We start from the raw sequence: 57671 nt of genomic DNA, 5'->3' as shown, positions 1-57671 counted from the left end.
TTCCTCAATTTGGGAGTGTGTTAGCCATTATCTTGTCCATGCTGCTGTTGTATATTTTACCAGCTGCCAACAGTAGCCTAGCGTCTGATAAGCAGAGAATTGATTCCAGTGTTGAAACCGCAGCGATAAAAGAGCTTAAGCAAGCCTATCGAAAAGCATCGCAAGACTGGGAATATGTACTCCAACACTATGTAGATGAGCAGGGACGAACCGATTTCAAAGGGTTATCTAAAGATATAGCGCCCCTTGAAAACGTCATTAGTTTTATTAGTTTTGCTAGCCCTGAAATGACCCCTGAATTGTTTGACTCACCACAATCCATAATGGCCTATTACATCAATAGCTATAATGCGTTAGCCATGTACGGTGTCATTGAAAAAGGTATTCCCGATGGCTTTACCAGTTTCTTTTCACGAGCAGCTTTTTTCAAGTTTCGCGATGTGGTGATTGGCGGTAAAGTCACAAATTTATATGATTTTGAAAACGATGTAATTAGACCGCTTAACGAGCCCAGAGCCCACTTTGCGCTTAACTGCATGGTAAAAGATTGCCCAAGGCTACCGCAAACGCCGTGTTATGCAGAAACCTTAGACGACACCCTTGAACAAGCCACCCGTGAGTTTTTTGGGAGTAAGAAACACTTTTACTTTGATGACAAACGCAAGCGCGTGTACGTTTCGGAAATCCTCGATTTTTATACTGAAGACTTTGTCGCTTCAGGAAAAGCAAAGGACTTACCTCAATTCATTAACCAGTATCTAGTCGAACCTATTCCTAAGAATTATAAACTGCGGTTCATTGATTATGACTGGCGTATCAATGCGCAACCGGAAAAACCGAAGGTTTCAACATCTACAAATAGCGACGTTGATAATGCTTCAAGTCAAGCCACAACGAACCCCATAGTTAAAGCTGCCCTTACTCTGCATTCTAACGAAAGCAAAGTGTCAGGTTCAGCCCATGTACTAGCGTCAGAATCAGCGCTATTAACTACGCTGTCATCTACGCCGCTGCTAGAAACAGACGTAGCGACAGACGTAGCCATGACCGAATCAACAGACGTGCCCTTTATACTTACCAGTTCGCCCAACCAAACAATCGTCTTGGAACTTTATACATCCCAAGGTTGCAGCAGCTGTCCGCCTGCGGAAAAATGGATTTCAAGGTTTGTAGAAAGCGATAAGTTATGGACAGAACTGGTTCCCATTAACTTTCACGTGGACTACTGGGATTATCTAGGCTGGAAGGATCCATTTGCTGACAGTACTTTTAGTAAACGGCAGCGAGACTACAAGCGTGTAGGCAAAGCAAACACCATTGCCACGCCAGGTTTTGCTTTAAACGGTCGTGCTTGGAATGGATGGTTTCGGGGGCAGTCGTTACCTAACCGAGTCGCCCCTTTGGCTGGTGCGCTTCATGCTTCGGTTCAAAACAACATCATTGAGGTGTCCTTCAACAATATCAACAGAAGTACATCGAATACGCTAGTTGTTCACTCTGCGTTACTTGGCTTTGGCATAGAAACCTCAGTCAAGCGGGGAGAAAACGCTGGGCGTAAACTCACTCACGATTTTATAGTAGTCGATTATGAAAACACGTTATTGAGTAGCAACGGCGACAATGCTCAGCAATATGTGGCTAGTCTGTCCTTGCCCAGTAATACTCATATAAAAGCCAAAAAACACGCCCTCGTTGTTTGGGTCTCTGATACTAACGACCCCTCGCCACTTCAAGTTGCAGCGTCTTGGTGGTTACAAGGTACTGAGTCTATGTGACGTAGAGAGTTATTGTTTTAAAAATGAATTGCGCTTTGCTTTCTTAGTTATCCCACGTAGAGTAGATGTTATCGACAATTTTCGGAGCACGGGGTTTGTGCTATCACATTAGGGTTAAAACAGATGAAGCGAAACAACACCCCAAAACCGCAAAATTTATCGCAAGAAGCATCACTTAGTATCCCTCAAGAAGCGTTTGATTGGTACGATGAATACGCCCACGGGGACATAGACCGTCGAACGTTTTTAACCAGGCTTGCTTCGCTTTCAGTTGCAGGTTTGACCGTGAGCGCTATTGGTGGCGCACTGATCCCTGACTATGCCAAAGCAGAACAGGTTTCGTTTAACGACCCTGCAATTAAAGCGACTTACGAAGTTTTTTCCTCGCCCAAAGGCCATGGTGAAGGCGGCGGTTATTTAGTGCAGCCCACTAGTCTGCCGGATTCTGGCGTTGCGCCTTGCGTTTTAGTGGTACACGAAAATCGCGGGCTTAACCCTTATATAAAAGACGTAGCCAGAAGGCTCGCTATGCAAGGCTATGTAGCGTTTGCACCTGACGCGCTGTTTCCGTTAGGTGGCTACCCGGGAAATGATGACGATGGCCGTGCTATGCAAAAGAGCCTTGATAAGGACAAGATAGAACAAGATATGGTAGCGGCAGCACTGTGGTTAAAAGAGCACGAAAAAACCACAGGCAAGCTTGGTGTAGTAGGTTTTTGCTTTGGTGGGTATATTGCTAATTTTCTAGCAGCCAGCATACCTGGCAAGGTGGACGCTGCTGTTCCTTTCTACGGGACCCCAGCGAAACAGCCCTTAGTTGACCAAGTAAAAGGCCTTTTATTGATTCACTTTGCTGAAAACGATAAGCGAGTGAATGCGACATGGGAGGACTATAAAGTAGTATTAGAAAAAAATGCTGCTGAGTACGAGGCCTTTACTTACGCTAAAGTGCAGCATGGCTTTCACAACGATTCAACAAGTCGTTATAGTCCCAAAGATGCTGAATTAGCGTGGCGTCGAACGGCAGACTTTTTTGATAGCCATTTGAAATAGTAAAATGTGAAGCGGCCTTGTTAGGCCGCTTTTTTTGCTTAGTTTTTACCCGCGATTATTTTATCCATGGTAATGGGGAAGTCTCGTACTCTCACTTTGCATGCATCATAAATTGCGTTAGCGATGGCGGCGCCTGCTCCAGTAATGCCTAGTTCACCAATACCTTTTGCACCCACTGGCGATGCGGCATAATCTGCCTCTTGTAAGAAATCCAGGCTAACTTCGGCAATGTCCCGATTGACTGCCACATGATATTCACCAAAATCTGGATTTACAAAGCTTGCCGTGTCTCTATGGTGATGGATCCCTTCAGTAAGTGCGTAGCCAGCGCCCCATACCATTCCCCCTTTTATTTGAGATGCAGCTGTTTTCATATTCAAGATTTGCCCCGCGCTGAACATACCGTATTGGCGAAGTAGCCTAACTTCACCCGTGTATTCATCTACCTCTACTTCCGCGAAATGAGCGCCACATGAATACTGCTCATCATCGCTGGTGTCATCTTCGGATACGCTACCGGTTGCTGATATGGGGAATTCGCTGTCGGACATAAAGTTGGCGAGTAATACCGGACTACTTACTTCATCATCACCTTGTGCAATCGAGACTAACTTTATTTGCCCATCTAAAATTTGTACTTCAGCTTGGCTAAGAGCTGGGGGCAACGCACTTTTTATGCTATCGATAAGAGCTTCACAGGCTTTTTTAACCGCAGAACCAGAGCTTGCTGCGCCAAATGAGCCACCTGAACCACATGAAGCAGGGTAGCGGCTATCACCGAGTTTTACTGTGACATTGTCTACCGACGTATTTAAAGTATCGGCGGCAATTTGTGTGAGAATTGTGTAGGTGCCTGTACCAATATCCGTCATATCAGTGCGAACCGTTACCTCACCGGTAGCACTCAATACCACTTCAGCTGAACTTTCCACCAGCACATTCATACGCATAGCACTCGCTACGCCATGGCCGATTTGTTTACCCGGTGTGGGCTGTGTTTTATGCTGCCACTTGAAGTTTTGCGCGCCTTGACGAAGGCACTCACCTAAGTTGTGGGTGGTAAACCGCGTGCCTTTCATAGGGTGAACTACCGGCAGGTTTTTTATGCGAAACGTAAGCGGGTCGATACCGGCTTCGTGGGCAAGTTCATCAATGGCCGATTCAAAAGCAAGGGAACCAATGGCATCTCCGGGAGAACGGGTAGAGTCGATAAGCGGCAGGTCTACGTCTTTGACCCTATGCGTACTTTCAATGAACTGAGATTTATAGGTAACCCGTGCGCCAGCCCCTGTTGCTTCGGCAAACTCATAGCCCTTGGCTTTAGGCATAGCGCTTTTGTGTTGTACGCTTAACAGTGCATGATCATCACCAGAAGCAAGGCTAATTTTCTGTATGCTGTGCCCTCGATGAGGGGTGTTATAAAAGACCTGACGCCTGCTTAACACCACTTTTACAGCTCGCTCTAAATACCTGGCCCCTATACAAGCGAGCGTTGCATCGTAATGAAGACCTAGCTTAGAGCCAAACCCGCCACCTACAAAGGGGCTCTGCACTACGATGTCTGCTGCATCCATTTCAAGCGTAATTGCAAGCGCCTCAACAGCCGTCGCTATAATCTGAACGCTACAATAGACCTCAAGCTTTCCATCTTTAAAGTCGGCAACCGTGGCGTGAGGCTCCATAGCAGCAGAGATTTGGCTTGGTGTAGTATAAGTTTCGTTAATGCTTGCTTGAATATCACTTTGCTGCGGTTTATCACCGCTAGACGCATCTGCCTCAAACCCACCATCTAGCGACGCAGGCTTTTGCGTTGCATCATCGAATTCTGTTAGCAAATCTGGTATTTCACCGTCTATGGTGAAGCTTACTAGACTTGCGGCATAGCGTGCTTGCTCCAACGTCTCAGCAATAACTAGAGCGACCGGCGCACCGAAATGACGAATGTGAGGTTCGTTAAGTACGGCGCGACTTTGAGTAAACCGACTTTCATCCGCAGGCTTGCTAAATGACTTAAGAGTACCTGCATTCTTATACGTGATAACTGCATGTACGCCTTCGGCCTGTTCCGCTTGCTCTGTATTAAGGGATGTGATTTTACCTACGGCAGTATCACTTGATACAACCCAGCCTATCAAAGGAGTGCGATCGCTCATATGCTCCGCAGCGTACCTTGCTTGACCTGACACCTTTGCTGAACCATCAACTCGATTAACTGGCGTCCCTACAGTTTTGGCATTATGCGTTGTCATATAAAGCTCCTTCATGTCCTGGGTGCTTTACCTGATGTTCTGCTAACTCTAAAAGCACTTTTGTTAACGTCCTGCGCAATAGTTCTGGTTTAAAGTCATTACTGCCAAACGTTTTTGCTTCGGATAACTCAGCTTCCGCGGCTTGCAATATGACTTCTTGGGTTGGTTCCGCGCCCTCAAGAACACTGATTGCTTTTTGCGGATACCAAGGCTTGGTGCCCACACCACCAAAGGCGAGAGAAAGGTCTTTAAAACGACCATCTTCAATTTTCAAACCAGCCGCAACAGAAACGAGTGCAAATGCATAGGAAGAACGGTCGCGTACTTTGTGATAGTACTGAGTACCGTTTGCTTTTTTCTTTATGCTGACATGGGTGATAAGTTCATCTTCGTCTAATTGGGTTTCTATGTGCGGCGTTTCGCCCGGCTCACAGTAGAAATCTCGTAGCGAAATTTCGCGGGTGTTACCATTTGCCTGAGCTGTATTCACTTGTGCGTCTAGGGCTATCATGGCCACGGCCATGTCGGAAGGGTGTGTGGCGATACAGCTCTCGCTGGTGCCAAATATGGCATGAATTCTATTCATGCTGTCATATGCGCTACAGCCAGTGCCTGGCTCTCGTTTATTACAGGCTTTTGTGGTGTCATAAAAGTAATAACAGCGGGTACGTTGTAGCAAATTGCCTGCCGTGGTTGCCCTATTTCTAAGTTGAACTGTTGCACCGCTTAATAAAGCTTGTGAAAGTAAAGACAGAGAGGGCTGCGTGTGAGCAAACTTCGCTAAGTCAGAATTCGTCACCATGGCGCCAATATAATAGTGATTGTCGTCTTCGCTGATAGTGTTAGCTTTATCCCATTTCGCAAGACTTACTAGTGTTTTAGGCGTTTCTACCTGTAGTTTCATTAAATCTATTAGGTTTGTACCTCCGGCCAAAAAACGTGATCTTGTGTCCAGGGGCAGGCTACTCAACGGCTTTTCGCCGTTATAATGATGAAGAGTGAATGGCTGCATTATTGTCTCTCCAAAGCAATAACATCGGTTATAGCATCTACAATGTTAGGGTAGGCACCGCAGCGGCATAGGTTACCGCTCATGCGTTCGCTGATATCTTCTTTCAATGAAGCTTTACTGTGACGAGTTTGACTATAAGTAACTGCGCTAGGGTCTTCATTTTTCATTTCCCTAAGTAGGGATACGCCTGAACATATTTGACCAGATGTGCAATAGCCACACTGAAACGCGTCACGCTCGATAAAAGCTTTTTGCAGCGGATGAAGACTTTCACCTTCACCGATGCCTTCAATAGTTGTGACTTCAGCGCCTTCTAACTGGAATGCAAACACTAAGCATGCATTAATACGCTTGCCGTCAGCGATAACGGTACAAGCACCACATTGACCGTGGTCACAACCTTTTTTGGTGCCAAAAAGTGATAAATGCTGGTGGAGAAAATCTAACAAAGTCGTTCGTGGATCATCGGGAATACTGACGTCTTTCCCGTTGAGATTTAATGTTGCCATGGAAGTATCCTTCTACCAATGAGCTCAATTTCGGTACGCCGATGAAATGAGCGAAACCAGATGTACAATGTCGTTACGCCAAGTACGTTAATTTGGTTTCACTATGTGTTGGTAGAAATTACGCACCCGACAGCCAGCGATAGATGCAAATGGCTAAGTAGTGTAAAATATGCGAAAGTGCGCTTTGCGCTACACTTTAATCCATACCAATTACTAGCTACTCCACTTTTCAGGCCCATTTTCATGATCCACAACGATGTTCTACGTCGCCTTCGTTATGCATTAGCTATCAACGATACCGCCGCCATAAGTATTTTTAAATTAGTGAACTACGACATGGAAATTGATTATTTACATGCTGTGATGAAGCGGGAAGGCGACGAGGGTTATCTACCGTGTCGCGATAAGATTATTGCGCTGTTTTTAGATGGATTGATTATTAAAAACCGTGGTCGTCAAGAAGGGCAAATGCCTCAAGAGCTGGGGCCAAAAGAGCGATTAAGTAATAATGAAGTACTGCGCAAAATCCGTATTGCGATGAGTTATAAAGATGACGATATGATAGCGGTGCTTAAACTAGCAGACTTTAGAATGAGTAAAGGTGAGCTGTCGGCGTTTTTTAGAAAGCCAGACCATCGCAACTTTAAACCTGCTGGCGATCAAGTGGTTCGCAATTTGTTGCAAGGTATGGTGAAAAAATATCGACCGGAGTCCACGCGACAAACTTCGCCTAAAAAATCAGATAGCCCAAGCACTTCTGGTACTAAGCCAAGCTCATTTAATAAAGGCGCTAGCAAACAAAAAGAAGCGGCTGGCAAAAACACCAATACTAAAGTGTCGCCAGTGAAAAAAAGTGATGCAGGTTCGGTTTGGGGAAAGCTCCCTAAAAAATAAAAGCGCTGTAAAAATAGACGTTGTATAAAACGCAACTGAGGTAAAGCGCGTAAGAGGATAGACTAAGTGCTGTTGGGAAAAGAAAATTACCCCTCACTTCTATGCACTCGTTTTTAGGCAAAGCAAGATTGCCTTGCCTTAATTATCTATATCGCTAAGGACGACTATTATGAGCCGACATTTCGATAAGGCCGAAGGCCTGTATGAAGAGAAAGATGCCGCGACACAAGGTTTTGTGTTCAACCAAACTATGCTGCGCATTGCCGACCCCAAGCGTTCGCTAGATTTCTATACGCGAGTTATGGGAATGACGCTAATTAAGCGTCTAGATTTTGAAGAAATGAAGTTCAGCCTTTATTTTTTGGCGGCAGGTGATGATTTCTCTGATATTTCTGACGATGTAGACGAACGTACTCAGCAAACTTTTGGTCGCCCGGCCATGTTGGAATTAACCCACAATTGGGGCGATACTCCAGAAACAGTGGATTATCATAACGGAAATACAGAGCCAAAAGGTTTTGGGCATATTGGTTTTCATGTGCCTGATGCTGAAGCTGCATGTGCACGATTTGCATCACTAGACGTTCCTTTTCAGAAAGGGCTTAATGATGGTTCTATGAAAGGGATAGCATTTATCAAAGACCCAGACGGCTATTGGATTGAAATTTTCAACGCGTCTAACGTATCCGCTACTTGCGCGCCCCATTTGAAGAAGTAGGCGAGTCACGCACTACGGTACCATTTGCTAGCTGGGCTTTAAGTAGCAAGTAGTATCAGAAGTCACTGTTTACAAAAAAGGGTAGCTTAACTGAATAAGCTACCCTTTTTTGTTTAGTGACCTTATGGAACCCTAAATTATAGGGTTTTATTTTCAAGCCAACCCGTTCATTACTTCGCTTCTAACGTTAATTCCACACCGCTAAATTCGGTATGTAAGTCGTGCTGAGTATTTAGCAAAAATAGGCGATTCGTTTCAACTTCGGCTTCATTTGCCAAATAACCTTTTACCGCTTTACTGCGCGCGTCAGCCAGAAGAATTAAGTCACTTTCAGGGATATCAATGTTGTTACGTAGTTTGTTGTATCGGGCAATGCTTAATGCTCGGTTTACACTTTCTTCGTTAATGACTTCCTTATTGTTATCAGCACTCTTTTGGCTCTGTTCATTGTCTGAATTTGTGAGTTCAGGGTAAAGCTGTGCCACCATGTTTTCATATTCTTGATTAAGATCAGGTGTAAATACCTCAACATAGTAGGATAAAAGCGCATCGGCTAAAGGGCCTTCCAGTGGGATACTACTGCCACTTATTGAGTCGCGCTGTACTCTGCCAAGGGTGTTGGAACTTTCATTTTCACCGCCAGCAAGATATTTTTCGTTAGTACTAACGTTGCCGGTAGTTGCAGATGCATCAGCATAGCCGCTTCTTGTTAAAAGTGTAGTGTTCAACTGACGTTGCGCTAGGGCACTTGCATCAGACATGGCGTTGACAGTACCTTCGATATTAACCCTAAGTCCTGGACGTTTTTTAAGGGCTTTGGCAAGGGTATTCAGTTTTTCTTGAGCGTCCGCATTGAGCGAATGCTCTCCAAACCCAAACTCAACGTTGTCGAGTTCGTCGTCACTGCCAACCAGGTTCGCAAGTAGCGAAAACGGTGCAGTAACTGCTTTGGTTATAATATTGCCAATAGCATTGAGGATAATGGAGCCGAAACTGAAGTCCGGACTATCGATATCGCCAGACACATCCAAACCCAAATCGATAACGCCGTTTCTGTCTTCTAATAACGCAATGGCAAGCCCAAGTGGTAAACTCAATGCCTGCTCAGAATTCGATTTCTTGCCTAACGTTAATTGGTCGATAACCACACGGTTCTTACCTTCCAACGCTTTACCATTCAGTTTGTATTGCACAGCCAAAGACAGCAAGCCTTTGTCAATGTAATAGCCCATGTAGGTGCCTGAGTAGGGGTTAACTGAAGTGAGCTCAGCGCCTTTGACTGAAAAATCTAAATCAAGGTCTATATCATCTTTTAATGGGTGAATAGTGCCTGCTAGTTTGACCGGAGCATAGTTGTCTATCTTTCCGGTGATATCAACATTGGCAGGGGAAGTTGAGCGAGAGTCAATTCCCAATACTTTGCCATTTAAACTTTCTATAGCAGACGCAAATTTTGGCGTTAATGAATGGTCAGCAAAGTACGCTTTGCCGTTTTCTATTGATATGGTGTTCACGGCAATGGCCAATTCGTTGGCTTGTGAAGGCTCAGCTGTAGTGCCCGCAGGCACGTTTGCGTTTGATGCTTTCGACGTGGTTGCGCTGCCAGTTTCGCTGGCACTTTCACTGTTAGCGGACTTGTCTGATGAAGCGACAATCAGCTTGCTCACATTGGTCTGTTTAGCTTCATCAATAATAAGTCGTGCAAATGGCGCTTGTAGGTGAATGTTGTCTACGCGTAGCTGGTTCGATGCGTGGTCAAATTCGATGTTGTCTACATTTAAGGACTGCCACTGTAGTAGGGGAGAGCTGGCGTCATCCAGTACACTTAAATTATTAATGCTAGTACTCGCCTTAACGTTTAGTGAGTCGATATTTTCTTTATCAGCGGCGTTGTTAAATGCCCCATCAAACTCAACGTTTAAATTAAATAGCCCATCTTCAAGGGTCACATTTGCGTGGGGAGAAACGTACTGCTGGAACTGACTTAGCACCAGTTGCTCAATCGCTGCTTTGCCCTTTATGGTTTGTTCGGCAATAACTATTTGGCCGCTGCTGCTTAGCACACCGTTAGGTGCATCGCTAAACGTCTGTGGGTCGGCAGAGATATGTATACTGGTGGTGTAGGAAATAGGTTTAGAGAAGTCAGTAGTGACTTTTCCGCTTTTAATATTGAGGTTGCTGATGCGGTAGTAAGTACCGTCACTTACGCTACGCTCTAAAAGGTCAATGCTACCGTCATTAAATGCAAATTGATGAAGCTCAACATACCACGAAGTGTCATGTGCGAGTTCTTCTGTGCTGTCGGTTGCTACGTTAGAAACATCCTCATCTTCTGTTTCACTATTTCCCTTTTGCGCTGCGCTATTACTTGTATGCGCTGTGCTATTACCTATATGCGCTGCGCTATTTCCTTCTTGCGCTGCGCGGGGGTTAGCGTTAGCTGATGTAGCATCTGCCGCTAGGCTTTTTGGGGTAAACAGACGCTGTAAATCAAGCCCTGACTTGTCAAATAGGGCCGACACTCGAACGTTGTCAAAAGCAACTTCAGCAATGCTAACTTGCTGTTCTAATGCGTTTACGTTTATATCGTGTATGGCAAACGCGGGTATGGCAATGATCTCTTGCGAACTCTTGGCGGTGCCTGTTGTGGCTGGCGAAGAATCAGCGTTAAACACAAGGTTGTTAACACCAAATTCGCCACGCTCTAGAATAAACTGGAAGGCTGTATCTTGTTCAAAAACTTCAGCATGTAAGCTTAAGTTAACCTTGCCGTTTACTAAATCTGCTTCTATCAAATCTTTCGAAAGTGACCAAAGCGGCGTAAGCGCTACATCGTTTATCGTGATGTCTGTCGTAACTTTTAGTGGAGATAATTGAAACTCGCCATCAATGGCGATGTTACCTTTCTCTGCGGTGAGCAAGTTAAATTGATATTGGTTGAACGCTAACTTACCTTTTGATTGATCACTCTCACTTTTATCGCTTTTAGGGTTAGCGTTTTTGTTGCCAACACTGGTTGAACTGATCAAAGCGTGAGTATCCAAATCTTGCAAGTCAACGCTCAATTCTGGGTAATCAAGTAGGGTGTTGGTCACCTTGTCTTCAATAACCACTCGCCCTTCGTTAAGTGCAAAATCACGTAACGTAATTCGGGGAATTTGCCCTTCGCTAGTGTCATTAGGCTCTTCAGGTGCTTTTGTACTGCGTTTCTCTACGTGGGTAAGAATGTCAGAGAAGTTAAAGGTTTGTTCGTCATCATTTTCGTTTAAACGAGCAACAGAAATAAAAGGCTTGCTTATGGTCAGCGATTCAATGGCAGGAGTGAAGGTGAAAAGTGATTGCCAGAATCCAACGTCCAGCGAAACATTGCCTACGCTAAAAAAATGATTTTCTTGGTTCAGGATTACGACGTTATCTTCGCTTTCATTTGAAGAGTGCATATTTGGATAGATAACAAAATTAGTCACTTCTATTTTTAGCAAGAAAGGGTTGATTGCAATATCTTCAACAGCAGCATCTCTTCCAGTGTTTTCTTTCACTATGTTGGGTAACTTTGCCTTTAATACCGCAGGCGTAACTACGCCGATAAGAAGCGCGTAAGTAAGGTAGATGAGAACAAGATAAGTGGATAGTCGAAACCATTTGGGCTTCGTAGAAAACCGAGACATTGCATTTTGCATAGGCGATTAGGCTGTGTATTTGAGTGTAAAAAGATAAACAGGAGTTGCTATTTCACCAAGCTAAAAGCCCCTGCAAAAAAGTTAAAGCGTATTAATTTGGATTGTAGAAGAGAATTAATACGCCTTAGACAGGTTACAGAGCGGTTAGCAAATTATCTAGGCCAGATTTAAACAACGCCTGTGTTTCTTCATCTGCTTTTACATTTAAATACGAGCTGATTTGAGTGACAAAGCTGGCAATCATATCGGTTGAAAGGCCTAGCGCTTCAAATTGTTGCTTTAAGTCGTTTACCGATTTAAGTGTAGAGCTGTACTCAGAGGCCTTATTGAGTAAGCCTGATAGTGAAGAGCTTGAGCTTGCTGCTGAGTTACCACTAAGAGAGGGAACATCTTCAAGCAGGCTATCAATACCTGGAATGCTGCTTGCCAACTGGGCGTAATCAGCGCCTGAAAGGTTGCCTTGTACATAGTTCATAATTGACGCTATGCCACCTTCTGATTGGTTTTCAGACACGTTAAGGTTACCTGCAACTGAACTCACTAAGCTAGCCAAGTCGATATTAGATGCTGCGCTGGTTGCCATTTCAGTTAGGCTACTGGAAGTTACTGTCGATTCCGCTTTCTTACCGCCTAACAGACCTTTAAGCTGATCAATATTGGCATTAGCACAAGTAGTAAAAAAAGTAAGGGCAAGCACTGTAGGTGCTAAAACGATACGATTCATTATAGATTTCCTTTTTGTACACCAGCAGCGAAAGCCCATCTGGAGTAACATGATTGAAAATAACCGTAGCAATTGCGCTATCGACTATTTAAACCTTCCATAAATTAGAAGTTTTCAGGTGTGTGAATACTCACATTCTAACGTAGTGAGGTCGTAAATTCTCTATAGAAATTGTAAAGGCACTTTACATTTTATAAGAGACTTGGGTGATCGAGTGGTAGTGTGCAGCAGGCAGGAACTAAGTCAATTAGACAAAACACTAAAAGGAGCGATACGCTCCTTTTAGTATTCTGACAATTTTGGGGCTTACTTGCTCTGTTTGGGTGGAACGATTATACGCTCTACATCAGGGGAAGCGTTCTTTTCAACACTCGCCGTATCAAGAGAGGCACCAAGCTGATAGTCTAGCTGCACCAGAAGGCCGGTCTGCCTCACGCCTTTGCCACCTTGAATACGAGGCTTGTATTCCCATTGTTTCAGGGCAACTTTTGCGCTTTTATCAAACACGCCAGCAGGCACTGATTTTACTACTTTTACATTATCTGTAGCGCCCGTTTCAGTAATATCGAAGGAGAGTACAACGAAACCTTCAACATTTTGCTGTGCTGCTTTTTCTGGATAGCTTGGTGGAACGCGTTTAACCGGCGATGCCTGGTTAATCTTAGCTTCAGATTTGGTCTCTGCTACTGGCGCATTGGCTAAAGCCGTGTTGATGGTGAGCATGGCGGCAATTGAAAGTACGCCTGCAGCCAGTACCTTATTGTTACGCATAGGTTGCTTTATCGCGTTTAAACGTTTGATCATAGTCCTTTTTTCTCCAAAGGTTGGGTAAAGCCCGCGTGTAAAGTGCAGGGCGTCTGAACCATGCTCGGCACACTGCACGAGTGCTTTTGCATAGGTAAGTTTTTCGTTGTCTGTCTTGTCTTTCAGTACTGCGTGATCACAAGCCAGTTCTTGATTAATTCTGAAGGGTTTTAGCGCAAGCCAAACTAGTGGGTTGAACCAAAATACAATAGCGATAACCAGCGCTAACGCGTTCCACAGGTGATCGTAATGTTTGCGATGCACATTCTCGTGCTCTAATACCAGTGCTTGTTGTTGAATCGAAAATGCACTTTTAAATGAGAAGGGAATAAGCACCTTTGGCAAGATAAAACCAAATAGCATAGGTGTGGTAGCTTTGCTGGAATAGTAGGCATTGGTGTGGATAGCGTGGCGCTTTCCTATCGATGCCCATATTTTAAGATGATGCGCTAAGACATAGGCTGTAATTGCGCTTACGCCAATTGCCCATACAGTAAACCAGGTTTCGAACTCAACGGTGTCTAATGTGGGCTTAACGCCAACCACATAGCGAGCAAAGCTATTCGATGGAATGTTAACCAGCGACATTGGAAGGTTGTTGACTATGAGGCAAGCTGGTATCAGCGCCCATAGCTTATAGGTAAGCGAAGCCCCAATTTTATTAGTGAAAAAGTGTTCGCACACCATGAGTAAAACAAGCGCTAGCGACAAAACACCCTGCTGAGCAATAATCCAATCAATCATTGTTTTCTTCCCATTTCTTGATAAGGGCTTTGAGCTCGTCCACATCTTGTTTAGATAACGAGTTTTGATTTGCAAAACCAGCGACCATAGGGGCGATCTTGCCTTTAAACAGTCGGCTAACAAAACTTGTGGTTTCTTTTTTTGTATAGTCTTCTTTAGCAATCAGTGGATAATAAAGATACTGGCGCTGCTGCTTTTCAAACCCTAACACTTCTTTTTTTACCAAGCGGCCTAACAAGGTTTTGACGGTTTTTTCGTGCCAGTCTTTTTTGTCATTAAGTCGCGCAATAACCTCGTTCGACGTGGCAGGATGGTCGTCCCACAGTACGTCCAGCACTTCAAATTCAGCGTTTGAAATTTCGGGTTTGTCTGACATTTTACTCATAATTACGACGTCTTTTATTTTGATTACATTTGTAGTCCATGTTTTTAGATTACACTTGTAATTCTAAAGCGCAAGCTTTTTCTGCATGTTTTTTAAACGGAGAGATAGTGTGAGATGGAGTACTACGCTTGGCGCTTCTTTGAAAGCGTTACGTTGGGTGTATCAGTATAAAACGGTGAAATTAAGCTCGTTAGCTTCTAAGAACTCGCCGAGTATTCGTGCTTGTTGATTTCCACGTGGCACCATTACATAGCACGGCGGCTTTGGGGTTACTTCTTGTAAGTCGTACCACAGCGTATCCAGCACGTCGCTGCCGTGTCTCAAAAAGGTTTCACCCCAAGACGTCGTATAAAGGATGGATACATTCTCTACCGTGGCTTTTTGGCGTAGGGTGGGGAAGTTCACAATGGCAAAACATGCGGTTATGCGTTCTGGCGCCAGCAAGTCATTACGCGGTAGTGACGACACTTTGACTGGAGGAAAATACTTGCACAAATGCTTAAGCAAATCGTTCAAGTCTAGTTCGCTCACTTCACCGTAATTGTAATCGAGATAAACCTTACTGTTTGTATCTATTATTTTGCTCGACACAAGCCAGACCATCAGTGCAATGGCGCTAGCCGCTTGAGTAACTTTTTGTGAATCGTCGATAATGCCCGATTTACTCAGTAAATCACCAGCATAAGCTGACCATACTTCATCACCATTTTTGAGCTGACGCATAGCAATGGTGATCTTTTCACAGTAAAGGCTTTCGTCAAAAGCGCGTCGCAAAAACTCAATTTTATCCGGCTTTTTAGCGTAATAGGTACTTAATCGGCGACCTAGAACGGTCATGTCTTTTTGATCCATCACCTGTTGATGGTGACTAATCTCTTTGGAGATGCGGCGATAACACTTTAATAAAAAGCGGTGAATTCGACGGCTCAGCTGCACACGTTCATTGAATGTCCAATCTTGTTGGTTATCCAAGTGGGCAAGTAGTTTGCGGCTCCACCCCCACTGTTTTGCGTACGAGGCCATAATTTTGCGTTTGAAATTCGCTTGCTCACCTTCTACAAGCGGGTGGCTCAATGTACACCCACATTTCAAATATAAACACTGCTGCAATACAGCAATATCTTCCGCCTGACCATTGGCTTTGTAATGAGCGATGAGTTCGTCAAACATGAGTGCGTAGGGGTCGATATCTGCAACATGCCCTGGAGCTTCAGCACCGCGGTGTACATGCTTTTTCAAAAGGTTGCACAGTGGTTGTCCGTGAGAGATATTGGCAAGGTATACTTCAAGCTTTGCCATTTTTAATACGGACTTGAATGGCGAGTCCATGGCTTTGCCTAATTGCCAGATGGCGGCGCCAAAAAGTTCGCTTGCGTCTAGTCGCTCTAGGTGACCCAAGTCCATGAACCAGTCTACGTCTGGTGAGCCGCCTTTTTCCAAACTATTGTAAATAGCCTGATACTGCTTCTCTGTTGTTTTCTCTGGAGTAAGCCACCAAAACGGCGCTTTGCCTGCTACTACTATATTGGTGTTGTAAAACTCAGCTTTTAGAAACATGGCTTGCGCCGAGCCCGCGCTTTCACCTTCAGCGACGCCAAAATCGTTTTGCTTAACTTTATCTATCTCAGATAAAAAGAAATGCACTTCAATACCAAAGGTGTTATCCGCCCATTTTTCAATGGCTGTTAGCTTTTGTTGAAGTAAAGTCAGCTCAGTCGTCGAAAAACGTTTACCGTCAATACACACCCAAAAATCAAAGTCTGAGTCGTCAGTCTGAGCAATAGTCCCCACGCTACCCATTAAAACCAGTGCATCAACCGCCCGCTGTCTTGGCCAAATTTGCTTAATGTCTGAAAACAAGTGACTCTGTGCAGGAAAACAGCGCTGCAAAGCTTGTTCTACATCAGGTCTAAACGAGTAATTGTTGATACCAAATGGAACGGTTTCACCCGAGGTGAGTGGGGCCACATATCCTGGAAGGGCTTCGTGGTTAACATGTACAAGAAAGGGAAGCACATGAAAAAGCGGCCTGTGCTTTTCAGGCATGAGCGTAAGTGCACGCTCAATACGTGCTTTGTTGTATCGCAATACGCGCAATAACCTAATGGTAAGGTTTTGCTGAACGGAAAGCGGCTGTTGCGCTGCCATTATGTCAATCTGCACTTCATCATGCAGCCAAGCATAGCGTTATTTCGCGTCGACTTCCTCTAATTTCGCACAGAAAAAGTGATTCTTAATTTGTGATATTCCGTACTTATCTGCTCTCGTGTAAGAGGGAGGTAATGAATAGAGACTTATTCACTTTGTAAGATTGCTCTTACTGCTTCTCAAATGCATCAATTAGCGCATCAGTTTTACCATCGGCAGAAAAGCCGAACCCGTTTTTATTGAATATCAGCGTATTGTCAGACGTCACTGACGTGCGAGCTTCTTTTAAAAATGACTGGATAGTCGCTTCGTCAGTGCCTTTCTCTTGTAGTGTTGATGCAAATGACGTGGCATCTCCCCATTCTTTAAACTGAGACAGACGAGATGTTTGTTGAATAAGTGACGTAAGGTTGGTGTCCTTTTCTAGGTACTGTTGTAGGCGCAACGTGGTTTTATCAAACTCTTGTTCGCCCTGACTGCTTTCAATCACCAGCTCACCTTTACTCACTGTTAGCTTTGTATCGTCTGAAATACCAAGTTTTGCCGCTAAATCACTTAATTCCGAGGCAAGCTTTTGCCGATTAAAATCGAGGTAGTTTGCAATTGTGTTGCCGTTGAGTGAGGCCTCGCCGCTTTCTATTTTTTCAAGATATGTGTCAATTTGATTGCCCTGTAGTTCACCATTAAACGCACTGAACGCATCACCGAGAGCATTAGCCTGCTTGGATTTTTCTACAACATCTTGAAGTGCGTTTTGGGCATTTGCTGTGTCGCCCAAGTAATTGAATAGTGAAGGTGAAGATGACAAGTGGCTGTATATGGTATCCATTTCTGACTCTGTGTAGCTCACTTCATAGCGTGGGGCATAAAAGTGGGGGACCTAATATAGGCATTCATACGCAAAATCAGCGCCAAGTTCATCGTTATGAAGAGTTTTTATGGAGTAAGGGCTCTTGCGAGCCCTTAGCGAAGAAGTCGGTTCTTATTGGTGACCCAGGTGTGAGCTATCTGTTAGACGGATATTGCTCAAGGAGCTTGATGACGAGTTCATCAAGTTTATTTTGAATGCTGATACTGTCTTTCGACTCCAGCTCTACCGCTCCCGACGCGCTGTAAACAAATGTACCGTCTTTAACCATGTCAATTTGAAGCCCTTGTTGAAGCGTGGTTTGCTCTCCAACCGGAATGCTAAAAATGCTGCCCAATGAAATGCCGCCAGAGCGACCGTAACTTCCGGTGCCCAGCCCTAGATTCAAGGTGGTGCCATCCTCTTTAGTGGTGGTGGAAGGTAGGTATCCCACCGCGATATCGGCGTCCTCCTCTGAAGATGGGGTGAGACCTTTCTCAATGAGGCGCTGGGTAATGGCTGAGGAAAGGTGATTGGCCAGCGTTGCGTTGATTGGGTTTAGAGGAGGCTGAATATAGAACGTTTTAATATCGGCAAAGTTTTGTGTTTCATCCATATTTACCTGAGGCTTACTGCTACTGCATGCGGCAACCACGACCATGCATGCTGTTAAAAGTAGCACTTGTTTCAAATACTTTGCCTTTTGCATTAAACCAGTTTCACGTTTTTTCATCATACTGCTGTGCATAATTTTCAGTAAAGTTTGTTAGATCTTAACTTAAACGAAAGCATAGCGTGTTTTGGATCTCATAAGTGGTAAAGCTAGTTTCACCACTTGATTTTCGTCAGCCTGTATAGATAAGCCGCTAAAAGGTGTTCCACATTCACAATAAGACCGTATGCTTTATTCCATTCAGTTTTGTTAATGCGCACCGCTTTGTGGTGTGTGCTGACAAGCGAAGCCACTAATTAAAGGTAAAAGGACATGAATACAAAGCGTATAAAACAAGGGGTACTTGCCACGAGTGTCGCCGCACTTTTTTCTGTAAATGCAATCGCGCAACATTCACCAGACGCGAATGTTGAATTAGTGGGTGACATAAAGGGCACGCAAATTACCGGTGTTACGGTAAGTAATGATGGTCGTGTATTTGTGAATGCGCCCAACTGGCGTGACGGCGTTCGCTTTTCCGTAGCTCAGGTTACCGACACCGGAGAATTTGTCGCTTACCCTAATAGCCAAACAAATGAATGTGTGGCACAAAGCGAAGTAAGAAAAGACTGCTTTTTAGCGGTGCAGTCAGTGGTTGCGCACAAGGATAAGCTGTATGTGTTGGACACCCGAAACCCTAAGTTTAAAGGTGTAGTGGATGCACCTCGCTTATTTGTTGTTGATTTAGCCTCAAACGAGATAGAAGGAACCTTGATACTTAGCGAAGACGCTTACCATCCTGATTCGTACATTAATGACTTGCGAGTAGACGAAAAAACGAATCGCATTTATATGACCGACTCGGCTCACGCGGGTTTAGTGGTATATAACCTTGATGACAATACCAGCTATCGTATTTTAGATAACCATAAAACCACTAAAGCTGAAGTCGATGCGTTAAGTATTCAGGGCAAACCCTTTACTATGCCTGTTCAGTCTGACGGGATCGCGCTAGATACGTTAAACGACACACTATATTTTCACGCATTGTCTGGTTATTCGCTGTATACCATCAACACATCTGACATCGAGAAATCGTCAAACGACGTGTTGGCAGAAAAAGTGCGAAAAGTAGCGACGACAGGCGCACCAGATGGCATGATTTTTCATCAAGGTAATGTTTATTTAGCTGACCTGGAAAAGCAAGAAGTACAGTACCTCACGCCAAGTCTAGACCTTCGCACCCTTGTGAAAGGTGATGTGGTGAATTGGGCTGATACCTTTAGTATCTACAACAATGCGCTTTACTATACCAATAGCAAAATACAAGATGCGGGTAGTGATGTTAGCGACATGACATTTGAAGTGTATAAGACAGCGCTACCTGCGCGTTACAGTTCGAGGAATTAGCAATGAGCATCACAAAAGGGATTGGCAGCGCGTCACTGGGGTTTGCAGCAGCACTCTTAGTAGCCGGGCAAGCTTCAGCTAAATCAGATTTTGATTATGGCCCTGTGTTTGACACTTTCGGCAAGCATGCTCATGTTGAGGGCGTAAGTTTTCCTGAAAATCAGACGTTCAAGGTTGCGTTTGACGTAGCCAAAGCGGCAAGCCCTAGTGAGGTAAACCGCAAGTTTGAGTCGCTGGCACGGTTTATCAATATGCACGTAGCCAACGGCGTTAAGCAGGAAAATCTTTCGCTTGCGCTTGTCGTTCACGGCTCTGCCACAGAAGAAGTGCTTAAAACTGCAAACTTCAAAGAGCGTAAGGGCTTACCTAATGGAAACGAAACGCTACTTGTAGCGTTGATGGAGAAAGGTGTAGACGTAATAGTGTGTGGGCAGTCTGCCGCTGCCCATGGCGTTGAAAAAAGTGCGTTGATAGACGGAGTGAAAATGGATTTGTCAGCCATGACAGCCCACGCGCGCCTGGCACAAAAAGGGTATTCGGTTAACCCTTTTTAAGTTGTGAGTTAATTCCTCTTGCGCACAGGAGCTTAACTATAGCTTCTGTGCATTGTCTAGATAGGGCCTGTTGACCTTTGCTGTACATTTTTGCAGCGGTCTGTGTGCCATCTAGACAAGGCGAATGTTTGACGGTTTAGTGGTTCTAAATCGAGAACATTCAACGCAGGATGGCACAAAGGCGCTGCCCGAAGGGGTCGTTATGGAAGCCTTTTACTCTTTGTCACAGTCCTTTAACTTAGCCCGCTAGGCTTGCAGGACTGTTTCGCGATTAAAAGGCTTCCATTTAGACCAAAATTCGTACACCAAATGTCAACAGGCCCTAGACGATACCTGCCCAAAGGCAATAATTTTCTCAAACGGCGTGGTGTCGGGTAATGTACCTAAGGCAAAACCACATGCATTGCCAAGCCTTGATTCACAGAAGGTGTGGGCAATGTCGATAAGGGCGTTGTCGTTATTAAGTGACGTAGCAAGAAGTGAACATGCTTGTAGCGCTAGCGCCAGTTGTTCTGTTAAATATCGGCTGCGCGTTTCCATATTCTGCGTGTTTGATAGCTCGTCGAATAGCTTACTAAGATGAATATCATAGTGCTTGTTTTTGCCTGCTTGTGTTTTAAGCTCGCTAAACAAAGCCTCTTTAACATTGGGCTCTTTGGCGAGTGCGCGCAGTACATCTAAACATTGTACGTTTCCGCTTCCTTCCCAAATAGAGTTCAGAGGCGCTTGGCGATAGTATCGTGGCATGGGGTTTTCTTCAACGTAACCAATACCGCCTAAACACTCTTGAGCTTCGTTAACAAACATAGGCGTGCGTTTACAAACCCAGTATTTTCCAATGGCGGTGGCCAGCCTTGCCAGTGCAGCTTCATGATTATTGCTCGATGCACTATCAACCGCTTTGGCAACGCGCATAGTGAGTGCAGTAGCAGCCGCACATTCAATGGTGAGGTCTGCCAACACATTTTGCATTAAAGGCTGATTGACTAAGGTCTTGCCGAATGCGTCGCGATGACTTACGTGGTGTAAGGCGTGAATCAGTGATTGTCGCATAAGTGCTGATGAGCCAATCATACAGTCTAACCGCGTAAGCGACACCATATCTATGATCACCGGCACACCACGGCCTTCTTCGCCAATCAAATATGCCGTGGCTTCCTGAAATTCAACTTCAGACGATGCATTGCTCCAGTCACCCAGCTTGTCTTTCAAACGCTGAATTCGCACGTTATTGAGTGCACCATTTTCCAACAACCTTGGTAGTAAAAAACAGCTTAGTCCGCCTTCCGCTTGCGCAAGTATAAGATGAGCGTCGCACATGGGGGCTGAGAAAAAGAATTTATGCCCTACGATATGGTAACTTCCATCAGCCTGTTTAACCGCTGTAGTGGTATTACGCCTAACATCCGACCCACCTTGTTTCTCAGTCATCCCCATACCAATAGTCAGTCCATGTTTCTGACTAGCTGGCAGGGAACGAGGATCATAAACACCATTAATGGTTTTCTCTAGGTATACGGGTGGCAGCTGCTTTCCATACCGCATAGCCGGAATAGCTGCGTGAGTCATAGTCAGCGGGCAAGACGTGCCAGACTCTGCCTGATAATGCATATACATTAGCGCTGCCCTGAAGGTGTGTGCGCCTTCGATGCCTTCGTGCTTCCACGAATAGTTGTGTACATTGTGCTGCATCGCACTTTCCATAAGCGCGTGATAGCTGGGATGAAATTCAACATCGTCAATGCGGCGGCCATAGCGGTCGAATGTGTGGAGAGTTGGCTTATTCTTATTAGCAAGCTCTCCGTGAGCCATAAGTGCATCCCCCGCGATTTGACCATACTGGCCTAATAACCCTTCGTCATGCTGGTGGGATGATGGCAAATGCTGATCGACTAACACGCGCAGTAAGGTGTCATCACGCCACAAATTGTAGGGCATGGAAATGGTGGGTTGGTTTTCTACAACGTGCGTAACAAATCGATTTGATGAAGTCATGGCATTTCCACTTGGTGAATATACAAGGTGTACCCTTGAAATGGGCTTTTACTTTAAAGGGCTACGTTAAAGCACTATCTCCAAGTACTACCTTAAAACATTACATTAATAGTTGTAAATTGGTATTTAATGTAATGTTTGTGCGCGGCGCGTGTTTATATAATGATGAATGCGTATATGTTTGGCCTTAAGCCAACTTATATTTTAATTAAAATTACGTCCTATCTGAGACAAAGAAGTAAATAGAGTTTGCAATTAGAAAAACAGAAAAAGCCCAATGCAAGAAAGCTACTGCTAAAGCTATTGGGCTCCCGTGACAATATTCAAATGAATGCCAGCGCAGCTGTTCGCGTAGGGGCGCTGTTTGGTATTTCTGAAAATAACATTCGGGTAACGCTCACGCGTTTACAGTCTGCACAGCTTATTACCTTAGTTGAACGCGGTTTTTACAAGCTGGGCGACAAAGGCATTCGTTTTGCAAAGGAAATTCATCAGTGGCGAGAGGATGAGGATGGGCTTGTACCCTGGCAAAACGATTGGGTTGTCGCTCAAACCAGCACGCTTCCTAAAAGTGATAAAAAGCAGCTCAGAAATAATGAACGAGCGCTGAAGCTTTTGGGGATGAGAAAGCTGACAAACGACGTTTACCTCAGACCGAACAATTTCTCAGGCGGAGCAGGCGAAGTAAGAGACAAACTTTACACACTTGGTCTATCGAGAAAGGCGCTCGTGTTTAGTGCCAGCGACTTTGACACTAAATCACACAGCAGGGCGATGGGATTATGGAGCCACCTAAACCTAGAGGCACTTTATAAAGACGGATGCATCGAAATAGAGGAATCTCTTACTCGATTAACGTCTTTACCCCTTGAAGAAGCAACCAAAGAATCTTATGTGATAGGAGACAGGGCGTTATACCATTTGGTGTTTGACCCCTTATTGCCATCGCCACTTGCAGATGTAGCAATGCGTGAGCGCTACCGTAATCTAGTAAAACGGTACGATGATGCCGGCGCACAAATTTGGCACCGCTTTTTAAATCAAAACTAAGCGAGATTAAAGGCAAACAGCTCAAAAAGAGGGTTACAGATACGTTACACACAGTTGAGCGTAAATTTCACATATAGATGTATTGTGTGAGAACAGTCAGAAAGATGAGACGGTAAGTAATTATTTGGCCGCATAGAACGCTAAGTGTAATTAGCTCTAATGGAAGTAGCGTAAATGGAGAGAAGATGACCGCATCAAGACCGTTATTTAAGCATATTCGCAATCATACAGCGCTTTTCAATGAGCTTTCTCAGTATCGAAACGCCGCTGTAGATACCTTGGGGTTTACGGGGTATGAATTTCATAAAACGCCAAAGTTCGTAACCGAAGATGGAAGTCGGCTTACCATAGAGCCAGAGAGAAGCATTGTACTGCCTAAAGTTCATGCGTTGTCGGGTTTGAAGAATAAGCTGACACAGGCTATTCCCACGTTACATATGGTTGAGCATAGTGAAATAGGCTATCGCTACCCAACGGCAGCGTTGGCTGGGCTAGACGCGCCATTTATTAAACGTATGCGTTCTGAGTATTTTCACAAAGTGGATGAAGATAGAAGTATTTGCCGCCCTGTGAATTTGTCGTTCGGAATTAAAAGTCGCGGAAAAGCTGACAACCGACAAGAATACGAAGTGTGGATGCCAGATGAAGCGCCAGATCAAAATCCGCTTCCTTTGCTCATCAATGCCTATGGCGAAGACTTACCCGATGATGTAAGACACTTTGTTGAACAACCCTCAAGAGTACACGGTTGGATGGGGGTTAAGCGGGCAGCATTTGAAGCGCTTTACACAAACAAGCAACATTGTGGTGATTTGATAATTTGCGTCGCCATGAGTGTAGACGCCTACAACATTGGCGCTAAACCTGATCTAGCTTATTCTCCTGAAGCAGAAAGCTCTATTGCTGTAAGCAACGCAGAGTTTGAGTGGGAAATAGAGGGGTACTATGCTCCGCGAGGCTGGGCGTTTGACCACGATGAAGTGTGGGCAGCAATAAATCACACGTTAGAAGCTATCAATGCGCCGCTCGATGATTTATACGGCAACGAAATTATTCCTATTGCCGAAAGTAAAACGGAGCGAATTTTGTCAACATTGCAATCACTGGGCGTTAGGCAGGAAGAAGTAGACGAACTTAATCTTCAGCCTTGGGAGTTCATGCTAACCGAAAGTGAGCATAGGGTTAAAGCACACGATCCCAGCCGTTCGGTTAATTTATTAGGTAGACTAAATCGACTCTTTTACCAACCAGAGCAGCAGTTGCCTTCACTAAATTGGATGCATGATCTGATTTTATAGGTTTAAACTTTTAAGATTACTCTACTGTTCGATTTTATTTCATATCGTTCACAAGGCTAGGCGCGCTGAAAGCAATTTCATGCGCGCTTTTTTATATTCCTTCTGAAGTCATTCTGTAACTAAAAAGACTTATATGTAAAATTTTATATAAAATATGTTGGTTTTTGTAAATAACTTTCAGTTTTGTCGTGATCTGTCTGTTTAATTCGCTATTTATGTAATTAAATTACGAAAAATGCTTTATTTTTTGAAAGTATTGTTCATAATGTATTCATCACTCAGGTGATATCTAATTTAGTTACAAAATAGGAATTCAAAAATGAAACTGTCTACTTTCGCTATTGCTCTAACATTATCTGTTGCTGCCACTCAATCTTTTGCAAAAGATGTCGTACTAAAGCCAATTAACGACAACATCGAAACACAAGCATGTTTAACTGCTGCTGAAGATGGTTTTGGTCCTGCATTGCGTCTTATCCGTTCAAAAGGTTTTAATGCAGAAGAGTTCAGTGCATCTGTACGTTGCAACGGCGAATCACTTCGCACTTTTGCTTACATGTACAAAAACAACAAGGCGACTGAAAACGCGAAAACTGTAGCACTTGTTGCTAAAAACCAAGATGTTGCGTCACAGGCTTGTCTAGAAGCGCTTTCAGTAGGTAAAGAAGCGGCACTAGCGAAGTTTGGTTTGGAAGGTGAGAACATTATTTGTAACCACAAAACAATGTCTGATTTTGTTCGCGAATACAGTGCAGAGAACGTAGTTGTTCGCACTGCTGCTGAATAAGACTGCGTTTTAGGATAGCAACCTACTGCTAATATTTAGTACAGTTTCATGGCCTTTCGCTTGAAAGGGCGAAAGGCCTGACACTTTACGCTTCGCTTGATTTAATTCTACGTAAGTCTTCTCGCATCGGCCAACCTTTAGCCGCACCGTTCAGTTTTTTCATTTCGTATGGGTCTTAAAATAGGCGTAACGCTCCACCCATAGTTATTGGTTTTCATCTGAATGAATCAAATGAAACTCAGTTTGCCTGCCATCTAAATAGGTTACTGACTGACCGTCAAAAAATGCATCTTCTTCCAGCATAATTCTAATTTCTTTGTTCCACTCTTTAATAAAGCTTGCTGCATTGAGTTCTATCGAATAAGCCGTTTGTGCAAACACTGGATAGTCACCTTGAACTGGTACTCCTTCCTGTGCATCCCACATTCCTATCGTTGGACCCGCTGCGTGCCCATGAAAACCAAGCGGGTGGGTGTAAATAGCGGGCGTAATGCTTTGTTCGATAGCCTGCTGCCGCGACATACTCAAAATAGTGTTACCTGTTCTGCCTACTTTAAAATTACCGGTCAGAATGTCCTGCAACTGGTTTCCAGATTTAAGTGCTTCCTTAAGTGAAGCTGGCGCGTCTTTTTCACCAGGCTTTAACACGTAAGCATGCTGCTGTTGATCAGTATTAAGTCGAAGGTAAGTAATGCCGAAATCGACATGAATGAGATCGCCCGGCCGAATGATGTTTTCACCAGGACGCTTGCTAAATGCGGTAATTTGGTCGAAGACTTCACTGTCTTTACGTTGAATTGAGACAGTAGGATGAAACCAGTTGGTCAGCCCTAAAGCGCGCGTTTGATCACGCAGCCACCACACCACATCGTCTGTAGTTGTCACGTTAGGGGTTATAACTTCATTTGAAAATGCCGTTGCTATTAGTGAATGACCAATTTGAGTAAGTACCGGATAATATTGCATTTCAAGGTCACTGCGCGTTTCCAGCCAACCGATTGAGAGTCTTTCGCCACTTACAACGCGGCTTTTCAGCGCTTCAGGAAGTACGGCCATAAATTTATCGTGTTCGGTAGAGGTCATGCCATCAGCGAGCGCAAATGAATCAGACGTATTAATTGCAATTTTAACGGGATTCCGGGCTTCGATAACGTGTTTCAATGCCTTCCACTGGTCGGGTTGTGCTTCCTTATCCCACGCTTTTTTAAATAGTGACCCTACCGCATATCTTGCAACAGCCAAACGTTCTAGCGGTTGACCATTGCCGGGGTTATAAATGACTAACATGGTATGACGTCGTGCGGAAATCCAAGTAGAAGGTAACATGGTTTTTAAAACGGGATCTTCGTTGTATTCCCGGGACATTAACACCCACATGTCGATGCCTTCACGCTCCATAATTTGGGGCAGCACAGAATTGAAGCGTTCAACGGTGATCTTATCAATCAGCTCGCTTCGCTGTTTCATACTAAGAATGTTATTCGCCCATGCGTTTGCCGATAGGGATAACATTACTAAACCTAAACTTACCGCTAGTAACTTTCTCATCCATGTTTCCTGTCTATTATTATTAAAATGATCACAGTGCGCGTTCATTTTTAGTAAACAAACTTAGCAAACAAAGATATAAAGTAAAACGCGCACGAGTGAGGTAAGGTTAATCTAACACTAAAATTGAAAGTTCAGCTAGGTGTATCACTTAATAGCCCTAGTTATATGAAACGACTTCAATCTCTATGTTTTGCTGAGCCATGAAATAAAAGCGTCTACCTGGTTCATAATCGCCATGGCTAAAAGTATTGAAATTTAGTGCCAGAACCCGCTGCTCTGTTTCGTCTAAATTAGGCACAACAATACCGATATGGTTGATATTGGCGAGGGTTTTATAATCGCTTTCAATATCATTGATAGCTTTAGGTCTGTAAAGGGCTAGGTAGTCTTTATCGTTTCCTACGTGCACCGTGTAGCCGTCATTTTTGGCGCCGCCGCTCCACCGTACTTTCCAACCAAATAGCGTACAAAGTAAGCTGGCTAGCTCATCTGGGTTTTCAACAGTGATATTCGCGTGCTCTAAGTATGCAGTTGTCATGTGTTTTTCCTTGTGTAGATAATCAACGAAAAACAGCTTAATATCTAAAGCTAACTTTAGATCAAGCGTTTTTTTACCGCTATTTCGAAATTGGAAAAGGGGCGTTATGGCACCAGAACCTATGGTAAGCATTGGCTTTATTGCTAAACGTACTGGCAATGCTGTTTCATTAATTCGCTATTATGCCAACGAAGGACTAATTCCTTCTGTGCGCACAAATGGCGGAAATAGAGCATTTCCTCGCTCAGTCATTCGCAGAGTTTCCTTTATTTTGATTGCGCAAAATATGGGGTATTCCCTTACTGAGATAAAGAGTCTGTTGTCTACACTTCCAGACAACAGAACGCCAACACAAGCTGATTGGGCAAAATTAAGCACGGTGTTTAATCAGCATATCGAAGCAAAAATTTCAGCGCTGACCAGTTTGAAGACGTCGTTAGAAGGCTGTATTGGCTGTGGGTGTTTGTCATTAGACCGCTGTAGGCTTTACAATACCGACGATAAAGTGGCAGCCCAAGGTAGCGGTGCCCAGTTGCTCGATGAAAACGTGCAATCCCAGTTCTTAGTTTCACACAAAAAGTAGCGCTTCATGCACCCAAAAAATCTTCACAAGAACGGCTATCCTATGGATACGCTGTGCCAGACATACCCAGCGCTCAAGTCTTTTCTCGTTCGTGCTAAAAGCGGCAATACCAGTATAGATTTCACCAGCCCAAAAGCGGTGAAGGTGCTTAATGCGGCCTTACTTCATCACTACTACCGCCTTGAATATTGGGATATTCCTGATGGCTACTTATGCCCCCCAGTACCTGGAAGAGCAGATTATATCCACGGTATTGCTGATTTATTAAAATCAACGAGCAGCAGTGCGCAGGGTGAGCAGAGTCAACAGGGGAAAGATCAAAACGTTCGTGGGCTTGATATAGGCGTGGGCGCAAATGCTATCTATCCTATTATCGGCGTTACATCCTATGACTGGTCGTTCGTAGGGAGTGATGTTGACGACGTCGCAGTAAAAAGTGCTAAAGCTATTGCTAGTAAAAACAGTGTGTTAGCCCATAAGTTCCAAGTGCGTAAACAATTGAATAGAGCAAGTATTTTCAACGGCGTGATTGAAGCAAATGAACGATTTACGTTTACTATGTGCAATCCTCCGTTTCATAAGTCTGCGCAAGAGGCACTGTCAGGCACGCGAAGGAAGACATCTAATTTAATCCGCAATAAACAGAAACGAAGTGGTGCGAAGTTCACCGATAATCGTGAGCAAGGTTTTGGGCATCGTACATCCAAGCTACAAGGTAAAAATGCCGCTTACCAAGGTAAGGACGCAAACTTGAATTTTGCGGGCCAAGCGAATGAACTGTGGTGCGAAGGCGGTGAACTTGCCTTTATTCAGCGCATGGTTAAAGAGAGTGTCTCTGTAAAAGACAATGTAGAATGGTTCACCTGCTTGGTGTCGAAGAGTGCCCATTTGAAACCAATTAAAACCAGTATTGATTATTACGGTGCTGCGCAGTGTAAAGTGATTGATATGGGACAGGGAAGTAAATTGAGTCGTTTTGTTGCGTGGACTTTTTAACCGTCGTATCGCTAAGTTAAATTGACCGAGTACAGTTGAAGCAGCATAGTGCGAGCACGCATAGCATTTGCTAAGAAAAGTGGTTCTTGTTCTGAAGAACCACTTTCCAATTCAACGTTTAGAAGCTGAAGGTTTTTGATACACCAAACACAATGCGCTCATCGGCGGTATCAAAATCAAGATTTGTGTTTTCAGCAGCAATTTCGAAATCGAACCCTTCATAACTCGTTTGGTAAGCCAAACGGTAGTGGTAGAAAGAGGTGTCATCACCATTCCACAGCCACTTGTCACTGTCTAGTGAGTTAGATACGTCAAAGCTTGCACGTAAATGATGGTTGGGTGCGAGTTCAAAGGTATGAGCTACCATTGCGATAGCGTGTTTTGCGCCGGTTCCAAAGTAATCCCACGTGTACCAGAAGTTTAGTTCTGAGCTACCGTAGTCACTGGCATAACCAAACTTGGTATACACCTCTGGGTAATTGCCATCACTTGAATCATCGCCACCGTGATAAGAGTAATAAGCGATGCCGTAGTCCAAACTCACCGTTTCGGTTAGCATTTGGTAACGACCCACGTAAAAATCCCATTCAAGGTTTGTATCGCCACCAAAATCTACATTAGATGCCCACGTGCCTGCATAAGTGCCGTTATCAAATGCTTTATCAACACCGCCTTGTAGTGCAGGGTCGTTTTGCGTTTGGCTAACGCCGTTGAAGGTATAATCTGAAACCGCAGAGATATTGGCGCTCCAATCAGCGAATGAAGCTGAAGAATATAACGCTGCGACAATAGCCACTGTGAAAATATGCGTGGATGTAAAAAAAGAATTCAAATTTTTCATTGTTAAACACCTGTTTTTATCGTTGTTTTATTTGGCCCGCTTTCTAGTTAATGCGCTTTTACGCCGGTTTCGGGCAACACTTACCCCCATTGGCTCAAAGTGAGCCAATGTTAATGAGGTAAGAAGTGATTGATTTAATTAGTTGAGATTTTCTATCTTGGTAAAGTCGATTTTGTTTTCTTTCGGCGATGTTTTGATGGCCGTAACCGATTTAAACTTCTGACTTAGAATGAAAGCAAAGCAGCTAAAGAAGATAGCGATAACTAACGCACCCACCCACTGAATTTGCAAGAAGTCTAGTTTGAACAGCAGCGTGAGTAGCGAAAGCGCCACGATATTGAGAGCAATGTAATTGCCTTTACCGATGCGTTCAACGGTCATGTTTAGATTATCTGTGTAAAGTCTAATCAGTGAATCAAGTGAGTTGATCACAAAGACGACACCCACACACACCATGGCTAAATTGGTTATCCCCTCAGTAGGAATACCTGCACTGTGATAGTGGTACAGTACTGAAAACCAAGCCGCAATCGGAATAGATGGAATGACCATCATAGCCAACATGACTTGATAAGTTTTAAGACCGCCCACGAAACGAGACGTAAACTGACCAATCATGATGCTCCAGCTGAACCACCAGAATAGATAGAACTCGTGATACTCATTAATGGGTAATACGAAGTTATCGATGTTCGCAAAGTACCCACCAATAAGACCTAGGTTGGTAAAGTAAGCCGTTATCTCACTTTCACCAAATACAAATGCTGCCGCCCACATGCCAACAATGAGGGCGATGAATACCCATGTGGTTGTAAGGCTTAAAATACGCACGTATTTAATGCTAGTGCTCGAATATACGGCAAAAGCAATGGCTGCAAACACAATCAGGTAGAACGCAGGCACGACAGATTCTCCGTCGCCTATCGACGGTAAATACCACGGAAGGTTAGACAGTAATAGAAACGCCGTGAAAGCACAGGTTCCGATGATTACAACGTTGTTTACGAACTTAACAACGGGAAGCTCGAAGAACTTTACTTTCGGTTCGATTACGCAGAAATAAAAACAAGTAAGAAAGTAGAATCCCCAAATTAAGAATCCCCAGAACCCAAACTCAATGGCGAGCGGATTGGTGAAGGCATATTCAGGACTTGCGCTTATGTCAGCATAACCAGCAAATTCAGTGAGCGGGAACATAATAAGGCCCACGTCCAAACCTGAGGTAAAGAGAATGGCAATAAAGGTAAAGGTTCTAACTGGCGTTACGCCGACCACTTTCATGTTGCCCCATTTAAACAAAATATAGGCTACAGAAAGTAGAGTGAAAATAATGCCTGCACTAAGCCATACTGTCATTATCACCCTCCCAATATTGATAAAAATGAAACATGTTTTTTCCTTTTTTTCGTTATCAAACAGTCCACCCAACTACACATTAAAGCCTTATATTAAAGGCGGCATGTAGGCACTGTGGAAGGTGCGCTTGTTTTAACAACAAGCACACTGGTGCGAGATAGTTTAAAAATCTAGCGTTGCTCTGTTTGCCAATGCGGGTGAATATCCACGGGCACATTTTGTGGTGGCAAAGCGGGTTTACCCAGAATGATGTCTGCCGCCTTTTCCGCCACCATGATGGTTGGCGCATTTAGGTTTCCGTTTGGAATTGTGGGGAAGATAGAAGAATCCACCACTCGCAATCCTTCTATGCCATGAACATTGGTTTGAGAATCTACCACTGCCATCTCATCTTCACCCATTTTGCAAGAGCATGATGGATGGTAAGCGCTCTCAACGGCTTCACGCACAAAAGCGTCTATTTCTTCATCCGTCTGAATGTGCTCGCCAGGCTGAATTTCGCCGTCTCTGAAGTCGTCGAATGCTGACTGTGCGATGATTTCTCGTGTAAGTCTTACGCACGCTCTAAACCCTTCGATATCATCTGGATGCTGCAAATAGTTAAACAAAATTTTAGGTGGAACCGTCGGGTTAGCCGACTGAAGGGTTACGCTACCTCTACTTTTAGGTTTGTTGTGACCTACGTGCACTTGAAAGCCATCGCCATCAAACGCGGACTTTCCGTCGTATCGAATAGCGGCAGGCAAGAAGTGGTACTGAATGTCAGGCCACTCTACGTCTGCTTTCGAGCGAATGAAGGCGCAAGATTCAAAGTGATTCGTAGCGCCTAACCCAGAACGGTTTAGCAACCAGCGAGCGCCGATCAACCCTTTTGAAATTAAGCCCAGTTTGCGATTTAACGTAATTGGCTGTTTGCACTTGTACTGGAAATAAAATTCCAAATGATCTTGCAGGTTTTGACCCACACCCGGCAGGTGGTGCTTAACATCGACACCTGCTTTTTCAAGAATATCTTTGTCGCCAATTCCAGAAAGTTGCAGGATATGTGGTGAGCCAATAGAGCCGGCACTTAAAATCACTTCGTGAGATGCGGCGGCAGTTTCGGCTTTACCGTTAACTACATATTCAACGCCTTTTGCGACTTTATCTTCCAGCACGACTTTAGTAACCAGCGCGCCAGTCACTATAGTTAAATTCTTACGCGATTTTATCGGGTCAAGATATTCACGGCTTGCCGAACTGCGTACACCATCTTTAACGGTCATATGCATAGGGCCGAAGCCTTCTTGCTGCTTACCATTGTAATCGCTAGTGATATCGTAGCCCGCCTGTTCGCCGGCTTTAATGAAGGCCGTATAAAGCGGATTCTTCATTTCGTTACCGTTGTTAACGCCGAGTTCACCATTGCCACCTCGGTAAGCGTCGTTACCTTTGTACCAGGTTTCAGCTTTTTGGAAATAGGGTAGGCACGCCTGATAATTCCAGCCCTCTGCGCCGTGAGCTTCCCATTCATCAAAGTCTTTAGCGTGGCCGCGTACGTATACCATTCCGTTAATGGATGACGAGCCGCCCAACACTTTACCGCGCGGGCAGTGCATTTCACGGTTGTTTAAATAGGGTTCTTTTTCAGTGTTGAATTGCCACGCATACTTGTCGGTATTCATAGGAATAGACAGCGCCGTTGGCATCTTGATGAAAATGCTTTTATCTGAGCCACCGGTTTCCAGTAGCAACACCTCGTGCTTTGGGTTTTCTGATAAGCGGTTCGCTAGCACGCAGCCGGCAGAACCAGCTCCAACAATAATGTAATCAAATGTCTGCATATGTACTCCTACTGCGGCTTAAAACGGGCTCTCAATTTGGCTCATACCTACATAAACCGATTTGGTCTGTGTGTAGCTATTAAGCGTTTCAACGCCGTTTTCACGTCCAATGCCAGACTGTTTGTAGCCGCCTACAGGCATTTCAGCCGGAGAGTTACCATATGCATTTATCCAGCAAATACCGGCTTGAAGTTGGTGGATAACGCGGTGCGCGCGCTGGATATCCTTACTAAATACACCGGCAGCTAAACCTAGCTCAGTGTCATTCGCGCGTGCGATCACTTCGTCTTCATCATCGAAAACTAACACGCTCATTACTGGTCCGAAGATCTCTTCTTTAACGATAGTCATATCGTCAGTGCAGTCAGTGAAAATTGTTGGCTCAACAAAATAGCCATTTGGCGCAGATGCCGGAGAGGCAGCGTTCCCGCCGGTTAATAGCGTTGCGCCTTCTTCTTTTCCTTTGGCAATATAGCCAAGTACCAGCTCTTGGTGCTTTTTAGAAATAAGTGCGCCCAGGTTTACGTTGGGGTCAAGTGGATCGCCCACAACAATGTTGTTTTCGGTACGGGCTTTAAGCTCATCAATAAAGGCTTGATAAACAGAACGTTGAACGTAAACACGGGTGCAGTTAGTGCAGATTTCACCTTGGGTATAAAAATTACCAAGCATAGCGGCGCTGATAGCTTGGCTAATGTCGGCATCTTCGAATACCACAAGCGGTGACTTACCGCCAAGCTCCATTGTCACGTCTTTTAAGTTCGACGCAGCGGCGCTTTGCATCACTTTTTTACCTGTGCCTACTTCACCAGTAAACGATACTTTCTCTATGTCAGGGCTGTTTGTAAGCCACTGGCCTACTTGTGCTGCGCCTTGAACCACATTAAATACGCCGTCAGGTACGCCAGCTTCGATGAAAATTTCAGCCAGTTTAAGCGCACCCATCGGGGTTTCTTCTGACGGCTTAAATATAAACGCATTACCTGCGGCAAGGGCGGGGCCTGATTTCCAGCAAGCGATTTGAATAGGGTAGTTCCATGCGCCAATACCGGCACAGATACCTAGCGCTTCTTTGCGCGTGTAGAAGAAATCGCCACCCACAGGTTGCTGGGTACCTAGTTGAGTAGGAGCTAGGCCGGCATAGTACTCAATGACATCAGCGCCAGTTTCAATATCAACACAGTCGGCTTCTTGAATAGGCTTACCGGTATCGAGTACTTCAAGTTTAGCGAGTTCGTCATTACGCTCACGAAGCAATGCAACCGCTTTATTAAGAATGCGGGTTCTTTCAATTGGCATCATTGCTGACCACACTGAAAAACCTTCTTTAGCGCTTTTAATTGCTTCTTGTTGAATAAACTCATCAGCCACTTCTACGTGGTAAATTACCTCACCGGTTGCGGGGTTGGTTACAGCAAAGGTTTCTTTGCTTTTGTTTGCCATCGGCTTGCCGTGAATGAAATTCTGATAAGTCGGTAATGACATGCATAAACTCCTACTTTTAAAAGGACTAAAACTTTCGCCAATTTGCGGGTACTGCGAATTAACTTCTATTACGAATACCTAATACGTAGAAATAGTTTCAAAATGATGAATAGTGTTGAAACTATTTTCTCTATTGAGTTGTTGACTTGCTCGAATAGAACACTTTCGCTTTGTAAAAGTCACCCTGTAAAAAACATCATTACCTACTACGCCAAATACGCATTATTGAAGGTTTAAAAACGTAATGTCGAACGTCTTTTTACTGATGCTTTTATTTTAATTGGTCGTTCAATAAAAATAAATTGTATAGTGTTCTAACTATTGTTTCAACTTGTGAGCATTGTTACAGAAGCGGAATGGTAAGGAGTAACCTGCGAAATTTTCTGGTAACTAAATGATTTTAAATAGTAAAAGTGCAAACATTAAATATATAAAGAATTAGCTATCCCCATGCTTAATTCACTTTTGATTGACCAATTAAAGGTGCGGAAATGTTTAACTGAAACTAATTGAGTTGGAGGTAAGGGTTAATCTTGAGGGGTCAAAAGCAATTGCTCTAAGCAATTTGATAGTGTTGAAAAGAGAAGTTAAAAGGGCAGCTGAGGCCCTTTCATCATATGAGATAAATATTAAGGTAGAGACTAAGCCTAAAACCGACAAGTAAACGTCGATTTCGGTTTAGGTGCTTAAACTGCAATGGTAATAACCTGAGTTGATCGATAGGGTAGCAACATCCCCTTTATTCCAAAACACTACATTCTTGTTGTTGGTGTATTTTGCCCCCGATGCTGAACGTGATAACTGCACAATGTGATGGGTATTGTTTAATGATAAGGCCAATGTGTCAGGCCCCAGCGTATTTACACGTAATGTAGCGAGATTGGCATTAGGCGTTTCACATTTGTACGTTTTGGTCGACTCTTGTTCATTTGAGCCAACCACATCTTGTTTTTGCGATGAAATTTGGTCAGACAATTTCGTATCTACATTACTTTTTGTCGTACTTGCCGATTTGTTTGTCGTCGATTGAGAAATCTGTGCGGCAATCGCTCTAATCGTTTCATTGCCACTACTGTCGTAAAGCACCAACCAAGTATTTTCCACTATCGAATAACTTGCCGATGCGGCCAACATTTCGATGAAGCGTTGCTCTTGTTTCATCAGTGCAGGCGCACATGCCTTTTTAGTGAGAATGAGCTTATCAGTGAAAAAGGATTCAGCTGAGCTTTTATCACTAAATACCGTATCGGCTTCATCAACATCTAGCGCTCCGGTAAACTGATTACAACCTGTACTGCCGCTTACTCTGCTAGTGTCTCCGTTTGAATTTACGTTAAGCGTAACATGGCTGAAATCGATAATTCCTGCTCGGTCTATACTTTCAACCTGCCAATGACTGTCCGCTAACGTAAGTGGTTTGCCTTCGGTATGCTGTTGACTACCTTCACTTTCATTTGAATAGAGAGAGGAGACCGAGCTGCACGCTGTTAAAGAAAGAAGCGCAGAACCTGTCAAAGCCCAAAGGTACTTCCTGTAAGTCATGAAAACTCCAATTGTTTTTAATCAATTTCACTATGATTCGCGATAGCCAACTAAGTTCATCTTTAATCGTTGAGCTCAAATAGCACGAAGAGCACCACTATACCTCCACTTTGTCGTCAAAACGACAGTTCGTAAGCGAATGAAGGGAGTAAACTAACACCTTGATATAACTTATGGGTGACGCAGTATGAAAAATTTAGAACAGCACTTGAGTGAGTACGCCAAGTACCACAGAGATCAAAGAAACATATACACCCATTATGTCGGTATTCCGCTAATTGTTTTCTCGGTTTTCTGTCTACTAAGTAAGCCTGCGTTTCTAGTTAGCGCGCCAATTTTTGGAGATATGATCATAAGCCCAGCGCTCTTTGTTTGGGCAATTGGTAATGCGTTCTACATTAAGTTAGATATAAAACTTGGCATAGTGATGACGCTTTTTACGGGGGCTATGGTCTATTTCGCTCAACCCATCGCACAGAATGAAGTGGGAACATGGCTTGCTATTTCACTTGGTATTTTTATTGGTGGTTGGGTGCTTCAATTTATTGGTCATCACTATGAGGGTAAAAAGCCTGCGTTTGTCGACGACATAATGGGGCTGGCGATAGGACCACTATTTGTGCTTGCGGAATTAAGTTTTGAGCTAGGCCTTAGAAGCGCACTTAAAGAAGAGATAGAACGCCGTTCTGGACCCATAAAGTAACTGCTTTAGATAGCGCGTTGAAACAACCAGTCTCAACGCGCTGTCATAACATAATCGCTAAGCTTTCATCTTCTTTATCGTTTCTTTACGCAATTGTATTTTAGACTCAGCAAAAGACTGTCTAGGCAACATCTTCAACTTTTCTGCATAACCCATGGCCGTTGCTAAAACCTGCTCTTGAGGCACCGCAGCGTCGATAAAGCCCGCTTTCACTGCTTCTTTACCTTGGTAAATACGTGAAAAAAGCAATGCTTCGGTTTGAGACGTATTCGCTAGTCTGGCTTTTGCTAGCTCCATACCGAAAGGCGGCAGCACCATACCAATGGCGGTTTCATTAAGCCCATATTTAGTATCTGCGTCTTTACCAATACGCAAGTCGGCAGCTAAAAGCATAATAGCGCCCATTGCAATGCTGTGACCTTCTGCAGCAACGACTACAGGTAGTGGGAAGCTATAAAGACGTACGATTAACTCCGCGCCTTTTGACACCAACTCGTGTTGTTTTGCTTTGTCGTCGGCTTTCATTACCGATAAATCAAACCCGCCGCAAAACTTGCCTTCACCACCGTGTAATACAACCGCTTTTGCGTTTTGTTCTGCTTCATCTAAGGCATCGTTAAACTGCTGAATAAGCTCAAACCCAACGGCGTTAACTTTCCCGTCGTCAAAGGTGATTACAGCAATATCGTTGTTAATAGCTAAATTAAACGCCATGGAATGTCCTGTCACTTTCTTAGTAGGAATTAATTTACGTTACGCTCTGTTAAGCGCAACTTTCTAGCAGTGATTGTAGGTAATTGATTTCTTTTATGATAGTGCTTTAGGCTTCATCTTCGGGATATGTGCTATGAATATCGGTGATAATTCGCGGAAGTTCTGCAATAAGCTTCTTTTTATATCGGCGTTGTCTGCGACGCGCTTTCGCGTTATTAGCCCGCCATTGCGCACGTTTGTCTTTCACAATTCGCTCTAGGTCTTGGCCATCCTCTATTAAAATTGCGTCGTTAATGGATGTTCGTTTTGTCATACTAAAACTCCAGCTTTAGCTGTTTATCGCGCCATTGTTTTGAGCGTTGGTTGAGTACGTGAAGCGAAACATTCTCAGTGACTATCTGTCTGGCAAGGTTTAATGCTGCACTGGCTTGCTCGTCGGTCAGGTTGTTATAGGCCGGCGAGGGAATGACCTCATACCACGCACAGCCGACAATATTGTCTAAAATCACCCGCATAAAGCAGTGGTCATGATGTATTGGCCAGGCGTTTTTCTTTGCAGATGCAATAGAAGGGAGCACATTTTTCGCGTAGTGTAGAAATTCTCGTAGGTTCTTCGTGTGCTCCGTTGATTTTGAGAGATAAGCGTGTGGGAATTGGTTCTGAAGGGAAGGTGTGTGCATGCGTGATTTAGCCCTCGTCCAATTCGTTTACGCACTTTTATTTCGACATAGCAAGAGTTTACACGACACCAGTGAAATTCAGAGTTACACTATTTTTAGTTTTACTGTTTTTGTTTATAGATTCTTAGTTTATTGATTCTTAGTTTTATGAGTTTTAGCCTAGCGCTAAATGCTCATTATTAATTACATGGTTGGTTAATGCGCCCTCATTTAAAAATTCTTGTTATAGAAGATGCTGTTGATTTATTGGAACAAATTACGTCAAGTATAGGCAACACCATCACTTACTTTGACCGAAGTGACGTTGAAATAAGCCTGCTTGAAGCGAACTCCGTTGCAAAGGCACTACAATTTGTTCGTGAAGACGGTGATATTCAAGCTGTGGTATTTAGCTGGGATGTGGTGGCGAAGGTTAAAGAGCTGACAGACGTTGTGCCATTAAATGGCGTACTTAATGAAAATACAAGCCCCGCAGCCGAAAGCGCTAGTTCACAAAACGCGAACGAGAAAGCCACAAGCGAAAAGTCGTCTGCACGCAACGCTGTTATTGATAATAACGCCAGAGTTATAGACTCCATTAAACGCATTCGCCCTGAACTCCCCGTATATGTCTTAGGCGATGCAGTAAAAGGGTTGGATATTGTAAACCAAGCCAATGGCATTGAATCGTTCTTCTATCGTAACGACATTATTTCAGACCCAGAGTCTATTTTGGGTTATATTATCAACGACTTTGATGATAGAAACGAAACGCCGTTTTGGACTGAATACAAAGACTATGTAGTGGAGTCTAACGACTCGTGGCATACGCCAGGTCACAGCGGTGGCGCAAGCTTTAGAAATTCACCCTATATCAGTGATTTTTATCGCTTCTTTGGTCGTAACGTGTTTGTTAGTGACTTATCGGTAAGCGTAGACTCGCTGGGCTCACTATCAGATGGCACTCACGCTATCGGGAAAGCGCAAGCCGCTGTCGCGAATACATTTGAAGTTCGCCATTCCTATTTCGTCACGAACGGCTCTTCGACATCAAACAAAATCATTTTGCAGACGCTGTTGCGTGAGGGCGACAAAGTAATTGCCGACAGAAACTGCCACAAGTCAGTGCACTACGGCATTATTCAGGCGCGCGCTATGCCAGTGTATTTAGACAGTGTATTTAACCCTGAATACGGTATTTTCTCACCGCCTAGAATGGCGCAAATTAAGCAGCTTATTGAAGAAAATACTGATGCTAAACTTATCGTACTGACGGGCTGTACCTACGACGGGTTATTGACTGACCTTAAGCAAGTCGTAAATTTAGCCCACGAGCATGGCATTAAAGTGTTCATTGACGAAGCATGGTTTGCGTATTCCTTGTTCCATCCTGCATTGCGTGACTACTCGGCTATCGCCGCTGGGGCAGACTATATTACTCACTCTGCGCACAAAGTGGTGTCGGCTTTCTCGCAAGCTTCCTTTATTCATGTAAACGATCCAGATTTCGATAAAGACTTCTTTAAAGAAGTGTTTGCAATTCACACCAGTACCTCGCCCAAGTATCAACTGATTGCCTCGCTTGATGTATGTCGTCAGCAGCTGGAAATGGAAGGCTACAAAATCCTTAATGAGCTATTAAGCAATGTTGCCGAACTCAAATCGCAAATGGCCAAGTTCAAGCGACTTAAAATACTTTCGCCTAGTGACTTTGCAAATATGTTTTCTCACTTTGAAAGCGATAACATTGGGCACGACCCGCTTAAAATCTTAATTGACGTATCTGCGCTAGATTACTCTAATCAAGAAATACATCGTTTCTTAATGGACGAAGTTGGTTTAGAAATCGAGAAGTTTACTCATAGCACTATTCTAGTACTGCTTACGCTAGGTGGAATGCGCTCTAAAATTGTAAGGCTATACAACGCGTTAAAACGTCTTGATGATGGCGCCGTTAACCTAAGCAAGCGCAAGAGCAAGAGTCCGTTACCGGCAGACATTCCGCCAATTCATTTAGACGACCTTCCGTCAAAAGCGTTTTTCAGCCCTAGGGAAGCCATTCCATGGCAAAACAGCGTTGGACGCACTGCAGCAGGTTTAATTACACCGTATCCGCCTGGTATTCCGCTTATTGTTCCTGGACAGAAAGTGGAACAAGCGCATATTGATTACCTTCAGGCACTGGCAAGCCAGAAGCTTACCGTCCAAGGTATTTACGACGGTGAAATTTATGTTGTAGCTGACCAACAGTAGGAAAAAAAGCGAACCAAACCAGTTTGGACGGTGCTTTAGCTCTTAAGTGTTAAAACCCGTCCATCGAACAGTTTCTATTTGTTATTCCATTTTTTACCCTGTTTTTGGCTTCGAATGGAAGCCTAATAAAACAAGGAAATGTAAATGAAAGAGTTAAATACAAGTGAAATTGAAATGGTGTCCGGCGGCTTTGATGGTTGGGAGCAGCTAGGCGTTGGCATTGCTATGATTGGTTTGGGTATTGCCATTGTTGGCACAGCAGGGTTAGCAACTGTGCCCATTGCTCTTGCGGGCGCTGCAACGCTTGGTGAAATCGGAGTTGGTGTCGTTGGTATTGGTTTAGCTGGCGCAGGTGGATTTGCCGCTGGCACGTCATTAGCGTCAACGAGTGATGATACTCAAGAAGCAACAACATTAGACGAGTAATTCAATGTTTAAAGTACAAATTCAAGGTGGCGATATCACCTCAGTTGCATCGTTAAGAGTATTGCGTACTTTGTGGCCCCTTTCACTAAAAGCGGTAGAAGAGTTGGCTACAGCGTTGAAAAAGCAAAACGAGTTTGTGCTGGTGGAAGGTGTGACGGAAATATTTGCAACAGAACTTGCTCACGAGTTTAAAAGTGCAAATGTTGTATGTCAGATTTTACCAAGTGAAAAAGAAGAGGCCTGCTTATGTATTCCAATTGGTGAGCCACGCAAACGTTGGAACGCTTTAGGTGTCTTGGTATCTCGGTAATTAAAAAGGCGTTTACAAGTATATTTGAAACGCCTTTTTGATACTCCCCTTTATCCTGTATTTCTCCACTACAATCTTTTTCTCTCATTATTTGTTTCACTATTAAGCGTTGCCGCTTTGCGTTTTGGGTTTCATACCTTACACTTGCGCCGAAAGTTATAAAAAGGGCAGTGCAAATGAAACTAAGTGACGTGAAAAAGCTTCATCAAAAGAAATTTAGAACGCAGTTCGGATTCTATTTGGTGGAAGGAGAGCACTTAGTTTTAGAGTTAATTAATGTTGCTCAGCATGACAGCAGTACATTAGGTGATATAACCCTTTATGTGACAGCTGATTATGAGGCGTGGCTGAAAGAAAAACTTGATTCTTCAGTCTCTAATATGAAGGTAGAAACGGTATCGTCTCAACAAATGCAGCAACTCAGCGATACTAAGTCACCTCAAGGTATTATTGCTCGCGTTCCACTTCCTAACTCCGCGTTATATTCAGAGCGGTCACAAACCAGCATTTCAGCAAACAAATCCAGTGCCGAAAAGTACATTTATTTGTATGAAGTTCAAGACCCTGGCAACTTAGGCACCATACTAAGAACGCTAGCGTGGTTTGGGGATTTTACATTATTACTAAGCCCAAATAGCGTAGATCCATACAACTCGAAAGTTGTACGCTCAAGTATGGGGGCTATTTTCCATGTAAACATGGAATTAAACGTGGCGCTTGAAAGCCTAGGCGAGCGGTTCGAACGTTTCGCTTTCTTGGATATGAATGGTAGTAATATCACCTCTAACGCCTTTGGTAATTATCAATGTTATCTGTTTGGTAACGAAGCCCGTGGCGTGCCTGTTGACGCACTATCAAAGCTAAACGCAACGGCGTATACCATTGCGGGAAGCGGTAAGATTGACTCGTTAAACTTAGCCAGCGCTGTGAATATCTGCGCTTATGAATTAACCCGTTAAGCACACTCCCCTCAACTCGATTACGATAGGAAACAACCATGGCATTACAATGGTTCCCTGGGCATATGCACAAAGCCCTGAAAGAAATTAAAGAGTCGCTTAATCAAGTAGACATTCTTATTGAGGTGCTTGACGCGCGTATTCCATATTCCAGTGAAAACCCCGAAATTGCAAAAATACGCGGCGATAAGCCCTGTATTAAGATTCTTAATAAGTATGATTTGGCAGACCCAGAAATTACTGCGCGCTGGCAGGAGAGCTTAGAGAAAGAGCGTGGCGTGAAGACGATCACGACCTCTAGCGATAACCCGGGCAACAGCAAGCAAATTATGCAGCTGGTTAAAAGCATTTGTTCGTATAAAGAAGGTCAGCCAAAAGCAATTAAAGCTATGATCACGGGTATACCTAACGTGGGTAAATCGACGCTAATTAATATTTTAGCCGACCGAATCATTGCTAAAACAGGCAACGAGCCAGCTGTAACGAAAAGCCAGCAGCGCATAAATTTAGGCAGCGGTATTATCTTGTTTGATACACCGGGAGTACTGTGGCCTAAGCTTGAAAACCCACATTCAATTTATCGGTTAGCTTCATCGGGCGCTGTAAAAAATACTGCCATGGAATACGACGATGTTGGTTTTTTTGCGGCAGATTACCTCATTAAAGCGTATCCAGAGGTAATGAAAGAGCGCTATAAGCTGGACGAGCTGCCAGATACTGAAATAGAGTTTCTGGAAGCCGCCGCCAAAACGCGTGGGGCAATTCAAGCGGGTGGTCGTGTAAACCTTCATAAAATATGCGAGATCCTGCTTAAAGAACTGCAGTCGGGTAAGTTAGGGCGAATAACCCTTGAGACACCAGAAATGCTGGAAGTCGAAAAAGAAGAAATGGCACTTGAGGCGGCGAAGAAAGCTGAAGCGAAAGCCAAGCGTAAAGCAAAATTCAAAACAGGCTCGTTAACGCCTGATAAGAAAGATCGGAAAGAAAAACGAGAAGAAAAGCGTCAAGAACAAAGCCGTAGGATGAAGAAAAATAAGCGCTAACCAAAAAATAGGCTTAATCGATTAAGAAATGGGTTGCAAAAATTCGCTATTACTTGATACTAACATTAGGTTAACAACTTTTGTTGGATATTTTATGCGCGTATTTTTGCTCCTTCTATTGGCCGTCTCCTTGCCTTCAATAGCTAATGAGTTGTCGGTTCTCTCCCCAGATAAAAAAGTAAAGTTATCGTTCACAGATGATGGCGAATTAGCGCAATATCGGGTGTCATTTAACGGAGAACCCGTTTTAGGGCTCGGTAAGCTTGGTTTTACTTTTGCAAAAGCCGCCCCTTTATATCGCGACTTTAAAGTAGAAGAGATAAGCAGGAATACGGTGGATCAAACATGGCAGCAGCCGTGGGGAGAGCAGCGAAACATTCGCGACAACCACAATGAGCTTTTGGTCAAATTCTATAACCCTAGCGATAAAGACCGCACTTTTCTTGTAAGAGCCAGAGTTTTTAACGATGGTATCGGCTTTCGCTACGAGCTACCTGCAAGCGGTAATCGCATAATTACTAGAGAGCTGACTGAATTTAACTTAGTCGATTCTCATCAAGCAAAAGCGTTTTGGATCCCTGCCCATGGTCGAGATAGATATGAATATGTTTATCAATCCACTAATCTGCAAGACGTTCACACCGCTCACACGCCATTCACGGTGAAGTATGAAAACGGCACTCATGTCGCTATTCATGAAGCTGCCCTTGTTGATTACGCGGGTATGAGCCTTAAAAGACAAGAGTTAGGGCGTTTTACAGCGTCGCTGGCACCTCGTCACGACGGGAGTTTGGTGCATAAAACCGGTAGTTTTGTTACCCCATGGCGCACCATTACGTTAGGAAATGACGCAACGGATTTGGTTAATTCATACCTTGTTTTGAATCTCAATGAGCCAAATAAACTCGGTGACGTGAGCTGGGTTGAACCAGGAAAATACATAGGTATTTGGTGGGGAATGCACATTGATGAGTATACGTGGGGCTCTGGAGACAAGCATGGTGCTACTACTCAGCGCACAAAGCAATACATGGACTTCGCCGCTAAACACGGTTTTGATGGTGTATTGGTTGAAGGTTGGAATAAAGGTTGGGATGGTGATTGGATAGCGAATTCAGAGTTATTTTCTTTCACAGAAAGTTATCCAGACTTTGATATTGAAGCGGTGACCAGCTACGGCGAGAACGTTGGCGTGAAGTTAATAGGACACCATGAAACATCAGGAGGAATAACCAACTACGAAGCGCAGATGGAAGACGGTTTTGCCCTGTACAACAAGCTGGGGGTTTCTCAAATTAAAACGGGCTATGTTGCCCATGGCCAAAATCTCAAAGTGCGCGACGACAACAACGTACTGCGCTATGAATATACCGACAGCCAGGACGTGGTAAATCATTTCATTAAAAACGTCACAACCGCTGCGAAATATCAGTTGTCCATCAACACTCATGAATCGGTAAAAGATACCGGCCTTCGCCGTACTTATCCGAACTGGATATCGCGAGAAAGCGCTCGTGGTCAGGAATACAACTCAGGGTGGGCGGCACCTAATCCGCCTAACCATATTCCCATGTTGGCGTTTACTCGCATGCTCGCTGGTCCGATGGATTTCACACCTGGCATTTTCAACTTTGACTATGTTCGGAAAAATGACGGTGGAATAGAGTGGGGCAAAGGAGAGGTTATGCGCCCTCAAACAACGCTTGCCAAGCAACTGGCCCAATACGTAGTGCTGTATAGCCCTATCCAAATGGCTGCAGACTTGCCTCGTAATTATGAGAATAATTTACCGGCGTTTCAGTTTATCAAAGACGTCCCTACAGACTGGTCTCATAGTAAAGCGCTTCAAGGGGAAGTGGGCGAATATATTGTAATGGCGCGTAAAGCGAGCAAGCACAAATCCTACTCTGGAAACGATTGGTATGTTGGTGCAATTACGAATGAAGAAGCCAGAGAGTTATCACTACCGCTAACCTTTTTAGAGGAAGGTCAGCAGTATGAAGCGCAGCTCTATCTGGATGGAGAGAAAGCGCATTGGAAAACAAACCCCTACGCAATGAACATCGAGAAAAAGGTAGTGACGTCTGCCGATGTCTTGTCATTAAAGCTTGCGCCATCGGGGGGAGGAGCGATACGCTTTAAATTACTATCGCAATAATAGACAGGGTGTGATGTTGGATAAGATTCAGTATTTTGATAAAGCGTTGTTTGAAACGCTTAAACAGTCGGCTGAGGAAAGTCCTCGCCGACGGGCTAATTTGAACGTACATAAATCTTATACCGACATGGTACAGCGTTTGTTTATTGCAATGATGCCTGACTCCTACGTGCGGCCTCATCGACATGTACAGTCTCATAAGTGGGAGTTCTTCATGGTGGTAGAGGGCGAGTTAGACATTCTATTTTTCAGCGACGATGGCGACGTTGAAAACAGAGTGACGCTAACGGCTCGTGGAGAGACCAGCGGAATTGAGATTCCTCCTAATACCTGGCACGCAACGGTGTGTCATAGCCCAGTAGTTTTCATGGAAGTTAAACAGGGTCCTTACGAAGTCACCGATGATAAAGGCTTTGCAAGCTGGTCTCCTGAAGAAGGAAACGACCAGGTTCCCAATTTTCTAGCATCACTTAAGAAAGCGGCGGTGGGTGATAGCGTAGCCTTTTAAAGGCACTTCTTGTTTAATTACGCACTCATAGCATGCTTTAGGCACTTTCCTTTTTGGAAAGTCATTGCTATTGCTTATCTACATGGTATGGTTAAGGATAAGTGACATAAGGCCGCTGCTGAATTTTTGAAAAGCACCGCAGCCTCAACATTTAGCTTAGTCGCGGCACAGGGTCGTTTGTACAAGCACATTGTGAAAAGAGAATTATCATGCAAAACGTTTCAACTGGTTATTTTTATAATTTTAATTACTGATTGCACCTGACCGTCGGTGTTCAGGGGCAAGTATTGGCTTCTGGGCACTGCAGGTAGAACGTTTTGCAAAAGCCCAGAAGGTATCACCATCTGGGCTTTTTTAATGCCCGTAATTCTCGGTAAAAGACAATGAAAGAAATCACATTAGGTGACATCAGAAAGCAGCACAGAGTTAAACAGGAAGTAGTAGCAATGGCGTTATCGGTCACAGCTTCTGGTGTAAGTAAGTTGGAATCAAAACGTATTCAGGACGTTTCACTTCAACGTGCGGCTGCATATTTAGCTGCGGTTGGCGGGAACATGAAAATTGAAGTAACTATGCCTGATGGTGCTACTTTACAAGTTGGGTAGTAGGGCGTGTTAATTTGTTGCTGCATAAATGCACAGCAAGGAACGACAAATCCTAGTTTTAATACCAGTCCTCATAGATAATCACCCACTCAGCGAGACTTAAAATGTTCGTAATCGCGGCGTATTACCGCAGGTATATATATGGCTAATCCAACCACTTCCGGGTTGGACTTGCCATGTTATTGATTACTTTTTAATACAAGTTCGCACTACGTATCCTAGTGATAGTATGCCGCGCTATTTTCTCTAAAGCGGCGCGACGTAGCAAACGTGTGTAGCCATTCGTTAAAGGAAATACCCCGCGCACTCTGCTCATTATAAAATGGGCTAGGTGAGGATACTGGGAAGGCATTATCTTCACAAAAATCGTTTAGCACCATGTGGCAGGTGCCTTCACCAAGGTAAAATTGATAATTCCATGTGAAAGCTGACAGCGCATGAAGTGACGCATTAGCCTGAAGCTGCCAGCCAAGTATGTAGCCTAAATCAGATTCTGTTACACCCCATGTCGTTGGGTCTAAATTACCTCTAGAGACCTGATCAGAGATTTTAGAAAACTGAATTTGAACAATGTCGGTTCCTGTTGAATATTGCGCAAAACGGTTCCAAGGGTACTGATAAGCTAATCGCAGCATCACCTGCTTATTGAGCGTTAGATGGTTAAAATTGCCAATCAGTGATTGGAAATTACGTGGTAGTGTATCTTCTATCCCCCATGGCCCTTGATAGTTTAGGACTGTTTGCGTAAAGCCTCGGGATATAACACCAAGCGACGCATCAGCGAAGAGGGCAACCTTTGTGCGACCAAACAGCGATTGGAAGTAGGGGAAGTTGAACGTTGCACCATAACCGCCCGCACTGCTTCCACTGAGTAGCACTTTGTTGGGTGATAAATCATCGTTGTTCAGTTTTTCTTTAATCCACTGCATAACAACTAGCGCGTTGTCGTGACCACGGTGCTTTAAAGTAACTTCGGCACCAGGTAGACCTGTAACGATACCAAGCTCGTCAACGTACTGCGTGTCTTTTGAGCCTAAGTGTAGGTCGCCAGTACAGTAGGGAATGAAAACTTTTGACCAAGTTTGAAAAGGGTTCTCTTGTGTATCTTCAAATATTCCGCCTGAAATAAATGGCGTATTTTCGATTACGGCTGATGGGTTATAAGCGGCTCGCGACATCGGGTTGTCGTCAAACTCAAGCTGCATTGACGCTAAGCAAGTGGCACTGTCCCAGCAGGCGCCGCCACCATTGAAGTAGATAAGTAGGTTATCACTTTCTCCTTGTTCGAAATAAAACGAGAATGGGTTGGGGGCTAACCCCTCTGGTCCCGGTAAAGCGGGAAGAGAACATGATGGGTACACGGTTTTTTCACCGCCGCCAGGTACCGATACCACCACCTCATTTTCAGGAGTGATTTGCTCCCATTGTGCAAAGGCATTATGGGCACAGAAACTCAGTGCCATTACAGCAAAATAGCGAAAACGTTTAGCGTAAGAATGCATAAACAATTCCTTTTGACATAGATAAACATGGTTTGAATAGTAAGTTTGATTCGGCTGTTTTGAGAAAATTGAACTTCCTGAAACTTTCTCAATCGATCTCATTAGCGCGTAACTACGACAATTCATAGCGAGCGCTATACATTCATGATCGTGAATTGCGCCACGAACTGTGGCTATAGCCTACGCAATAGGTTATAGCATTTATCCACTCTGTCTAGCGTTGATGTGGCGTTTTAAAGCATTGAATAAACATATTTTTACGACTAATCGCTTTAACTAAAATACTTCTGGGTTAAAATATAGCTAAATCGATTACAAGGAGTCTTACATGGCCGTTCACGAAATTACCCACCCGCTTATTGCGCACAAACTAGGGCTTATGCGATACGCTAAAATTAGCAGCAAAGACTTTCGCGAGCTTGCCTCTGAAGTAGGGAACCTTCTGACTTATGAAGCAACGCGAACACTGCCTACGGAAAGAGCGACGATTAAAAGTTGGTCGGGAGATGAGGTAGAAGTAAGACAAATTAAAGGTAAGAAAATAACTGTTGTCCCTATTCTTCGTGCTGGCTTAGGTATGCTTGAAGGCGTACTGGAACTTATTCCAAATGCGAAGATTAGTGTAGTCGGTCTGTACCGTGATGAAGATACACTGCAGCCAGTTGCCTATTTTGACAAGGTAGTAAAAAACATAGATGAGCGTACTGCACTGATTGTTGACCCAATGCTGGCAACAGGCGGTACGTTGATTGCAACAATCGACCTTCTGAAAAAGAAAGGGTGTCGAAGAATAATGGGACTATTCCTTGTTGCTGCGCCTGAAGGCATTAAAGCCGTTGTTGAAGCACACCCTGATGTTGATATCTTTACCGCCGCAATCGATGATAGATTGAATGAGAAAGGCTATATCCTACCGGGATTGGGGGATGCTGGAGACAAAATCTTTGGTACGCGCTAAGAGCGAAAATCTCTAAAAATTAAGCCATTGAGCAATTTGTTACACAACTCATCGAATTAGCGCTAAATTTCACGCGTTAAACGTTTAAGTTAATGATATAGTCAGAGGGTAGTCAGAGCGCACGCTTGCTACCCTTTTTTGTTTTTAACTCTGGGTAGTTAGTTTCGTGAAAAGAGCTAAAAATAATGAATAAAACAAAACTTACCCTAAAAGATGTTGCTGAACAGTTGGGCGTTTCAACGGCAACCATTTCAAATGCATTTAACCGCCCGGACCAATTATCAAAAGCGAAGCGCGAAGAGATTTTAGCGCAGTGCAAAAAGATTGGTTACAGCGGCCCCAATAAAGCAGCACAGATCCTCAGAAAGGGCACATCAAATATTGTGGCTTTAGTATTAGCCGACAGCATTTCATATATGGTGAGTGACCCCGTCGCGAGTACTTTTATTAAAGGTGTTTCTTCTGCGCTTCAAGAAAATGGCAAGCATTTGTTACTGTACGCGGGCGACTCTGACAGCATTCTTGATGTTGTAGATTTTGTTGATGGTTTTATCTGTTACGGACAACCGCGCAACAGCAACTTGGTAGCGGAGTTGGCAGTGTCGCCAAAACCTGTGGTCACCGTTGACTTTGATATCGAAGACAAGCCATCTATTAATATTGATAACGAAGAGGCGGCCTATCGCGTTGCGTCTCATGCGTTAAATGAAGGTGACAATGTGGCAATCTTTGGGCTTCGCCTGATTGACTCGCCTTCTACATGTCGTATTTACGATAGTCCGTTGATTGACGTAGACAGCTCAATTGCTCACCGTCGACTTGATGGTTATTTAAGGGCCGCTGAAGAAAAGAACATCACGGTAAGCAATGAGCGTATTTGGCACCTTCCAGAAAGTGACAGACACTTTGCAAGACAGGCAGCCAAAGAAGTACTGACCAGCTCTCCAAGACCTAATGTGGTTTTGTGTATGAGTGACATTATAGCCCTTGAGCTACTTCACTTAGCCTTGGATATGAATATTAAGGTACCGGAAGAGCTGAAAATTACAGGGTTTGATGGTATTGGGGAAGCCGAGCGTGCGCGCCCGCGTCTTACTACAGTTTGCCAATCCAGCAGTGGCAAAGGCGTAGAAGCAACAAAAGCACTGCTTAATCAAGTAACAGCAAAGAGTACGCTGCCTTTTGAATTGCAAGTCGGCGAGACGGTATAGGCTGAGCCAAGAGGTTCAGCCCGCGTTAAATAAGGTAGATTGCTTATCAAAGTTTAACGAGCAGCGATTAAAAAATGCGGCAAGCTTCTTTTCTTCAAAAAGATCGCCGCTTTCCTTCAAAGAAGCGGGCTGATTGAGTGCCGGTGGCGGGTATACACCATAGCCAGACAACAAACAGTGCCACGACGTAGTGCTGAAATGTCGACCAATACCTTGCCGCTTTATTTCCTCAACAATATCCCCTTTTCTGTACCACACATCAAGTAAACTAAGCAGTGATTCGGACAGCTTCATATTAGCTCTGTTGTCTTTCCAATAGTTACTGTCGTTGCGCCCGTTTAGCTTGTAATGACATACGATATAATCTCGGACGCGTTCAAAGCGCTCTGAAACTTCCTGATTAAACGCCTGTCTCTGTTGAGCACTTGTTTCGTTGAAAGAATAGTTGTCCGCGAAAAGCTCGATGCTCGTTTGAACTAGGTGTAGTGCCGTTGCTTCTAAAGGTTCAATAAACCCTTGTGACAAGCCTAGTGCAAGACAATTCTTCTCCCAATGCCTTTCACATTGACCTACACGCATAGACAAGTGCTTTGCTTCAACATCGGTATTTTCCATCCCCAATGCGCGTCGCAATTCACATTCTGCAGCGTCTTTCTCTTGGTACTGCTGACTATACACATATCCGTTTCCCGTGCGGTTGCGAAGCGGTATCTGCCAGCGCCAACCGTTCGACATGGCAACCGACTCGGTTTCAACCGGTAAATTAGCGCATGCTGGTGTAGGCAACACAACGGCCGAGTCATTGAATAGGTTGTCACTAAAGTCCCTAAACGGTACGTCTAGCGTTTTTTGTAAAAGGAGTCCTGAAAACCCCGTGCAATCTATGAACAGATCTCCATCAAGTTTTTGTCCGTCTTGACAAACGAGATGTGAAATGTCGCCAGATGGTGAGGTATGCACCGATTCAATATTACCAACAACGTGATATACGCCTTTTGATTTAGCGCGCTCGCGTAAGAATCGTCCAAGTTTTAGAGAGTCAAAGTGGTAGCCGTATTCTATATCGAATGGAAAATTATGTGAGGGAAGAGGGGCAAGGTTTTTCTTTGCCAAATACCCCGCCATAAGAAACTTATCAGGTCGAGTTTCAACATCGAGACCCAGCCTTCTGGTTAAGGCATTAACGTGAAATGCTCGTTCACTAAAAACATCTAGCTGGCTAATAAAGGGGTGAGAGTAGCTGTGTGAATTATTGCCATTCCAGCCCGTGAACTTGATATTAACTTTATACGTTGCTTGGCACTCTTCCATCCAATCATACTCAGGAATATCAAGAGTTTGGAAGAAACGCTTGAGAGTAGGTGTCGAGCCTTCGCCTACGCCTATTGTGCCAATGTCTTCTGATTCTATGAGTGTGATGGTCACAGCTTGATTAGCCCAGCGGTGAGCTAAAAGGTTGGCAGCCATCCAACCTGCTGTGCCGCCTCCAGCAATAACAATTCGGTGTGGTGTTGTCATTAAAGGCTCTGCAATAAAAGAAGGGTGAAATTAAACAGTATCAGAGTTGCGCATTACTGCCACACTTTACATGGCAGTAATGCAAGGCACGTATCCACTATCTAAAGATGCGTGCCATTATTTTCGTACGTTCAAAAGGGATGGTCCCTTTTAATAGAACGAATAGTTGAGGTTTAGCATATAAGAAGGACCAAACTCGCGGCGGAGCGTAACAATGCCCGCATCATCAATGGTTTCTTCTTTCTCATCAGTCAGGTTGACGCCTTGTAACGATACTCTTAGCCCTTCCAAGTACTCAATTCCGCTATCTGCGAAATCGTAGCTAATTTGAGCATCGACTTGGGTAACGGCGTTACGAGTTGCTGGCTCAATTTTGTTTGAACCTCCACGCTGATATGTGAGGAACTCAGAACGATCGGTTGCCGCAACCCTAATCTCAAAGCCGTTCATCTCATAGTACGCTGTAATGCTGTACGTATTGTCTGATTGGCCTGGAATGGCTGTTCCATCTTCAAGCTCCGCATCTAGGATTGTTGCAGAAGCGGCAATACCAAATCCATCCAGAGAGTCAGTGAGCATTCTCAAAGGAACATTGGCCGTTAGCTCAACCCCTTTCATTTCACCTTTTAGGCCATCTTCGAAGAATGAATAGAAGCCTTGGTCTGGCGGAGTTACTAAATCGCCCACTTCGTAAGGCGTGTCTTGCGGGCCGTAGTTACCCGCAACGTCCACGATCCTGTCATGGAATCCAGGGATGAAGTAGTTAGCACCGTCATTGGTCACGTCATTCGTGAAATCAATAAGCTGGTTGCCATCGCGGGTCCAATTAACCAAATCTTTATAGAAAAGCGCAATCGAGACATAACCTTCTTCATCGAAGTAGTTTTCAAATGAAATGTCAAAGTTATTGGCTTCTAACGGACGAAGGGTGGGGTTACCCGTAAATTTAGACCAAGGCGACCCGAACTCTCTCACCGCCGCCTCAGAATTCTCTGTAGCAATCAGCTCAATATTTTGATCAAACTTAACAAAGCCCGATGCTTTCATTTGGTCGATACGCGCTCGACTAATGGTTTTCGATGCCGCCAAGCGCAGGTAGCGATTCTCATTAAGTTCGACACTTACGTTCAGGCTAGGTAGGAAGTGAGAGTAATCATCGCCATCGGTAATAATACAGTCCGCATCAACCACTTGATTGCCATCGTCGTCACACACGGCAAAGTTCGGGCCTACAATACCAATGAAACCCGTTGAGCTTTGGTCCGTTTGTACATATTGTGCACCCACGTTACCTTTTACATTGAAACCTTGAACTTCAGTCTCAAAGTCTAGCTGGGCGTATAATGTAGTTACTTCTTCATCAATGGTGTAGGTATCACCTAAACGATCAGGCTCTAGAAGCCCTGCATCATTAAGCGTATATTCACCATCGTTATAAGGGGCAAAGCCGTCGTAGGCTACAACGTAACCCATGCCAGCCCAGGTTAAGTCAGCTAACCCGTTATACAGATACTGCTCAGGGATCGCCTCAGAAAATGGATATGACGACGCAGTTGCAAAGAAACCTTTATTGTCTTTTGCTTTGTATCGGTCGCTATAGTTTATGCCAGCCGTTAAGGTGTTGAATATCCCCCAATCTACATAGCCTACTGCCTCGAAGCGTATTGTGGTCAGCTCTTCTTCAAAATCAGCAAAGTTCAGGAAGCCATCTTGAGCGTTGAAGTAGCTGTAGGGTTGACCATTTGCTTGTAAAACATCGGTAGTAAACTGGTCGGCAATGTTAGCCATACCGCCCCCCCAAACTTGAGGGCCCGCTAGTTGTAACATGGTGGGATCAGAGAATGCATCAAGGCCGCTACTGCCGCTAAAGTAAATACCATCAGTGCTCATTTCGAATTGACGTGAACCTAATTGCCCTTCGCCGAGCGCACCAGAACGTGCTAAACCAGCGTATGATTCACCACGCAAGTCACGTTTGTTCGACTCACTGTCTGCCACGTCTAAAGTAAGAGACCACTCATCGGTTATGTCGTATTTGATATTTAAACCGAAGGTTTGAAGCTCGCCATCCTTTTGCGCGGGATCTGTACGCAATACTGGATTCGCGTTAACTTGCGTGCCCGAGTTGTTAATGCCTGTACCGCTAACATTTGCCGCAGCGAAGGGTTCGATGAAACCGCGAATCACACCTGAGTCGGAATAATCAATATCTAGCGCATCAAAAACAATGTCTAGTCTATCGGTGGGACGCCATTGAAGAATGGCTGAAATCGTGTCGCGTTCTAGCACGCGGCTAATGGCCTGAGTGTCTAAACCAAACGGAAGCACCTGACCATCGTCATTCTCACCATATCCCCAAACACCGTATTTTCTCTCGTTTCTGGGGGACTCCGTTGATGCAATGGCAAGTGCGAGACCTACCGTGTCATCTGCAAACTTTTCTACAAAAGAAAGGGCAAAACGGTTACCGCTATTGTCGAATTCTGGATTATCTGAATCGTTGCCACCAAGTTCGTAGACCCCAGTGACGGTAAGGGTTTCCTGGGCTGCTAGAGGGCGTACTGTTTGCAAGTCTACTGTACCGCCAATACCTTGGACAATAAGCGAAGCGTCAGAGGTTTTGTAAATTGTGGCACCTGTCATGATTTCAGCAGGGTATAAGTCGTACTCTACGCCACGGTTATCGCCAATACCAATAAGTTCTCGTCCGTTCAGTGAGGTGCCGGTAAAGTCTTCTTTGAAGCCACGTACCGAAATACCAGACGTTCGTCCGCCTACGCGCTCACCTGATAGGCCTGGCAAGCGGGCAAGTGATTCTGCGATTGAAGAGTCTGGAAGCTTACCAATGTCTTCTGCGGAAATGGCCTCAACAATGGAGTCGTTGTCCATTTTCACCGCTTGGGCGCGCATCAAAGAGCCTCGAATACCCGAAACTTGAATAATTTCTACTTGTTCGTCGTCTGGTGTGTCTTGTGCTACTACTGAACCGCTGTTAAGGGCGGCGGTAATTGAAATAGCGATTAACGCAGGTTTAAACGTACTGGTGTGCTTCATGAGTCATACCTTGCTGAGTGTGTTAAACAAAGGTTTTATTATTTACAACGTTTTAACAATAGTAGTTGTTTTACTCATACGCAAGTGTTTTCTTAATTGTTTAAGAAAGGTGTTTTCAAATACAGGTCATAAATGGCTATTCGTGGCTAGCAAGAATGCTTAATGCTTTTTCTTGCTACTTCTAGATAGTACCGAGAAAGTTTGGATAACGCCGATTGAAATCTGGCAAAGAGCAGAAGGGGGAGTGGCAAATTTTTTAGAGAATGAGAAGCGGACAATAAATGCTATAGCCCGCAACAGATATGAGGTTCAGTGACTGCTTATTTTAGTTAGGTTACTTGACGTTGGGATTTAGTCCCAAACCAGTTCTTTAAAGTGCTTGCGACACATTGATTCATAGGTGTCGTTGCCGCCAATTTGTACTTGATCACCATTTTTTACTGCATTGCCATTTTCGTCTAAACGCACCACGAAACTTGCTTTTTTACCGCAATGGCAAACGGTTTTTAGTTCAGACAGTTTATCTGCCCAAGCCAGCAAATAATGACTGCCTTCAAAGGTTTCACCTAAAAAGTCGGTACGCAGGCCGTAGGCTAGTACCGGCACATCAAGTTCATCAACTACGTCTACTAGCTGCTTTACTTGTGCTTTTGTTAAGAACTGTGCTTCGTCAATAAAAATGCAGTCGGGCTTTAACGCTTCGCAGTCTTTGCTTATTGAGGCAAACAAATCATCGCCTTTTGCGTATAGCTTGGCATCTGCTTGTAAGCCGATACGAGAAGTGACTTTCCCAACGCCGTATCGATCATCAAGCGCTGCGGTATAAATCACTGAATGCATACCGCGTTCACGGTAGTTATAAGCTGATTGGAGGAGTGATGTAGACTTCCCTGCGTTCATTGCAGAGTAATAAAAATAAAGTTGAGCCATGGTTATTAGTAGTTTTCGTTATACCAAGAAATAAGGTCGTTGGCGTTCATTGGTCTAGCGAAGTAAAAGCCTTGCAAATAGTCGGTTCCAAGCTGCGACAAATGTTGCCTTTGCTGCTCAGTTTCGATGCCCTCTGCAATGGTTTTACAGCCAAACTCTTTAGCCATTAAAAGTGTTGCTCTTATTATGGTATCACTCTCTTCAGAGCTATTCTGTATAAAAGAGCGGTCAACTTTAATAAAATTGAATGGCATAGATTGAAGACGGTTTAAAGATGAATAACCTGTACCAAAGTCATCAATTGATATTTTGACATCACGGGCTACGAGTTCGCTCACTCGTTTAGTCACTAGATCTTTATCAATAGCGAATACGCTTTCAGTTATTTCTAGATAGAGGCGTTCTGGTGAAATTTTAGTTGTGCTGAGGGCATTGTCTAAAACTTTAATGAAGCTGTCATCGAGCAGCTGCGCGACTGATACATTTATCGACATTGCGAGGCCGGGTTTGAACTGCCAATGTGAAAGGTCGATAAGCGCTCTATTTAATACCCACGCACCTATTTCAGGCATTAGCCCGCTGCGCTCTGCAAGTGGAATGAATGTGGCGGGTGAAATATGTTCCTCATCGCACTTCCAGCGCAATAGGGCTTCTACAGAAGATAAAGCATTGGTTTCAACATCAATGATTGGCTGATAAAAGACCGTAAACTCTCGATTTTCAATGGCTGAACGCAATCGTTCACAAAGACGTTGCTCTCGTTTAATTTCGTTGTGCAGTGTTTCATTGAACACACCGATAGAGCCCCTTTGTTTGCGCTTTTGATCGTACATAGTCAGGTCGGCCTGTTGAATTAAATCAACAGCACTGTCGCCATGCACGGGGAACATGGCGATACCTATTGTGGCGTCTAGAGTTATTTGGTTGTCGTTTGCAATAATGGGAATAGTGACGCCACTGCGCATAGCGTGTGCTACGGCCTTTGCGGTATCTACATTTGCATAGGGAATAACAGCAACGAATTCATCACCTCCCCATCTGCCTAAGTGATTTTCTTCCGTGTAATTGCGAAGTCTGTTGGCAATTTCCGCAAGCACAATATCGCCGACTTTGTGCCCCAAGCTATCGTTTACCTGCTTAAAACCATCTAAATCGATGAATAACAGGGCAAGTGAGTTGTCCAAAGCGCGGGTGGTGTCGATTAAGCTGTTGAGATGTTTGAGAAAGCCATTGCGATTAAGCAAATTTGTCAGTGGATCTCTGTTAGACAACCGATATAAATCCGCTGTTCTTCTTTCCACTTCCGCTTCAAGGTTGGCGTTAGATGCATCGAGCTTTTCGTTTGAAGCTATGAGTAGTTTGTTTACTTTAACTGTTTCACTACGCTCAATACGCATCTGTTCCATCAAACTATTATTCTTAGCTTTAAGGTGTAATGTACTGATGAAAAAGCGATGGTAGCGAAACGCACTGGCGAAAATGCCAAACCAGAAAACCAAGCCAAGCACACCTAAAATAAAAAATTTCCCGCTAGCATCAATTAACGCACATAACGACATAGGTACAAGAAGAGCAGTAGAGTAGAACCCGACGAATTTTATGTTCGGAGACAGGACGGTACCAGCTCCGCCGGACATCGCGGCGAGTACAACCATAGTCGCTGCTAGTTCGACAGTTGCCATGGATGAATAGAAAAGCACTGAATAAAGCGCCCAAATACAACCCGTAACATATAGCCCGGTCGAAAACCGAATCAAAGCAGGGCGCGGGTTATAAGCTTTTCCTGCCAAATTAGTACGCCAATACAATGCATCAATTAGCCTCAGAAGTGAGACGCATACCATTACCCCCCAAATCTGTAGTTTGTTTACAAATGTTGAAGGAGAGGCGCTTTCAAAGAAAAATACCAGGCCAGAAAATGCAAATATCGTCATCAAGAAGCCGACAAAGCTATTGCCAATTAGCATGTCGGTGGTGTCTCGTTCTATTTCAGTTTGTGATATCGATTCTTGATACGTGTTCAACCGGATAAAGCCTTTATAACATTGTGATTCAAATTTAATGCGTTACTTCAAAAGCAAATTTAGTCGTACAAAGTAGAGCGAAGCGTACAGACGTTGGTGCACTAAATGATTGTAGTATAGGCTAAATATAATA

General features: G+C 44.1%; 48 protein-coding genes (1 of these 48 running past the window's edge). 22 read left to right on the top strand and 26 right to left on the bottom strand.

Features of this window, described 5'->3' with window-relative positions; genetic code table 11:
* On the top strand, positions 1–1775 hold the 3' portion of the coding sequence (locus tag ACFI6L_RS01255) for a DUF1223 domain-containing protein (protein WP_435786721.1). The gene continues 16 nt to the left of window position 1, outside the view; the window shows 1775 of its 1791 coding nt (coding positions 17–1791); its start codon lies off the left edge, out of view; its stop codon occupies positions 1773–1775.
* A gap of 123 nt (positions 1776–1898) precedes the next feature.
* The gene (locus tag ACFI6L_RS01250) at positions 1899–2828 is read left to right on the top strand and encodes a dienelactone hydrolase family protein (RefSeq protein ID WP_435786722.1); all 930 of its coding nucleotides are present in this window, start codon (positions 1899–1901) and stop codon (positions 2826–2828) included.
* Between the two features lie 38 nt (positions 2829–2866).
* On the opposite strand, the gene ACFI6L_RS01245 is transcribed toward ACFI6L_RS01250, so the two are convergent.
* The 3 genes from ACFI6L_RS01245 to ACFI6L_RS01235 are packed head-to-tail and all read right to left on the bottom strand — an operon-like array spanning position 2867 to position 6598.
* A complete protein-coding gene (locus ACFI6L_RS01245; RefSeq protein ID WP_462573263.1) occupies positions 2867–5077 on the bottom strand; it encodes a xanthine dehydrogenase family protein molybdopterin-binding subunit in 2211 nt (736 codons plus the stop codon).
* The gene (locus ACFI6L_RS01240) at positions 5064–6089 is read right to left on the bottom strand and encodes an FAD binding domain-containing protein (RefSeq protein WP_462573262.1); all 1026 of its coding nucleotides are present in this window, start codon (positions 6087–6089) and stop codon (positions 5064–5066) included. The genes ACFI6L_RS01245 and ACFI6L_RS01240 overlap by 14 nt, the downstream gene beginning before the upstream one ends.
* A complete protein-coding gene (locus ACFI6L_RS01235) occupies positions 6089–6598 on the bottom strand; it encodes a (2Fe-2S)-binding protein (RefSeq protein WP_061095629.1) in 510 nt (169 codons plus the stop codon). Before ACFI6L_RS01235 ends, ACFI6L_RS01240 begins: the two co-directional genes overlap by 1 nt.
* Positions 6599–6658: 60 nt before the next feature.
* On the opposite strand from ACFI6L_RS01235, the gene ACFI6L_RS01230 reads away from it, so the two are divergent.
* Both ACFI6L_RS01230 and gloA read left to right on the top strand, forming a co-directional pair.
* On the top strand, positions 6659–7492 hold the full coding sequence (locus ACFI6L_RS01230) for a YehS family protein (protein WP_462573261.1): 834 nt from the start codon (positions 6659–6661) through the stop codon (positions 7490–7492).
* 169 nt (positions 7493–7661) lie between these two features.
* Complete coding sequence (gene gloA / locus ACFI6L_RS01225; RefSeq protein ID WP_014950300.1) at positions 7662–8210, top strand: lactoylglutathione lyase; 549 nt, start codon at positions 7662–7664, stop codon at positions 8208–8210.
* Between the two features lie 170 nt (positions 8211–8380).
* Here gloA and ACFI6L_RS01220 read toward each other — a convergent pair whose 3' ends face one another.
* From ACFI6L_RS01220 to ACFI6L_RS01190, 7 genes are all read right to left on the bottom strand, one after another.
* A complete protein-coding gene (locus ACFI6L_RS01220; RefSeq protein ID WP_462573260.1) occupies positions 8381–11878 on the bottom strand; it encodes a DUF748 domain-containing protein in 3498 nt (1165 codons plus the stop codon).
* Between the two features lie 145 nt (positions 11879–12023).
* A complete protein-coding gene (locus ACFI6L_RS01215; RefSeq protein WP_462573259.1) occupies positions 12024–12614 on the bottom strand; it encodes a DUF2780 domain-containing protein in 591 nt (196 codons plus the stop codon).
* A gap of 306 nt (positions 12615–12920) precedes the next feature.
* Positions 12921–14162 carry a M56 family metallopeptidase gene (locus ACFI6L_RS01210; RefSeq protein WP_342325294.1) on the bottom strand — a complete coding sequence of 414 codons (1242 nt, stop codon included), beginning with the start codon at positions 14160–14162 and terminating at the stop codon, positions 12921–12923.
* On the bottom strand, positions 14155–14547 hold the full coding sequence (locus ACFI6L_RS01205) for a BlaI/MecI/CopY family transcriptional regulator (RefSeq protein WP_014950296.1): 393 nt from the start codon (positions 14545–14547) through the stop codon (positions 14155–14157). Before ACFI6L_RS01205 ends, ACFI6L_RS01210 begins: the two co-directional genes overlap by 8 nt.
* Before the next feature lie 162 nt (positions 14548–14709).
* Positions 14710–16695: a class I adenylate cyclase gene (locus ACFI6L_RS01200; RefSeq protein WP_462573258.1), complete on the bottom strand. Its 1986-nt coding sequence runs from the start codon at positions 16693–16695 to the stop codon at positions 14710–14712.
* Between the two features lie 169 nt (positions 16696–16864).
* On the bottom strand, positions 16865–17524 hold the full coding sequence (locus ACFI6L_RS01195) for a hypothetical protein (RefSeq protein WP_287498450.1): 660 nt from the start codon (positions 17522–17524) through the stop codon (positions 16865–16867).
* A 175-nt stretch (positions 17525–17699) separates the two neighbouring features.
* Positions 17700–18275 carry a DUF4136 domain-containing protein gene (locus tag ACFI6L_RS01190; protein WP_044583890.1) on the bottom strand — a complete coding sequence of 192 codons (576 nt, stop codon included), beginning with the start codon at positions 18273–18275 and terminating at the stop codon, positions 17700–17702.
* Between the two features lie 252 nt (positions 18276–18527).
* On the opposite strand from ACFI6L_RS01190, the gene ACFI6L_RS01185 reads away from it, so the two are divergent.
* Both ACFI6L_RS01185 and ACFI6L_RS01180 read left to right on the top strand, forming a co-directional pair.
* Positions 18528–19604: an NHL repeat-containing protein gene (locus tag ACFI6L_RS01185; RefSeq protein ID WP_462573257.1), complete on the top strand. Its 1077-nt coding sequence runs from the start codon at positions 18528–18530 to the stop codon at positions 19602–19604.
* A gap of 2 nt (positions 19605–19606) precedes the next feature.
* Complete coding sequence (locus ACFI6L_RS01180) at positions 19607–20158, top strand: DsrE family protein (RefSeq protein ID WP_462573256.1); 552 nt, start codon at positions 19607–19609, stop codon at positions 20156–20158.
* Between the two features lie 312 nt (positions 20159–20470).
* Here ACFI6L_RS01180 and ACFI6L_RS01175 read toward each other — a convergent pair whose 3' ends face one another.
* Positions 20471–22153, bottom strand: a complete 1683-nt coding sequence (locus ACFI6L_RS01175) for an acyl-CoA dehydrogenase family protein (protein WP_462573255.1) — start codon at positions 22151–22153, stop codon at positions 20471–20473.
* 249 nt (positions 22154–22402) lie between these two features.
* On the opposite strand from ACFI6L_RS01175, the gene ACFI6L_RS01170 reads away from it, so the two are divergent.
* The 3 genes from ACFI6L_RS01170 to ACFI6L_RS01160 all read left to right on the top strand — a co-directional run bounded on the left by ACFI6L_RS01170 (position 22403) and on the right by ACFI6L_RS01160 (position 25288).
* Positions 22403–23203: a PaaX family transcriptional regulator gene (locus tag ACFI6L_RS01170; protein ID WP_462573254.1), complete on the top strand. Its 801-nt coding sequence runs from the start codon at positions 22403–22405 to the stop codon at positions 23201–23203.
* A gap of 185 nt (positions 23204–23388) precedes the next feature.
* Complete coding sequence (locus tag ACFI6L_RS01165) at positions 23389–24501, top strand: hypothetical protein (protein WP_014950290.1); 1113 nt, start codon at positions 23389–23391, stop codon at positions 24499–24501.
* Positions 24502–24820: 319 nt separating this feature from the next.
* The gene (locus ACFI6L_RS01160; protein ID WP_014950289.1) at positions 24821–25288 is read left to right on the top strand and encodes a hypothetical protein; all 468 of its coding nucleotides are present in this window, start codon (positions 24821–24823) and stop codon (positions 25286–25288) included.
* A 204-nt stretch (positions 25289–25492) separates the two neighbouring features.
* Here the strand turns inward: ACFI6L_RS01160 and ACFI6L_RS01155 are convergent, their stop codons facing one another.
* The gene (locus ACFI6L_RS01155) at positions 25493–26836 is read right to left on the bottom strand and encodes a M24 family metallopeptidase (RefSeq protein WP_462573253.1); all 1344 of its coding nucleotides are present in this window, start codon (positions 26834–26836) and stop codon (positions 25493–25495) included.
* A gap of 160 nt (positions 26837–26996) precedes the next feature.
* Positions 26997–27377, bottom strand: coding sequence for a VOC family protein (locus tag ACFI6L_RS01150; RefSeq protein ID WP_069944783.1), 381 nt, complete (start codon positions 27375–27377; stop codon positions 26997–26999).
* Between the two features lie 106 nt (positions 27378–27483).
* Here ACFI6L_RS01150 and soxR point away from each other — a divergent pair, with 106 nt between their 5' ends.
* Together soxR and rlmF are read left to right on the top strand one after the other, a co-directional pair.
* Positions 27484–27960, top strand: a complete 477-nt coding sequence (gene soxR / locus ACFI6L_RS01145; RefSeq protein ID WP_462573252.1) for a redox-sensitive transcriptional activator SoxR — start codon at positions 27484–27486, stop codon at positions 27958–27960.
* A gap of 6 nt (positions 27961–27966) precedes the next feature.
* Positions 27967–28956 (top strand): 23S rRNA (adenine(1618)-N(6))-methyltransferase RlmF, encoded by a 990-nt coding sequence (rlmF, locus tag ACFI6L_RS01140; RefSeq protein ID WP_462573251.1) that lies wholly within the window; start codon positions 27967–27969, stop codon positions 28954–28956.
* Positions 28957–29074: 118 nt separating this feature from the next.
* On the opposite strand, the gene ACFI6L_RS01135 is transcribed toward rlmF, so the two are convergent.
* From ACFI6L_RS01135 to ACFI6L_RS01115, 5 genes are all read right to left on the bottom strand, one after another.
* Positions 29075–29797, bottom strand: a complete 723-nt coding sequence (locus ACFI6L_RS01135; RefSeq protein ID WP_014977124.1) for a TorF family putative porin — start codon at positions 29795–29797, stop codon at positions 29075–29077.
* Between the two features lie 138 nt (positions 29798–29935).
* Positions 29936–31153 carry a choline transporter gene (locus ACFI6L_RS01130; RefSeq protein ID WP_014950283.1) on the bottom strand — a complete coding sequence of 406 codons (1218 nt, stop codon included), beginning with the start codon at positions 31151–31153 and terminating at the stop codon, positions 29936–29938.
* A gap of 170 nt (positions 31154–31323) precedes the next feature.
* Positions 31324–32976: a choline dehydrogenase gene (gene betA, locus ACFI6L_RS01125; RefSeq protein WP_462573250.1), complete on the bottom strand. Its 1653-nt coding sequence runs from the start codon at positions 32974–32976 to the stop codon at positions 31324–31326.
* Between the two features lie 18 nt (positions 32977–32994).
* On the bottom strand, positions 32995–34461 hold the full coding sequence (gene betB, locus ACFI6L_RS01120; protein WP_462573249.1) for a betaine-aldehyde dehydrogenase: 1467 nt from the start codon (positions 34459–34461) through the stop codon (positions 32995–32997).
* Between the two features lie 678 nt (positions 34462–35139).
* Complete coding sequence (locus ACFI6L_RS01115) at positions 35140–36003, bottom strand: META domain-containing protein (protein ID WP_462573248.1); 864 nt, start codon at positions 36001–36003, stop codon at positions 35140–35142.
* Positions 36004–36190: 187 nt separating this feature from the next.
* Here ACFI6L_RS01115 and ACFI6L_RS01110 point away from each other — a divergent pair, with 187 nt between their 5' ends.
* Entirely contained in the window at positions 36191–36706 is a 516-nt protein-coding gene (locus ACFI6L_RS01110) for an Mpo1 family 2-hydroxy fatty acid dioxygenase (protein WP_462556402.1), read from the top strand.
* A 57-nt stretch (positions 36707–36763) separates the two neighbouring features.
* Here ACFI6L_RS01110 and ACFI6L_RS01105 read toward each other — a convergent pair whose 3' ends face one another.
* The 3 genes from ACFI6L_RS01105 to ACFI6L_RS01095 all read right to left on the bottom strand — a co-directional run bounded on the left by ACFI6L_RS01105 (position 36764) and on the right by ACFI6L_RS01095 (position 38100).
* Positions 36764–37420, bottom strand: a complete 657-nt coding sequence (locus ACFI6L_RS01105) for a crotonase/enoyl-CoA hydratase family protein (protein WP_462556405.1) — start codon at positions 37418–37420, stop codon at positions 36764–36766.
* A gap of 106 nt (positions 37421–37526) precedes the next feature.
* A complete protein-coding gene (locus tag ACFI6L_RS01100; RefSeq protein WP_348668859.1) occupies positions 37527–37733 on the bottom strand; it encodes a hypothetical protein in 207 nt (68 codons plus the stop codon).
* 1 nt (position 37734) lies between these two features.
* Positions 37735–38100: a hypothetical protein gene (locus ACFI6L_RS01095; RefSeq protein WP_371342525.1), complete on the bottom strand. Its 366-nt coding sequence runs from the start codon at positions 38098–38100 to the stop codon at positions 37735–37737.
* A gap of 198 nt (positions 38101–38298) precedes the next feature.
* Between ACFI6L_RS01095 and ACFI6L_RS01090 the strand changes: the two genes are divergently transcribed.
* From ACFI6L_RS01090 to ACFI6L_RS01055, 8 genes are all read left to right on the top strand, one after another.
* Positions 38299–40332 carry an aminotransferase class I/II-fold pyridoxal phosphate-dependent enzyme gene (locus ACFI6L_RS01090; protein ID WP_462556409.1) on the top strand — a complete coding sequence of 678 codons (2034 nt, stop codon included), beginning with the start codon at positions 38299–38301 and terminating at the stop codon, positions 40330–40332.
* Positions 40333–40476: 144 nt separating this feature from the next.
* A complete protein-coding gene (locus ACFI6L_RS01085; protein ID WP_014950274.1) occupies positions 40477–40758 on the top strand; it encodes a hypothetical protein in 282 nt (93 codons plus the stop codon).
* A 4-nt stretch (positions 40759–40762) separates the two neighbouring features.
* Positions 40763–41068, top strand: a complete 306-nt coding sequence (locus tag ACFI6L_RS01080; RefSeq protein WP_014977116.1) for a hypothetical protein — start codon at positions 40763–40765, stop codon at positions 41066–41068.
* 176 nt (positions 41069–41244) lie between these two features.
* Positions 41245–42027 carry a TrmH family RNA methyltransferase gene (locus ACFI6L_RS01075; RefSeq protein WP_462573247.1) on the top strand — a complete coding sequence of 261 codons (783 nt, stop codon included), beginning with the start codon at positions 41245–41247 and terminating at the stop codon, positions 42025–42027.
* Positions 42028–42065: 38 nt separating this feature from the next.
* Complete coding sequence (gene ylqF / locus ACFI6L_RS01070) at positions 42066–43070, top strand: ribosome biogenesis GTPase YlqF (RefSeq protein ID WP_014977114.1); 1005 nt, start codon at positions 42066–42068, stop codon at positions 43068–43070.
* Between the two features lie 94 nt (positions 43071–43164).
* Complete coding sequence (locus tag ACFI6L_RS01065; protein ID WP_283617199.1) at positions 43165–45228, top strand: glycoside hydrolase family 97 protein; 2064 nt, start codon at positions 43165–43167, stop codon at positions 45226–45228.
* Positions 45229–45241: 13 nt separating this feature from the next.
* Complete coding sequence (locus ACFI6L_RS01060; RefSeq protein WP_039228479.1) at positions 45242–45736, top strand: WbuC family cupin fold metalloprotein; 495 nt, start codon at positions 45242–45244, stop codon at positions 45734–45736.
* Between the two features lie 383 nt (positions 45737–46119).
* Positions 46120–46341: a helix-turn-helix domain-containing protein gene (locus ACFI6L_RS01055; protein WP_014950268.1), complete on the top strand. Its 222-nt coding sequence runs from the start codon at positions 46120–46122 to the stop codon at positions 46339–46341.
* 218 nt (positions 46342–46559) lie between these two features.
* Here ACFI6L_RS01055 and ACFI6L_RS01050 read toward each other — a convergent pair whose 3' ends face one another.
* On the bottom strand, positions 46560–47843 hold the full coding sequence (locus ACFI6L_RS01050; RefSeq protein WP_039228476.1) for a pectin acetylesterase-family hydrolase: 1284 nt from the start codon (positions 47841–47843) through the stop codon (positions 46560–46562).
* Positions 47844–48171: 328 nt separating this feature from the next.
* On the opposite strand from ACFI6L_RS01050, the gene upp reads away from it, so the two are divergent.
* Together upp and ACFI6L_RS01040 are read left to right on the top strand one after the other, a co-directional pair.
* Positions 48172–48801, top strand: a complete 630-nt coding sequence (gene upp, locus ACFI6L_RS01045) for a uracil phosphoribosyltransferase (protein ID WP_014950265.1) — start codon at positions 48172–48174, stop codon at positions 48799–48801.
* A gap of 185 nt (positions 48802–48986) precedes the next feature.
* Entirely contained in the window at positions 48987–50012 is a 1026-nt protein-coding gene (locus ACFI6L_RS01040; protein ID WP_014950264.1) for a LacI family DNA-binding transcriptional regulator, read from the top strand.
* Between the two features lie 15 nt (positions 50013–50027).
* Here the strand turns inward: ACFI6L_RS01040 and ACFI6L_RS01035 are convergent, their stop codons facing one another.
* From ACFI6L_RS01035 to ACFI6L_RS01020, 4 genes are all read right to left on the bottom strand, one after another.
* Positions 50028–51530 (bottom strand): tryptophan halogenase family protein, encoded by a 1503-nt coding sequence (locus ACFI6L_RS01035; protein WP_462556425.1) that lies wholly within the window; start codon positions 51528–51530, stop codon positions 50028–50030.
* A 150-nt stretch (positions 51531–51680) separates the two neighbouring features.
* Positions 51681–54584: a TonB-dependent receptor gene (locus ACFI6L_RS01030; protein ID WP_462556429.1), complete on the bottom strand. Its 2904-nt coding sequence runs from the start codon at positions 54582–54584 to the stop codon at positions 51681–51683.
* Positions 54585–54935: 351 nt separating this feature from the next.
* The gene (locus ACFI6L_RS01025; protein WP_014950261.1) at positions 54936–55514 is read right to left on the bottom strand and encodes a thymidine kinase; all 579 of its coding nucleotides are present in this window, start codon (positions 55512–55514) and stop codon (positions 54936–54938) included.
* 5 nt (positions 55515–55519) lie between these two features.
* Entirely contained in the window at positions 55520–57538 is a 2019-nt protein-coding gene (locus ACFI6L_RS01020) for a putative bifunctional diguanylate cyclase/phosphodiesterase (protein WP_462573246.1), read from the bottom strand.
* Positions 57539–57671: the final 133 nt, after the last annotated feature.

It is taken from the genome of Alteromonas sp. G4i35 (assembly GCF_054960375.1).
This window is presented reverse-complemented; position numbering and strand designations above follow the sequence as displayed.

What these genes read in the sequence shown, in the direction of transcription:
- rlmF (WP_462573251.1), top strand. Translation starts at nt 27,967, where the DNA reads ATGCACCCAAAAAATCTTCACAAGAACGGCTATCCTATGGATACGCTG.
- ACFI6L_RS01035 (WP_462556425.1), bottom strand. Translation starts at nt 51,530, where the DNA reads ATGACAACACCACACCGAATTGTTATTGCTGGAGGCGGCACAGCAGGT.
- ACFI6L_RS01200 (WP_462573258.1), bottom strand. Translation starts at nt 16,695, where the DNA reads ATGGCAGCGCAACAGCCGCTTTCCGTTCAGCAAAACCTTACCATTAGG.
- ACFI6L_RS01160 (WP_014950289.1), top strand. Translation starts at nt 24,821, where the DNA reads ATGAAACTGTCTACTTTCGCTATTGCTCTAACATTATCTGTTGCTGCC.
- ACFI6L_RS01115 (WP_462573248.1), bottom strand. Translation starts at nt 36,003, where the DNA reads ATGACTTACAGGAAGTACCTTTGGGCTTTGACAGGTTCTGCGCTTCTT.
- ACFI6L_RS01150 (WP_069944783.1), bottom strand. Translation starts at nt 27,377, where the DNA reads ATGACAACTGCATACTTAGAGCACGCGAATATCACTGTTGAAAACCCA.
- ACFI6L_RS01250 (WP_435786722.1), top strand. Translation starts at nt 1,899, where the DNA reads ATGAAGCGAAACAACACCCCAAAACCGCAAAATTTATCGCAAGAAGCA.
- ACFI6L_RS01240 (WP_462573262.1), bottom strand. Translation starts at nt 6,089, where the DNA reads ATGCAGCCATTCACTCTTCATCATTATAACGGCGAAAAGCCGTTGAGT.
- soxR (WP_462573252.1), top strand. Translation starts at nt 27,484, where the DNA reads ATGGCACCAGAACCTATGGTAAGCATTGGCTTTATTGCTAAACGTACT.
- ACFI6L_RS01245 (WP_462573263.1), bottom strand. Translation starts at nt 5,077, where the DNA reads ATGACAACGCATAATGCCAAAACTGTAGGGACGCCAGTTAATCGAGTT.
- ACFI6L_RS01055 (WP_014950268.1), top strand. Translation starts at nt 46,120, where the DNA reads ATGAAAGAAATCACATTAGGTGACATCAGAAAGCAGCACAGAGTTAAA.
- ACFI6L_RS01165 (WP_014950290.1), top strand. Translation starts at nt 23,389, where the DNA reads ATGACCGCATCAAGACCGTTATTTAAGCATATTCGCAATCATACAGCG.
- ACFI6L_RS01235 (WP_061095629.1), bottom strand. Translation starts at nt 6,598, where the DNA reads ATGGCAACATTAAATCTCAACGGGAAAGACGTCAGTATTCCCGATGAT.
- upp (WP_014950265.1), top strand. Translation starts at nt 48,172, where the DNA reads ATGGCCGTTCACGAAATTACCCACCCGCTTATTGCGCACAAACTAGGG.
- ACFI6L_RS01095 (WP_371342525.1), bottom strand. Translation starts at nt 38,100, where the DNA reads ATGCACACACCTTCCCTTCAGAACCAATTCCCACACGCTTATCTCTCA.
- ACFI6L_RS01190 (WP_044583890.1), bottom strand. Translation starts at nt 18,275, where the DNA reads ATGAAAAAACGTGAAACTGGTTTAATGCAAAAGGCAAAGTATTTGAAA.
- ACFI6L_RS01205 (WP_014950296.1), bottom strand. Translation starts at nt 14,547, where the DNA reads ATGAGTAAAATGTCAGACAAACCCGAAATTTCAAACGCTGAATTTGAA.
- ACFI6L_RS01080 (WP_014977116.1), top strand. Translation starts at nt 40,763, where the DNA reads ATGTTTAAAGTACAAATTCAAGGTGGCGATATCACCTCAGTTGCATCG.
- ACFI6L_RS01230 (WP_462573261.1), top strand. Translation starts at nt 6,659, where the DNA reads ATGTACAATGTCGTTACGCCAAGTACGTTAATTTGGTTTCACTATGTG.
- ACFI6L_RS01060 (WP_039228479.1), top strand. Translation starts at nt 45,242, where the DNA reads ATGTTGGATAAGATTCAGTATTTTGATAAAGCGTTGTTTGAAACGCTT.
- ACFI6L_RS01215 (WP_462573259.1), bottom strand. Translation starts at nt 12,614, where the DNA reads ATGAATCGTATCGTTTTAGCACCTACAGTGCTTGCCCTTACTTTTTTT.
- ACFI6L_RS01110 (WP_462556402.1), top strand. Translation starts at nt 36,191, where the DNA reads ATGAAAAATTTAGAACAGCACTTGAGTGAGTACGCCAAGTACCACAGA.
- ACFI6L_RS01185 (WP_462573257.1), top strand. Translation starts at nt 18,528, where the DNA reads ATGAATACAAAGCGTATAAAACAAGGGGTACTTGCCACGAGTGTCGCC.
- betB (WP_462573249.1), bottom strand. Translation starts at nt 34,461, where the DNA reads ATGTCATTACCGACTTATCAGAATTTCATTCACGGCAAGCCGATGGCA.
- ACFI6L_RS01130 (WP_014950283.1), bottom strand. Translation starts at nt 31,153, where the DNA reads ATGACAGTATGGCTTAGTGCAGGCATTATTTTCACTCTACTTTCTGTA.
- ACFI6L_RS01195 (WP_287498450.1), bottom strand. Translation starts at nt 17,524, where the DNA reads ATGGATACCATATACAGCCACTTGTCATCTTCACCTTCACTATTCAAT.
- ylqF (WP_014977114.1), top strand. Translation starts at nt 42,066, where the DNA reads ATGGCATTACAATGGTTCCCTGGGCATATGCACAAAGCCCTGAAAGAA.
- betA (WP_462573250.1), bottom strand. Translation starts at nt 32,976, where the DNA reads ATGCAGACATTTGATTACATTATTGTTGGAGCTGGTTCTGCCGGCTGC.
- ACFI6L_RS01100 (WP_348668859.1), bottom strand. Translation starts at nt 37,733, where the DNA reads ATGACAAAACGAACATCCATTAACGACGCAATTTTAATAGAGGATGGC.
- ACFI6L_RS01085 (WP_014950274.1), top strand. Translation starts at nt 40,477, where the DNA reads ATGAAAGAGTTAAATACAAGTGAAATTGAAATGGTGTCCGGCGGCTTT.
- ACFI6L_RS01090 (WP_462556409.1), top strand. Translation starts at nt 38,299, where the DNA reads ATGCGCCCTCATTTAAAAATTCTTGTTATAGAAGATGCTGTTGATTTA.
- ACFI6L_RS01040 (WP_014950264.1), top strand. Translation starts at nt 48,987, where the DNA reads ATGAATAAAACAAAACTTACCCTAAAAGATGTTGCTGAACAGTTGGGC.
- ACFI6L_RS01220 (WP_462573260.1), bottom strand. Translation starts at nt 11,878, where the DNA reads ATGTCTCGGTTTTCTACGAAGCCCAAATGGTTTCGACTATCCACTTAT.
- ACFI6L_RS01065 (WP_283617199.1), top strand. Translation starts at nt 43,165, where the DNA reads ATGCGCGTATTTTTGCTCCTTCTATTGGCCGTCTCCTTGCCTTCAATA.
- ACFI6L_RS01030 (WP_462556429.1), bottom strand. Translation starts at nt 54,584, where the DNA reads ATGAAGCACACCAGTACGTTTAAACCTGCGTTAATCGCTATTTCAATT.
- gloA (WP_014950300.1), top strand. Translation starts at nt 7,662, where the DNA reads ATGAGCCGACATTTCGATAAGGCCGAAGGCCTGTATGAAGAGAAAGAT.
- ACFI6L_RS01155 (WP_462573253.1), bottom strand. Translation starts at nt 26,836, where the DNA reads ATGAGAAAGTTACTAGCGGTAAGTTTAGGTTTAGTAATGTTATCCCTA.
- ACFI6L_RS01180 (WP_462573256.1), top strand. Translation starts at nt 19,607, where the DNA reads ATGAGCATCACAAAAGGGATTGGCAGCGCGTCACTGGGGTTTGCAGCA.
- ACFI6L_RS01210 (WP_342325294.1), bottom strand. Translation starts at nt 14,162, where the DNA reads ATGATTGATTGGATTATTGCTCAGCAGGGTGTTTTGTCGCTAGCGCTT.
- ACFI6L_RS01075 (WP_462573247.1), top strand. Translation starts at nt 41,245, where the DNA reads ATGAAACTAAGTGACGTGAAAAAGCTTCATCAAAAGAAATTTAGAACG.
- ACFI6L_RS01175 (WP_462573255.1), bottom strand. Translation starts at nt 22,153, where the DNA reads ATGACTTCATCAAATCGATTTGTTACGCACGTTGTAGAAAACCAACCC.
- ACFI6L_RS01025 (WP_014950261.1), bottom strand. Translation starts at nt 55,514, where the DNA reads ATGGCTCAACTTTATTTTTATTACTCTGCAATGAACGCAGGGAAGTCT.
- ACFI6L_RS01105 (WP_462556405.1), bottom strand. Translation starts at nt 37,420, where the DNA reads ATGGCGTTTAATTTAGCTATTAACAACGATATTGCTGTAATCACCTTT.
- ACFI6L_RS01050 (WP_039228476.1), bottom strand. Translation starts at nt 47,843, where the DNA reads ATGCATTCTTACGCTAAACGTTTTCGCTATTTTGCTGTAATGGCACTG.
- ACFI6L_RS01135 (WP_014977124.1), bottom strand. Translation starts at nt 29,797, where the DNA reads ATGAAAAATTTGAATTCTTTTTTTACATCCACGCATATTTTCACAGTG.